This window comes from Shewanella algidipiscicola (assembly GCF_003605125.1).
Classification (GTDB): domain Bacteria; phylum Pseudomonadota; class Gammaproteobacteria; order Enterobacterales; family Shewanellaceae; genus Shewanella; species Shewanella algidipiscicola.
On the sequence record NZ_QPQT01000015.1, the window covers coordinates 57,672 to 115,342 of the forward strand.

The 57,671-nt window shown below is 46.1% G+C and carries 51 protein-coding genes (2 of these 51 cut by a window edge); 24 read left to right on the top strand and 27 right to left on the bottom strand.

All coding sequences use genetic code 11. The features are described 5' to 3' along the window. A protein-coding gene (locus DVO77_RS15550; protein ID WP_119978984.1) for a DUF481 domain-containing protein crosses the window boundary here: on the top strand, positions 1-861 show its 3' portion. The gene continues 42 nt to the left of window position 1, outside the view; only the last 861 of its 903 coding nucleotides appear in the window; its start codon lies beyond the left edge, outside the window; its stop codon occupies positions 859-861. Positions 862-974: 113 nt separating this feature from the next. Here DVO77_RS15550 and DVO77_RS15555 read toward each other — a convergent pair whose 3' ends face one another. Then, entirely contained in the window at positions 975-2,201 is a 1,227-nt protein-coding gene (locus tag DVO77_RS15555) for a nucleoside recognition domain-containing protein (protein ID WP_119978949.1), read from the bottom strand. Positions 2,202-2,288: 87 nt separating this feature from the next. On the opposite strand from DVO77_RS15555, the gene rsmF reads away from it, so the two are divergent. Further along, complete coding sequence (rsmF, locus tag DVO77_RS15560) at positions 2,289-3,737, top strand: 16S rRNA (cytosine(1407)-C(5))-methyltransferase RsmF (protein WP_119978950.1); 1,449 nt, start codon at positions 2,289-2,291, stop codon at positions 3,735-3,737. Positions 3,738-4,207: 470 nt separating this feature from the next. Here rsmF and DVO77_RS15565 read toward each other — a convergent pair whose 3' ends face one another. Genes DVO77_RS15565 through apbC form a run of 9 tightly spaced genes read right to left on the bottom strand, consistent with a single transcriptional unit; the run spans position 4,208 to position 11,132 of the window. After that, positions 4,208-4,999 carry a TatD family hydrolase gene (locus tag DVO77_RS15565; RefSeq protein WP_110456159.1) on the bottom strand — a complete coding sequence of 264 codons (792 nt, stop codon included), beginning with the start codon at positions 4,997-4,999 and terminating at the stop codon, positions 4,208-4,210. 46 nt (positions 5,000-5,045) lie between these two features. Further along, entirely contained in the window at positions 5,046-5,372 is a 327-nt protein-coding gene (locus DVO77_RS15570; protein ID WP_119978951.1) for a PilZ domain-containing protein, read from the bottom strand. 2 nt (positions 5,373-5,374) lie between these two features. Next, positions 5,375-6,295 (bottom strand): DNA polymerase III subunit delta', encoded by a 921-nt coding sequence (gene holB / locus DVO77_RS15575; protein WP_119978952.1) that lies wholly within the window; start codon positions 6,293-6,295, stop codon positions 5,375-5,377. A gap of 2 nt (positions 6,296-6,297) precedes the next feature. Beyond that, positions 6,298-6,927: a dTMP kinase gene (gene tmk, locus DVO77_RS15580; RefSeq protein WP_110456162.1), complete on the bottom strand. Its 630-nt coding sequence runs from the start codon at positions 6,925-6,927 to the stop codon at positions 6,298-6,300. Beyond that, positions 6,924-7,931: an endolytic transglycosylase MltG gene (gene mltG, locus DVO77_RS15585; RefSeq protein WP_110456163.1), complete on the bottom strand. Its 1,008-nt coding sequence runs from the start codon at positions 7,929-7,931 to the stop codon at positions 6,924-6,926. The genes tmk and mltG overlap by 4 nt, the downstream gene beginning before the upstream one ends. Next, the gene (pabC, locus tag DVO77_RS15590) at positions 7,928-8,761 is read right to left on the bottom strand and encodes an aminodeoxychorismate lyase (RefSeq protein WP_119978953.1); all 834 of its coding nucleotides are present in this window, start codon (positions 8,759-8,761) and stop codon (positions 7,928-7,930) included. The genes mltG and pabC overlap by 4 nt, the downstream gene beginning before the upstream one ends. Positions 8,762-8,763: 2 nt before the next feature. Next, positions 8,764-9,345, bottom strand: a complete 582-nt coding sequence (gene dcd, locus DVO77_RS15595) for a dCTP deaminase (protein ID WP_119978954.1) — start codon at positions 9,343-9,345, stop codon at positions 8,764-8,766. A gap of 27 nt (positions 9,346-9,372) precedes the next feature. Beyond that, the gene (gene udk / locus DVO77_RS15600; RefSeq protein WP_110456166.1) at positions 9,373-10,008 is read right to left on the bottom strand and encodes a uridine kinase; all 636 of its coding nucleotides are present in this window, start codon (positions 10,006-10,008) and stop codon (positions 9,373-9,375) included. A gap of 11 nt (positions 10,009-10,019) precedes the next feature. Further along, positions 10,020-11,132, bottom strand: coding sequence for an iron-sulfur cluster carrier protein ApbC (apbC, locus tag DVO77_RS15605; protein ID WP_119978955.1), 1,113 nt, complete (start codon positions 11,130-11,132; stop codon positions 10,020-10,022). Between the two features lie 158 nt (positions 11,133-11,290). Between apbC and metG the strand changes: the two genes are divergently transcribed. Beyond that, positions 11,291-13,312, top strand: a complete 2,022-nt coding sequence (metG, locus tag DVO77_RS15610) for a methionine--tRNA ligase (protein WP_119978956.1) — start codon at positions 11,291-11,293, stop codon at positions 13,310-13,312. 110 nt (positions 13,313-13,422) lie between these two features. Here the strand turns inward: metG and DVO77_RS15615 are convergent, their stop codons facing one another. Next, entirely contained in the window at positions 13,423-14,175 is a 753-nt protein-coding gene (locus DVO77_RS15615; RefSeq protein ID WP_119978957.1) for a Nif3-like dinuclear metal center hexameric protein, read from the bottom strand. 228 nt (positions 14,176-14,403) lie between these two features. Between DVO77_RS15615 and DVO77_RS15620 the strand changes: the two genes are divergently transcribed. Beyond that, complete coding sequence (locus tag DVO77_RS15620; protein ID WP_119978958.1) at positions 14,404-14,745, top strand: hypothetical protein; 342 nt, start codon at positions 14,404-14,406, stop codon at positions 14,743-14,745. Between the two features lie 84 nt (positions 14,746-14,829). Here the strand turns inward: DVO77_RS15620 and DVO77_RS15625 are convergent, their stop codons facing one another. Next, complete coding sequence (locus DVO77_RS15625) at positions 14,830-15,321, bottom strand: outer membrane lipoprotein (RefSeq protein ID WP_110456171.1); 492 nt, start codon at positions 15,319-15,321, stop codon at positions 14,830-14,832. 52 nt (positions 15,322-15,373) lie between these two features. On the opposite strand from DVO77_RS15625, the gene aat reads away from it, so the two are divergent. The 3 genes from aat (at position 15,374) to infA (ending at position 17,129) form a co-directional block, all read left to right on the top strand. Continuing rightward, a complete protein-coding gene (aat, locus tag DVO77_RS15630) occupies positions 15,374-16,084 on the top strand; it encodes a leucyl/phenylalanyl-tRNA--protein transferase (RefSeq protein WP_119978959.1) in 711 nt (236 codons plus the stop codon). Next, positions 16,074-16,796 (top strand): arginyltransferase, encoded by a 723-nt coding sequence (locus DVO77_RS15635; RefSeq protein ID WP_119978960.1) that lies wholly within the window; start codon positions 16,074-16,076, stop codon positions 16,794-16,796. Before aat ends, DVO77_RS15635 begins: the two co-directional genes overlap by 11 nt. Before the next feature lie 114 nt (positions 16,797-16,910). Then, complete coding sequence (infA, locus tag DVO77_RS15640) at positions 16,911-17,129, top strand: translation initiation factor IF-1 (RefSeq protein WP_005500725.1); 219 nt, start codon at positions 16,911-16,913, stop codon at positions 17,127-17,129. Between the two features lie 183 nt (positions 17,130-17,312). Here infA and clpA read toward each other — a convergent pair whose 3' ends face one another. Beyond that, positions 17,313-19,568 carry an ATP-dependent Clp protease ATP-binding subunit ClpA gene (gene clpA / locus DVO77_RS15645; protein WP_110456174.1) on the bottom strand — a complete coding sequence of 752 codons (2,256 nt, stop codon included), beginning with the start codon at positions 19,566-19,568 and terminating at the stop codon, positions 17,313-17,315. A gap of 34 nt (positions 19,569-19,602) precedes the next feature. Continuing rightward, a complete protein-coding gene (gene clpS / locus DVO77_RS15650; protein ID WP_110456175.1) occupies positions 19,603-19,911 on the bottom strand; it encodes an ATP-dependent Clp protease adapter ClpS in 309 nt (102 codons plus the stop codon). A 244-nt stretch (positions 19,912-20,155) separates the two neighbouring features. Here clpS and cspD point away from each other — a divergent pair, with 244 nt between their 5' ends. Further along, the gene (cspD, locus tag DVO77_RS15655; protein ID WP_028764803.1) at positions 20,156-20,362 is read left to right on the top strand and encodes a cold shock domain-containing protein CspD; all 207 of its coding nucleotides are present in this window, start codon (positions 20,156-20,158) and stop codon (positions 20,360-20,362) included. A 110-nt stretch (positions 20,363-20,472) separates the two neighbouring features. Here the strand turns inward: cspD and DVO77_RS15660 are convergent, their stop codons facing one another. After that, positions 20,473-22,692, bottom strand: a complete 2,220-nt coding sequence (locus DVO77_RS15660; protein ID WP_119978961.1) for an NADP-dependent isocitrate dehydrogenase — start codon at positions 22,690-22,692, stop codon at positions 20,473-20,475. A 421-nt stretch (positions 22,693-23,113) separates the two neighbouring features. On the opposite strand from DVO77_RS15660, the gene DVO77_RS15665 reads away from it, so the two are divergent. From DVO77_RS15665 to DVO77_RS15690, 6 genes are all read left to right on the top strand, one after another. Continuing rightward, positions 23,114-23,728 carry a pseudouridine synthase gene (locus tag DVO77_RS15665; RefSeq protein WP_249038191.1) on the top strand — a complete coding sequence of 205 codons (615 nt, stop codon included), beginning with the start codon at positions 23,114-23,116 and terminating at the stop codon, positions 23,726-23,728. 28 nt (positions 23,729-23,756) lie between these two features. Continuing rightward, positions 23,757-24,206: an NUDIX hydrolase gene (locus tag DVO77_RS15670; protein WP_119978963.1), complete on the top strand. Its 450-nt coding sequence runs from the start codon at positions 23,757-23,759 to the stop codon at positions 24,204-24,206. A gap of 180 nt (positions 24,207-24,386) precedes the next feature. Beyond that, on the top strand, positions 24,387-25,502 hold the full coding sequence (gene mnmA / locus DVO77_RS15675) for a tRNA 2-thiouridine(34) synthase MnmA (protein ID WP_119978964.1): 1,116 nt from the start codon (positions 24,387-24,389) through the stop codon (positions 25,500-25,502). Between the two features lie 3 nt (positions 25,503-25,505). Further along, the gene (hflD, locus tag DVO77_RS15680; RefSeq protein WP_119978965.1) at positions 25,506-26,123 is read left to right on the top strand and encodes a high frequency lysogenization protein HflD; all 618 of its coding nucleotides are present in this window, start codon (positions 25,506-25,508) and stop codon (positions 26,121-26,123) included. 32 nt (positions 26,124-26,155) lie between these two features. Continuing rightward, positions 26,156-27,526, top strand: a complete 1,371-nt coding sequence (gene purB, locus DVO77_RS15685) for an adenylosuccinate lyase (RefSeq protein ID WP_110456180.1) — start codon at positions 26,156-26,158, stop codon at positions 27,524-27,526. A 148-nt stretch (positions 27,527-27,674) separates the two neighbouring features. Then, a complete protein-coding gene (locus DVO77_RS15690) occupies positions 27,675-28,802 on the top strand; it encodes a ribosomal protein uL16 3-hydroxylase (protein WP_119978966.1) in 1,128 nt (375 codons plus the stop codon). 90 nt (positions 28,803-28,892) lie between these two features. Here DVO77_RS15690 and DVO77_RS15695 read toward each other — a convergent pair whose 3' ends face one another. Then, positions 28,893-29,342 (bottom strand): DUF4826 family protein, encoded by a 450-nt coding sequence (locus tag DVO77_RS15695; RefSeq protein WP_110456182.1) that lies wholly within the window; start codon positions 29,340-29,342, stop codon positions 28,893-28,895. Between the two features lie 313 nt (positions 29,343-29,655). On the opposite strand from DVO77_RS15695, the gene DVO77_RS15700 reads away from it, so the two are divergent. Next, positions 29,656-30,693 (top strand): Glu/Leu/Phe/Val dehydrogenase dimerization domain-containing protein, encoded by a 1,038-nt coding sequence (locus DVO77_RS15700; protein WP_110456183.1) that lies wholly within the window; start codon positions 29,656-29,658, stop codon positions 30,691-30,693. Between the two features lie 311 nt (positions 30,694-31,004). Then, positions 31,005-31,349: a hypothetical protein gene (locus tag DVO77_RS15705; RefSeq protein WP_110456184.1), complete on the top strand. Its 345-nt coding sequence runs from the start codon at positions 31,005-31,007 to the stop codon at positions 31,347-31,349. 172 nt (positions 31,350-31,521) lie between these two features. On the opposite strand, the gene DVO77_RS15710 is transcribed toward DVO77_RS15705, so the two are convergent. The 5 genes from DVO77_RS15710 to ppsA form a co-directional block, all read right to left on the bottom strand. Continuing rightward, positions 31,522-31,953 (bottom strand): PliI family lysozyme inhibitor of I-type lysozyme, encoded by a 432-nt coding sequence (locus tag DVO77_RS15710; protein ID WP_119978967.1) that lies wholly within the window; start codon positions 31,951-31,953, stop codon positions 31,522-31,524. Positions 31,954-32,022: 69 nt separating this feature from the next. Continuing rightward, positions 32,023-32,439, bottom strand: a complete 417-nt coding sequence (locus DVO77_RS15715; RefSeq protein ID WP_110456186.1) for a MarR family winged helix-turn-helix transcriptional regulator — start codon at positions 32,437-32,439, stop codon at positions 32,023-32,025. Between the two features lie 142 nt (positions 32,440-32,581). Further along, a complete protein-coding gene (locus DVO77_RS15720) occupies positions 32,582-33,031 on the bottom strand; it encodes a DUF1285 domain-containing protein (protein WP_119978968.1) in 450 nt (149 codons plus the stop codon). Beyond that, positions 33,024-36,068 carry a D-2-hydroxyglutarate dehydrogenase YdiJ gene (gene ydiJ / locus DVO77_RS15725; RefSeq protein WP_119978985.1) on the bottom strand — a complete coding sequence of 1,015 codons (3,045 nt, stop codon included), beginning with the start codon at positions 36,066-36,068 and terminating at the stop codon, positions 33,024-33,026. Before ydiJ ends, DVO77_RS15720 begins: the two co-directional genes overlap by 8 nt. A 104-nt stretch (positions 36,069-36,172) precedes the next feature. Continuing rightward, entirely contained in the window at positions 36,173-38,542 is a 2,370-nt protein-coding gene (ppsA, locus tag DVO77_RS15730; protein ID WP_119978969.1) for a phosphoenolpyruvate synthase, read from the bottom strand. Between the two features lie 126 nt (positions 38,543-38,668). Between ppsA and ppsR the strand changes: the two genes are divergently transcribed. The 4 genes from ppsR to DVO77_RS15750 all read left to right on the top strand — a co-directional run bounded on the left by ppsR (position 38,669) and on the right by DVO77_RS15750 (position 42,196). Then, positions 38,669-39,481 (top strand): posphoenolpyruvate synthetase regulatory kinase/phosphorylase PpsR, encoded by an 813-nt coding sequence (gene ppsR / locus DVO77_RS15735; RefSeq protein ID WP_119978970.1) that lies wholly within the window; start codon positions 38,669-38,671, stop codon positions 39,479-39,481. Between the two features lie 177 nt (positions 39,482-39,658). Beyond that, the gene (locus DVO77_RS15740) at positions 39,659-40,726 is read left to right on the top strand and encodes a 3-deoxy-7-phosphoheptulonate synthase (RefSeq protein ID WP_119978971.1); all 1,068 of its coding nucleotides are present in this window, start codon (positions 39,659-39,661) and stop codon (positions 40,724-40,726) included. Positions 40,727-40,890: 164 nt separating this feature from the next. Beyond that, positions 40,891-41,319, top strand: coding sequence for an acyl-CoA thioesterase (locus DVO77_RS15745; protein WP_110456191.1), 429 nt, complete (start codon positions 40,891-40,893; stop codon positions 41,317-41,319). 217 nt (positions 41,320-41,536) lie between these two features. Further along, positions 41,537-42,196, top strand: coding sequence for a response regulator transcription factor (locus tag DVO77_RS15750; protein ID WP_110456192.1), 660 nt, complete (start codon positions 41,537-41,539; stop codon positions 42,194-42,196). Positions 42,197-42,515: 319 nt separating this feature from the next. Here the strand turns inward: DVO77_RS15750 and fghA are convergent, their stop codons facing one another. After that, entirely contained in the window at positions 42,516-43,358 is an 843-nt protein-coding gene (fghA, locus tag DVO77_RS15755; RefSeq protein WP_119978972.1) for an S-formylglutathione hydrolase, read from the bottom strand. A gap of 100 nt (positions 43,359-43,458) precedes the next feature. After that, on the bottom strand, positions 43,459-44,589 hold the full coding sequence (locus tag DVO77_RS15760; protein WP_110456194.1) for an S-(hydroxymethyl)glutathione dehydrogenase/class III alcohol dehydrogenase: 1,131 nt from the start codon (positions 44,587-44,589) through the stop codon (positions 43,459-43,461). Positions 44,590-44,765: 176 nt separating this feature from the next. On the opposite strand from DVO77_RS15760, the gene DVO77_RS15765 reads away from it, so the two are divergent. Continuing rightward, complete coding sequence (locus tag DVO77_RS15765) at positions 44,766-45,635, top strand: LysR family transcriptional regulator (RefSeq protein WP_119978973.1); 870 nt, start codon at positions 44,766-44,768, stop codon at positions 45,633-45,635. 327 nt (positions 45,636-45,962) lie between these two features. Here DVO77_RS15765 and DVO77_RS15770 read toward each other — a convergent pair whose 3' ends face one another. Continuing rightward, positions 45,963-46,496: a protein tyrosine phosphatase family protein gene (locus DVO77_RS15770; RefSeq protein ID WP_119978974.1), complete on the bottom strand. Its 534-nt coding sequence runs from the start codon at positions 46,494-46,496 to the stop codon at positions 45,963-45,965. Positions 46,497-46,986: 490 nt separating this feature from the next. Between DVO77_RS15770 and DVO77_RS15775 the strand changes: the two genes are divergently transcribed. Next, entirely contained in the window at positions 46,987-49,035 is a 2,049-nt protein-coding gene (locus DVO77_RS15775) for an Ig-like domain-containing protein (RefSeq protein ID WP_119978975.1), read from the top strand. 239 nt (positions 49,036-49,274) lie between these two features. After that, positions 49,275-49,823, top strand: coding sequence for an outer membrane beta-barrel protein (locus tag DVO77_RS15780; RefSeq protein WP_119978976.1), 549 nt, complete (start codon positions 49,275-49,277; stop codon positions 49,821-49,823). A 152-nt stretch (positions 49,824-49,975) separates the two neighbouring features. Here the strand turns inward: DVO77_RS15780 and DVO77_RS15785 are convergent, their stop codons facing one another. From DVO77_RS15785 to DVO77_RS15795, 3 genes are all read right to left on the bottom strand, one after another. Continuing rightward, positions 49,976-51,265 carry an NAD(P)/FAD-dependent oxidoreductase gene (locus DVO77_RS15785; RefSeq protein WP_119978977.1) on the bottom strand — a complete coding sequence of 430 codons (1,290 nt, stop codon included), beginning with the start codon at positions 51,263-51,265 and terminating at the stop codon, positions 49,976-49,978. Between the two features lie 189 nt (positions 51,266-51,454). Beyond that, positions 51,455-52,066, bottom strand: coding sequence for a fumarylacetoacetate hydrolase family protein (locus DVO77_RS15790; RefSeq protein WP_119978978.1), 612 nt, complete (start codon positions 52,064-52,066; stop codon positions 51,455-51,457). Positions 52,067-52,121: 55 nt separating this feature from the next. Beyond that, positions 52,122-55,544 (bottom strand): hybrid sensor histidine kinase/response regulator, encoded by a 3,423-nt coding sequence (locus DVO77_RS15795; RefSeq protein WP_119978979.1) that lies wholly within the window; start codon positions 55,542-55,544, stop codon positions 52,122-52,124. 178 nt (positions 55,545-55,722) lie between these two features. On the opposite strand from DVO77_RS15795, the gene acs reads away from it, so the two are divergent. Then, a protein-coding gene (gene acs / locus DVO77_RS15800) for an acetate--CoA ligase (protein WP_119978980.1) crosses the window boundary here: on the top strand, positions 55,723-57,671 show its 5' portion. It continues 1 nt past the right edge of the window; only the first 1,949 of its 1,950 coding nucleotides appear in the window; its start codon is at positions 55,723-55,725; only part of the stop codon is in view: it crosses the right edge, with 2 bases visible at positions 57,670-57,671.

A 57,671-nucleotide genomic window follows, 5' to 3' on the forward strand; every position in this document is an offset into this window, starting at 1 on the left:
AGCACCTCTGCTTTAGCGAGTGAAGGAGACTCCCAGGTCACAGTACCATCAAAAATGGAGCAGGATAAAACCGTGATCCGAATTGGTGGCTTTTATTCTAATTCCAATTCCACTATGGATGTCACTGATCCCCTATTAGGCAATAACTTTAAGCTTGATTTTGAAGAAGATCTTAATTTAGATGAGTCTCAGTTCCTGCCTTTTTTTGAAATACAGTATCATTTTAATGCCAAGCACCGCATTTACGCCGATTGGAAACAGTTACATCGTAATGCCGAAGTCAAAAAGCTGACCGTTCCGTTTCAAGTGACACTGGACGACCAAATTTATAATGTGCAAGCCGGTGCTAACCTAGAAACCACACTCAACATTGATATTGCACGGATCGGTTATGGCTATAACTTTTATCAAGGCAATAACTACAACTTTGGTCTCTCCCTTGGTGTTCATACCATGTTCATCAAAACTGCATTCAATGGTGATATTGGCGTCTGTCTTAAGGGCGATAGCGTACAACAATGCAGTGATGCCAATCCTCGCTACGTGGATGAAGAAGTAACCGCCCCATTGCCCGATATAGGTTTATATGCCGACTATGAGTTTATTCCAGGGTTTAAACTCAATGCTCACGCGCAATATTTTTATATCGAACTCGATGATATCAAAGGTAGCCTTGTGGATATTCGTGCCGGATTAGAAGCGAAGATCAGCGATAATTGGCACATGACAGCGGCATTTAATTACTATAAAGTCGATGTAGATTTCGACAGTAATGTGGCCCAATCAGATATCAAGGTCGCAAATTACAACCTTTATTACAGCTTTATCGGCCCCATGCTTTCAGTTAGCTACCATTTTTAACAACACATCAACTCGTCACTCAAGCACCACTGACTAAGGTCCGCCAATAGTACTAAGTAGCATCTCTAAGCTAGCTCATTGAACATTCGCTTACATCAATACCTAGCGAATGCTCAGCCATAAAAATGATAACAGACCCAAATCGCCGCACAGATCCCAGCAATATCGGCAGTCAAGCCACACACTAATGCATGACGTCCATTGCGAATACCGACAGCACCAAAATATACTGCTAATACATAGAAAGTGGTCTCTGTACTGCCTTGCAGAATCGCAGCAAGCCGCCCTGCAAAAGAGTCTACGCCATGGTGCTGCATGGTTTCTAACATCATAGCGCGTGCGCCCGACCCGCTAAAAGGTTTCATTATCGCCGTAGGTAAGGCATCGATAAATCGAGTATCACCATTAAATAGATTGACGAGGGCAGCAATCAGACTGAGTAAATAATCCAGCGCACCGGATGCTCTTAGTAAGGCAATCGCTAATAGCATGGCCAGAAGATAAGGAATAAGCTTTATCGATTGCTCAAACCCTTCCTTAGCACCGCTGACAAATTCATCATACACCGCGACCTTCCGCAGACCGGCAATGATAATAAAGCTGAAAATCAATAATAATAAGATGCCGTTGCCTAGCCCTGTCGACAGCTCACCAATCGCGGTGACACTTAAGCTACCAAGATAAAATATCAACGCTGAGATCATGGCGAAAAATAATGCACCGTAACCCAAAATCACACTGTTAAGTAACGAAATACGCTGAAAACAAGCCACCACTAATACCCCGACTAAGGTGGAGGCGCAGGTCGCTAATAGTATAGGTAAAAAGATATCGGCAGGAGCCGCCGCCCCTTGCTGCGCCCGATACAGAAAGACCGTTACTGGCACTAAGGTGACCGAGGAGGTATTAAGTACTAAAAACAGGATCTGAGCATTGGTCGCTACCGCTTTATCAGGATTAAGTGTTTGCAGATCTTGCATCGCTTTGAGACCCAATGGGGTCGCAGCGTTATCCAGCCCTAATACATTAGCAGTCAGGTTCATTGTCACGCTGCCGAAAGCCGGATGCCCCTTAGGCACCTCTGGCATTAAGCGGCGTAATAATGGCTCGAATAATGAGGAAAGCGCAGCCACAACCCCCGCTTTTTCTCCCACACGCATCAAACCCATCCAGAGTGATAACACCCCAATTAAACCTAATGCAATTTCCGCGGCCAATTTCGCACTGGCAAACAGCGCATCAACCGCATCTGATAACAGATGCCACTCCCCTTGAAATAACCCGATGATGATCGCCAGTAACGAGATAGCAAAGAAAACAAACCAGATGCGATTAAGCACAAAAACTCCTCTTTGACCTAGGTTTAACTAAGGCCTAACTAGCGATGTGATATACTGCCTGACAACAATATCTGCTTTTTCCTTCTTATGGTTCAACTAAATCAAAATTTTATCAATAGCATAGCTAAAGATATGCCCGAACATCTATCGATGGAAGATTTTATCGCCTACAGCGATAAGCCGTTAAGACCATCGATTCGGGTTAATACCTTAAAAATATCGGCGGGTCACTTTGTCGCCTTAATGCAGCCTAAAGGCTGGCAGTTTGAACCTATCCCTTGGTCTGATGCCGGCTTTTGGATCACCGTGAATGACGATGTGCAATTGGGCAATACCATCGAACATATTCAGGGACTATTTTATATCCAAGAAGCCAGCTCTATGTTGCCTCCCCATGCGTTATTTCCAACGCCCATCGATGCACCGCAAGACTTAACCTTGTTGGATATGGCCTCAGCCCCAGGCTCTAAAACAACCCAGCTTGCCGCCATGATGCATAATCAAGGCCTACTGGTTGCCAATGAATACTCATCGAGCCGAGTAAAAGTACTGCACGCCAACGTATTACGCATGGGCGTAAAAAATACAGCCCTCACCCATTTTGATGCGCGGGTATTTGGCGAATACCTCTATGACACATTCGATGCCATTTTACTCGACGCGCCATGCAGCGGTGAAGGCACGGTCCGAAAAGATCCCGAGGCCTTAAAACATTGGGATTTTGCCGAGATTGAAGCCATCGCTAATACTCAGGTTGATCTAATCGAATCCGCTTTTCTGGCATTAAAAACTGGTGGGTCACTTGTCTATTCGACCTGTACACTCAATCGCACCGAAAATCAGCAGGTGTGTCTACATCTGCAGCAGCGTTACCCCGACGCCGTGCACTTTGAGTCACTCGCCAACCTGTTTCCTGATGCGCATAAGGCGTGTACCGAAGAGGGGTTTTTACATGTTTGGCCACAGATTTATGACAGCGAAGGCTTCTTTATCGCCAAGATCACCAAAATTGCCGATATTGAACGCGCAGTAGAGCAGCCTAAAGCGCAAAAGAATTTTCCGTTTACGCAGGCCACTAATAAATCCCTTAAGGCCCTTGAAGATTACTTTCAATCGACGTTCGACATTAACCTGTCCGAACATGGCGTTGTGATGCAGCGTGACGATGAATATTGGTTATTCCCGCGCAATATCATGCCACTAATTGGCAAGATCCGTTTTCAACGCATCGGTTTAAAGTTGGCTGATACACTCAAAAAAGGCTTTAAGGTTCGTCATGAAGCCATAGTGGCATTAGCTGATGCCAGTAAGAGTATCGCCTTAGATGAAAGCCAAGCCAGCAGTTATCTTATGGGGCGAGACATTATGTTACCCACCAAAACCACACCACAAGGCGAGCAACTCGTCAGCTATCATCAGGCCAATTTAGGTCTCGTTAAACACCTTGGCACTAAATTGAAAAACAGCTTACCTCGGGACTTGGTCAAAGATAAAATTTCCCCATCATTAAGCACTTATCCGGCACCCAAAAGTTAATCATTAGGATGTAGGCTGGTGATGCCGACCACCGTGTAACATTTGCTTACAATTAAGGTAGCGCTCAATGTAGACAAATTCGGCAGCATGCTCAACCTTGACTACACTAAAAGCCTGAGAAGTATTTAGAGACCCTCTCAAACAGTAGCGCACGGCTCTGCAAAGAGCCATTCCCCTAGACCCAGAACAATTGGAATAGTTTTGGGTCTTTTTTTATCTGTTATTTGATATAACCTGTGGTGATTATCATCAGCTCAACACCCATACTCCCAAACCAAAAGTGTTATGACACAATCACTAACACAACCCATCACAGCCATAAGCCATAAGCCATAAGCCATAAGCCATAAGCCATAAGCCATAAGCCATAAGCCATAAGCCAGCACATTAAAACAAGGTAGTGAGAGTTTGTCTTAGGAGTTTGTCTTAGGATTTTGGCTCCCAATTACGATTCAGTGTCGATATCAGTACTACTCGCGCTTAGCTAATTTGGCGGCATCTTTAAATAAATTGAAGAAGTTTGTCGTTGTATAATCGGCTAACGCCTCAAAAGACTCGCCTCGAAGTTCAGCCACAAATTCGGCCACATCACGAACATATGCGGGTTGATTTTCTTGCCCACGATGTGGCACTGGCGCCAAATAAGGGGCATCGGTCTCAACTAATAAACGATCTTTAGGGACTTTACGAATAACCGTCCGTAAATCACCGGCATTTTTAAACGTCACTATGCCGGATACAGAAATATAAAAGCCTAAATCGATGGCCGCCTTGGCCATCTCCCAATTTTCAGTAAAACAATGTAATACCCCACCGACCTTATCGGCATGGCCTGCTTTCAGTAAGGCGATAGTATCTTCTCTGGCATCGCGAGTATGCACAATCAGCGGTTTATCCACTTCAACCGCCAGCGCAATTTGTTGTTCAAAGCATGATAACTGCAGCGCTTTCGTGTCATCGGCGTAAAAATAATCTAGCCCTGTTTCACCAATCGCTACCACCTTAGGATCCTTAATATATTCATAAAGCTGAGCAGTATCCAATCCCTCTTTTACATCTAAGGGGTGCACTCCAGCAGACAAGAATATTTGCTCAAAATCGGCCATTTTGGCTTGCATCTGGGTGAAGCCTTGTTGGCGCACATTGACACACAAAAAGTATTCAACACCACGCGCTTTAGCCTGGGCAATAATATGTTGCAAAGAGGCTTGATCGGGAGCAGCCTTGAGGCGATCGAGATGACAGTGAGAATCGATGAGCACGCTTATAATCCAAGTAAACAACAAAAAGGACGCAAAGGATACCGAGCTACATGGTGCAGGTCAAATCACTCGAGGAGAGTTCTCGGGCAAGTAGGTTCTCAATATGGTGCTTATGGGTCGAGGCATCTGAGATGATTTTAACCCCAATACCTGCAGGCCTTCCGCCAGAGGCTCCTAGAGGGTTAATCCACACCACAAGACCTTGAAACTCCATCTTAGTCGTCAACCCTGGAAGTTGGTAAACAATGGATAACTCTTGGCCTAAATAGTGGCTCTCTGTCGTGGCGACAAACAAGCCAGCAGGCTGAATAAACGGCATGTAAGCTCGGTACAATTGGTGTAAAGTATCAAAATTAACCACGAGGTCGACCATAATTATTGCTCTTGTGTTAGTGATTGATACTCTAAAATAAACGATTGAAAAATTGCCATAACATTCACATTGGGCATCATGTTAAGTTCATGATACCTAGCCATCACCTGAGCCGCTAAACGGGTTATTTTAACGTTTACTAGCGCATCTGCATTTTTCTGTTTAACCAACTTTTGTCTTAAGACTAGATATAAAACCTTAAGCGCATCAGAAACTTGCTTTTGTTCTATATGAGTAAAATTAGCACACAGGTGGCCGGACGACAAACTTTGAATCCAGTCTTTGCGCAGTTGTAGTAATTCGGCATACCGTTGCGATTGTAATGCTGCTAGCAACTCTATCGGTCCGCCCATTACAGGCAAACACCAGCTGACATCACCGCTCAGTTCATAGTGCTCGGATAACCAGGCTTGAACCTCTTGTGCAATCGGCAGCTTAAAATGCAAACGCTGACAACGACTACTAATGGTCGCCATTAAACGGCTCGGCGTATCACTTTGCAATAACAGTAGGGTTTGTTGACCAGGCTCTTCGAGTGTCTTTAATAGTGCATTGGCGGCAGCAACATTAAGGCGCTCGCAATTTTTAATCATGGCAACACGTTTACCGCCCTGCTGCGCGGTTGATGTCAGGCGTTGACATAAGTCCCTTATCTGATCCACCTTAATCTGGTTGCCATCTGCTTCTACTTGGTAAAAATCAGGATGAGTTCCTGCGAGCGTCAATTGGCAAGGCTTACAATGACCGCACGGTCCCTGTGAGCTCGGATGCTGACACAAAGCTGTGTACGCTAACGCTTGGGCTAACTCGACGCCCCCATATCCTTGATGCATCCCCACTAAATAAGCATGACCTTGCAAACCCGTCGTTAATTGCTGACTAAACTGGGCAATCACTGGCGTGAGCCAAGGAATGTTGACCATCATTACCAACCTTGCTGCTGCAGCACAGCCACAATATCGCTATGAACCTTTGCCATGGGTTGACTAGCATCGACAATCACAATGGCATCATCTTGCTCGGCGAGCGATAAATAGGTATTTCTGGCGCGCTCAAAAAAGCTCACTGCTTGCTGCTCTATTCTGTCCAACGCACCACGGTCTGCCGCACGCTGTAATCCCTGCACAGGATCGATATCCAGATAAATGGTCAAGTCAGGTTTAAAGCCCTTTAAGGTGGCTTCACTTACCGATGAGACTAACGGCATTAATCCTCGCCCACCGCCTTGATACGCTAAAGAGGACAGATTATGCCTGTCGCCCAGTACCCACTGGCCATTGGCTAAAGCAGGCTTGATGACATTAGCTACCAGCTGGGCCCTTGCGGCGTAAATCAATAAACACTCGGCCTCATCGCATAAGGGATCGCTGGGATCCGCCACTTTCACTAAATCGCGGATTCGCTCAGCCAGCGGCGTGCCGCCGGGCTCACGAGTACAGACTGGAGTGGCTCCGGTATGCTGGGCAATAAAGTCTCTGACTAAAGCGATAGCACTCGACTTACCGGCTCCCTCTAATCCTTCAATAACAATAAATTTCGCATGGGTATTGTTCATCGATTTCTCTGGTATTTATCTACGGCCCGATTATGTTCGGCTAATGTTTTAGAAAAGATATGGCTGCCATCGTTTTTCGACACAAAGTAGAGGTAATCTACATCAGCTGGATGAGCGGCGGCGTAAAGCGACGCCCCACTTGGCGCCGCGATGGGCGTTGGGGTTAAGCCATTAATTCGGTACGTGTTATACGGCGTTCGTTCACGTAAGTCTTTGCGAGTAATATTGCCATTAAACCTGTCGCCCATGCCGTAAATCACTGTAGGGTCGGTTTGTAATCGCATATTTTTACGCAATCGATTAGTAAAGACGGCCGATATCCAAGTGCGTTCACTGGCTTTGCCGGTCTCTTTTTCAATAATCGACGCTAAGATCAATAACTCATAAGGCGACGTTAACGGGATCCGAGTATCTCTTCCTTGCCATGCCTGTTGTAACTCCTGCTGCATTTTAAGGTAGCTCTGTTCAACAATCACCTGTATGTCATCGCCAGCAACATAGTGGTAGGTATCGGGATAAAATTTCCCCTCGGGTTGACCCGACATATCGCCATGCTCAATCAACACCTGATTAAATACCCCGTCTTGCCACTGTATTTTGGGTAATTGCATCAAAATTGCGCGCCATTCTTTTATGGTGAGCCCCTCGATTAGAGTGACACTAAAGACCTTTTCGCGCCCTTGGGTTAGTTTTTCCAGCAGGCTAATGACATTATCCTGCGGCGTGAGCTCATACAAGCCTGCACGGATCTGAGTTAAATCAGGGCGAACCTTAGCCAATACCCTAAGCTTCCAACTGTCTTGTATGACGCCGCGCTGCTCTAAGACTTGTGCCAATTGGATAAATGACGTGCCTCGCTTTAGATCCAATTCTTGAGCGGATGTCAGCGTTAGCGGCGTTTGACTGTAACTCATCAACGACTGGTAACCCCAATAGAGGCCAACCGATGCTAAGGTAAGTAACGCAAAGAGTGCAATCATCACTCTACTAATGAGTTTTTTCATAATGATAATGTGAGGGCTTGGTTTATTTGAAGGGGCAATGCACTGGGGGCAAAGCGGCACTGTTCGATACGATTGACTCCAACCACACCAAACAGGCTATTAGACAGTAATACATGATCAAACTGACTTAATTCACTCGGGATAACAGGCCTAATCGCAACATTAAACCCCGCCTCAATAAACCAGTAAATGAGCTGTTCTCGCATCACACCAGCAACACCTGCTAGGTGCATGCTTGGCGTCACCACCTGTTTATCTTTAATTAAAAACAGATTCGCCATCGAAGACTCAATCACCCGCTCTTGAGTATCAAGCACCAACCAATCATCAAAGCCCTTGTCTAACACTTGGGCTTTAATCAAGACTTGCTCTAAACGATTAAGGTGCTTCATTCCCGCTAAGCGAGTTTGCCCGCCTAGGCGTATCGGGCTGGTCTGAAGCGCAATGCCGTTCATCTGCCAGTGACGATAGTGACTTGGCATCGGATGCACCGACACCACTTCGGTGACCGACACATGTTCAGGTAACTGATAACCTCGTCCGCCAACGCCGCGGCTGAGTAAAAGTTTAATGCAAAAATCGCTACCTAAATCTTGCTGTTGCTCTATCGCAATTGAATTTAATAAACCAATAAGTTGCGCAGACGCTTGCCAAGGCATGCCAAGGCGTTGACTGGTTTGTACTGCGCGGCCTAGGTGCGCATCTAAAAACAGCACTCGTCCTTTTGAGCAGCGCATCGTAGCAAAAAGGCCATCACCATAGGCGAGGCCTCTATCAACAGCAGATACGGTATCTTGGCGAACGCCATTGACCCATAATAATGCAGACATTATTAATCCTGACTGATCCGGCTAGCGACAGTCTCTTGCTGATCTCGATACTTAGCACTGGCCCGCTTATTATAAGGACGCGCCACAGGTGAGCTAAGCCGCTCAAAGTTCAACGCGCCAATTGTCATCATTGGCCGCAACGCCAAAGGTAATTTTCCACTGTTGTAAAACTCAAGCACTATCTTACCTTGCCAACCAGGATCGATACGATGCGCAGTCACGTGCACCATTAACCCCAATCGCGCTAACGAAGAGCGACCATCCAACCAACCAACAATATCAGACGGCAAGGTGACGGTTTCATGAGTGATAGCTAACGCCAGTTCTCCCGGGTGAAGGAAAAATGCGCCGCCCTCTGGGATCACAATTTTATCGCTCATCACACTATCGAGCGCCGCCTGCATTTCGACACTTGGGCCACTAAGGTCAATAAAAGGAGCGGTATGATCTTGAAATACGCGAAACTGATCACCAAGCTTAACATCAACACTCACACCACTAATGGCATCGGCTGTGGGACGCGGCTCAATCACAATTGATCCATCATCTAAGCAAGCTTCAATCTCTAAATCCGTCAAACGCATTTCAACGTCACTCCTAAATTCATCTTATTATTTTACTAACAGGTGTTGGATTCTGGTTTTCAATATATCGGTGGCGATACGATTTTTACCGCCTCGAGGCACAATAATATCAGCGTATTGCTTCGACGGATCAATAAATTGCAAAAACATCGGCCTAACCGTTTGAGTGTATTGTTGCATCACAGATTCCATCGTGCGCCCCCGCTCTGCAACATCACGGCTTAAACGGCGCATGAAGCAGATATCGAGCGGGGTATCCATAAACACACTGGCATCCATTTTTTCACGCAATGCGGGATCGGTTAACAGCAATATACCTTCAAGAATGATCACCTTTTTAGGCGTCATGGTAGTGGTTTCAGCCATGCGCGTGTGTTCGGTATAACTGTATTTTGGAATATCAACCGCTTGACCATTTTTAAGCGCTTCAAGGTGTTCACACAATAAAGGGTGATCGAGCGCCTTGGGGTGGTCATAATTAGTTAATATTCGCTGATCCATCGACAGGTGACTTTGGTCTTTGTAATAGGCATCTTCAGCTATCACACCTATCTGATCTGTGCCTAAATCACGGCATAGCTCTTCATAAATGGTCTTAGCGATTAGGCTTTTACCCGACGCTGACGCACCAGCGATACCAATAATGACACATTGCGAATTCATGCTTTTAAACCTTACTCATCATCTGAAATTGAAATTGAAACAACATTTTGCGTTTGGGTTAACGCAAGCTGCGCGCCCACTTTACGGGCAATCGCTAGGTACAGCTGCGCCACGGGTCCTTCACTATCGGCCACCACTGTTGGCACACCATTATCAACATCTTCACGAATATTGAGTTTAAGCGGTAACTGGCCCAGCAATGGCACATTGTAACGCTGCGCCATTTTAGCGCCGCCATCTTGTCCAAAAGGATGCTCTTTATGACCACATTCACTGCACAAATGAAAGCTCATGTTCTCCACAATACCCAATACTGGAATATTGACCTTTTGGAACATACTGACGCCTTTTTTCGCATCGGCAAGCGCAATATCTTGTGGCGTTGTCACGATAACCGCGCCGCTTACAGGTACTTTTTGCGACAAGGTCAATTGAATATCACCAGTGCCTGGTGGCATATCAATCACCAGATAATCAAGCTCAGGCCATAAGGTTTCATTGAGCAGCTGGGCTAATGCGCCAGCAGCCATAGGCCCACGCCACACTGCGGCTTCATCGCCGCCTAACATAAACCCTATTGATTGAGCTGCGATGCCATGGGCGCTTGCTGCCGTCATCATCTTGCCATCGGGTGAAACCGGCTTAAAATCGGGCACTCCCAGCATAATGGGGATGGATGGGCCGTAAATATCGGCATCGAGAATACCGACTTTGGCGCCTTCGGCAGCAAGTGCCAATGCGAGGTTAACGGCCGTAGTTGATTTACCCACGCCGCCTTTACCTGAGGCAACGGCAATGACTTGCTTAACGTTTGGCAATGGCGCTACTGCACCAGATGCAATCGTTGCAGGTTGGAAATCGATTTCACATTCTACTTCATCGATGGCATCGAGTACCGCCAGCTTATTGGTAATAGCCATGACAGTATCGCGATACTGACTCTGACACGGATAGGGGTAACATAAGCCCAACAGCAGGCGTTTACCTTCAATATCGAGTTTGGTCACACAACCTGCGGTGACTAAACCTTGCTGTAAATTGGGATCTTGATATGCATCTAAAATGGCCAATACTGGCGCGAGAAGATCATCGCTAAGATGATAATGATGAGAAGCTGAAGACAAAACGACTACCCCCTAAAATTAATTTGGCTAAGTGTACCAGAAAATTTGACAATATTCGGATAGATTTAGCTCAGTTAAAGCAGCTTTTGGTGAAACTTAGGTGATGATCGGTTAGTATCTATGCCATTCTTTTGGGCACTTACTGATTTTGAGACAAGATGGCAACTTCACAACGTAAAATTCTCGTGACCAGCGCACTTCCGTACGCTAACGGACCTATCCATTTAGGCCACATGCTGGAATATATTCAAACCGATATTTGGGCACGCTTCCAAAAGCTGCGTGGTCACGAATGTCACTATATTTGTGCCGATGATGCCCACGGCACTCCGATTATGTTGAAGGCGCAGCAGTTAGGGTTAGCCCCTGAAGAGATGATTGCTCAGGTGCAAAAAGAGCATGAGCAAGATTTTGCCGACTTTAATATCGCATTTGATAATTTTCACAGCACACATAGCGATGAAAACCGCGCATTAGCCAGCGATATTTACCTTAAACTGCGCGATGGGGGTTACATCAAGTCGCGCACTATTTCGCAACTTTTCGATCCTGAAAAATCGATGTTCCTGCCCGACCGTTTTGTAAAAGGCACTTGCCCTAAATGTAAGTCTGTCGATCAATACGGTGATAACTGCGACAACTGTGGTGCCACCTATAGCCCGACCGATTTAATCGACCCTAAATCGGCGGTATCGGGTGCGACCCCAGTAATGAAAGACAGTGAGCACTTCTTTTTTGACCTGCCTACCTTTGAAGAGATGTTAAAAGAGTGGACTCGCTCAGGTTCTCTACAACAAGAGATGGCCAACAAGCTTGGTGAATGGTTCGACCAAGGTCTGCAACAGTGGGATATTAGCCGTGATGCCCCCTACTTTGGTTTCGAGATCCCCGATGCGCCAGGTAAGTTTTTCTACGTGTGGCTAGATGCGCCTATCGGCTATATGGGTTCATTTAAAAACCTGTGTGACAAACGTGACGACCTTAACTTTGATGATTTCTGGGCTAAAGACTCTACCGCTGAGGTGTATCACTTTATCGGTAAAGATATTGTCTACTTCCACAGCCTATTTTGGCCAGCGATGTTAGAAGGTGCTGGTTACCGTAAACCCAACAGCGTCTATGCTCATGGTTATGTCACTGTCAATGGCGCCAAAATGTCTAAATCGAAGGGCACCTTTATTAAGGCACGTACCTATTTAGACAACTTGAACCCTGAATACCTACGTTATTACTATGCCGCTAAGCTCAGCAGCCGGATTGATGATTTAGACCTTAATCTAGAAGATTTCGCCCAGCGGGTGAACTCTGATCTCGTGGGTAAGTTAGTCAACTTGGCATCACGCACCGCAGGCTTCATTAGCAAACGTTTTGACGGCAAATTAGCCCAAGTGGAAGATCAATCACTCACTGAGCTCTTCTTGGCTAAGCAAGAAACCATTGCCCAGTTCTACGAAACCCGTGAATTTGGCAAAGCGATGCGCGAAATCATGGCGCTGGCAGACATCGCCAATGGCTATGTCGCCGATGCCGCCCCTTGGCAACTGATCAAGCAAGACGATAAACAGCAAGAAGCGCATCAGGTTTGTAGCAATGCATTGAACCTGTTCCGCATCCTAGTGACCTATCTAAAACCCGTGTTACCGCAACTGGCAAAAGATGTTGAGGGCTTCTTGCAGCTCACGCTGACATGGAATGACCTAGGTCGTGACCTCTCTGGCCATGAAATTGCTCCGTTTAAGGCGCTAATGCAACGTGTTGAGATGAAAGATATCGAAGCGATTATCGCAGCATCTACCGAAAACTTGCAGGTGACTGAAGCGCCTAAGAGTCAGCTAGAGCTTGACCCGATTAGCGAAGAGATAAGCTTCGATGATTTTGCTAAGCTTGATTTGCGTATCGCCCGTATCGCTAAAGCGGAACATGTTCCCGAAGCCAACAAGTTACTCAAGCTGCAACTTGATTTGGGTGGCGAAACCAAGCAAGTGTTTGCCGGCATTAAATCAGCTTATGCCCCCGAAGATCTTGAAGGTAAATTGACCGTAATGGTGGCTAACCTAGCACCGCGTAAGATGCGCTTTGGGATGTCTGAAGGCATGGTGCTGGCAGCAGGTCCAGGTAAAAAAGATTTATGGATTTTAGAGCCTCACGAAGGCGCACAACCTGGCATGCGAGTGAAGTAAATCCACTGTCTATCCTAACGATACTCAGAACACATGATAAAAAGGCCGCTAAGCGGCCTTTTTTGTGGCAGAAACTCTTACACCAATCATCACTTGCAGCAGCAGTAAAACTACACTGGATTGGCGATATCCACAAAATGGTGGGTAAGCTCAAATTCACTGGCCAAGTGCTCGCCCAAGGCTTTAATACCAAAACGTTCAGTGGCATGATGGCCCGCGGCAAAATAGTGGATCCCGAGTTCTTGCGCGCTATGATACGTACGCTCAGACACTTCGCCGCTAATAAAGGCATCCATTCCCTGCTCTGCGGCAATATCGATATAATCCTGAGCACCACCACTGCACCACGCCACCTGATGAATGGCTTTATCCTTACCCCAAAAATGTAAGGGTTCACGCTGTAATACACCGTCAAGCAAAGCAGAAAAGTCATTAGCCGACATTGGCTTATCCAAACGCCCCTGCCAGACTAAACCTTGGGCAACGCCTTCAATTGGCTCAGCATCGACAATGCCCAGCGCTCTGCCTAATTCGGCGTTATTTCCCAACATGGGATGACCATCAAGCGGTAAGTGATATCCATACAAATTGATATCATTTTTTATCAATGCCTCAATGCGTCGATATTTCATGCCCGTTATCACCTCGCTCTCGCCTTTCCAGAAAAAGCCGTGGTGAACCAATATAGCATCAGCATTAAGTTCAATCGCGCGATCGATCAAGGCTTGGCACGCCGTTACGCCAGTCACTATGATGTTGATCTGCGCCTTACCTTCTACCTGTAAGCCATTTGGCGCATAATCTTTATAATTGGATACCTGCAAAAATTCATTAAGGTATCGCGTCAGTTCTAAGCGCGTCATTCAAACTCCTCATCAATTGAATATATGGATAGTCAAAGTCTGGTGAGCCCACTATTTGGGCATTCGACTTAGCAGATTTCGCCTGCCATTATTGCGCTTAGTTTAGCCATATCTGCGCCGTAGTTCATAGAAATCGGCCGAATCTTGGTGAAAATTGGACTTTTTAACCGTTTAAACGATAAAATTACCGCAAACCTTCAATTACACATTAAAAAATAGGTTAAGACTATGTCAAAGTTGACTAAAGAAGAGGTGATTAGCGCGCTGGAATCTGCGCTAAGCAAAACGCAAGGTCATGCAGTTTCTATTGAGCAAAAAGGAAGCTGGTATAAGATCGATGGCGGAAAATCTCTTCGTTTTAGCGAGCTTGAAGCAATGCTAGCTGAGCAAGGCGACAACGCTCAAGTACAAGCAGCTGTAAAAAAAGAAAACAATAAAACCGTTGCCAAAAAGACAGCGCCAGCTAAAACAGCAAACGCAGCGTCTAACAGCGCAGTCAATGGTATGACGCCGAAAGCACTATGGCGTGCTAAGTTAGCCGGTAAAGGCCAATTGCCACGCGGGTTTTAGTTGTTTATCGCGACCAGCAACTCGCCATCATAAACACAAAAAAGGAGCCTTGAGCTCCTTTTTTGTTATCAAGCTTTAACCAACTTACTGGGCAATATCGACTCTCACGCCGCCCTGTAAATAGACAACGCGCACTTCATCATCGACGTTAAACACCATACCGGGATCAAAATCTTGCAACACCATCACCTGCTCGCCATCTTCAAAGGTGATCATCAACTCAACCAATTTAAATTGCTGGTATTCATCACGCTGATAACGATTACCGACTCCGGCACCAATTAACGCCCCAAGCACAGTGGCAACGTCTTGGCCCGAACCACCACCAAACTGATGTCCAATTACGCCACCCAGCAAGGCCCCACCAAAGGTCTTCCACCCTCGATTGCTGTCACTAATCAACTCGGTTTGCGTGATGTTACGCACCGATGCGACATGGCCATAAACCACTTTCTCTACTGGCACCGCTTGATTGCGTTCGTAGCCGGCATTGGCGCAAGGCGATAGCACAACAGGAGACAAAGTGAACAAGGCTAAACAAACTATACGAAAGAAGCTCAACTGAGGTTTCAACATAACTGTTTTTCCGCTAACTTATAGAGAGACGCTTACTTAATTTTACTCAATTGTGAACTCACTGTCCTATTTAAATCATGAACTCGTCAAGTTCCCCTCGCCAGAGCTCGCATTGACTGACCCTAATGGCCTATTAGCCATAGGTGGCGATCTGCAGCCACAGCGATTACTCAATGCCTATTATGAAGGGATTTTTCCTTGGTTTAACGAAAATGATCCTATTTTATGGTGGTCACCCGATCCTCGCGCAGTCTTTGTCCCCGGCAGCATGAAAGTCAACCGACGCTTAATTCGTGACATCAAAAAGCGTGACTGGCAGTTCAGCGTCAACCTCGCGTTTAAGCAAGTGATCCATTATTGCGCTCAAACCCGAATGGAAAATGAAGGCACCTGGATCACTGCAGACATAGAGCAGGCCTATACTCGCTTACATACTCAAGGTAAAGCTCATTCAATTGAGGTCTGGGATAAAGGTTGCTTGATCGGCGGCTTGTATGGCTTGGCTATCGGCCAAATCTTTTGTGGCGAGTCGATGTTTCATCTGCAGAGCAATGCTTCAAAGGCGGCCATGATGATGCTACATCAACACCTTTTAGCTCACCAATTTAAGCTAATCGACGCCCAAGTAGTCAACCCACACTTGGTGTCACTTGGTGCTAAAGCTCTTAAACGCAGTGATTTTATCAACTTGTTAAAACGCTTTCGGGATACCGAAGTCGACCCACTAACTTGGCAACCGAGACAGGTGCACCTTGACCTCTAAATCCGACACCATTCAAGTGGGCCTGACTAATACGTTTGCCTGCAGTTATTTACCCGAGCGGCAAGAACAATTAATGGTGCTGCAAGAGGATAGCTTTAATATCAACCTATTTGAGCAACTACTTGGACTGGGGTTTCGCCGCAGTGGTGATACTTTGTATAAACCCCATTGCCCACATTGCTCAGCCTGCATGCCAATTCGCATCCCAGTTAAGCAGTTTAGCCTGTCGAGACGGCAAAAACGGACCTTAAAAAATAACCGCGATCTCAGTTGGACAATCGTCACCACTACCACTGACGAACACTACCAGCTATATCACGATTATATAGCGCAGCGGCACAGTGACGGCCCCATGTACCCGCCATCGAGGGAGCAATATGATCATTTTATTCATTGCGCTTGGCATCAACCTCTGTTGATTGAAGTTCATCATAATCACACGCTTATCGGCGTTGCTGTCACAGATATCCTGCCAAACAGCCTGTCGGCAATTTACAGTTTTTTCTCACCCAATGAAGACAAACGTTCCTTGGGTGCCTTAATGATCCTAATCCAATGTCGCTTAGCTAAGTTAATGAACAAAGAGTTTGTCTATTTAGGTTATCAAATAGATGAGTCACGAAAGATGAATTACAAAAAAGCTTACCAACCTTATGAGATATTGACCGCAACGGGTTGGCAGCAAAGTGGATCTTGTCATACAAAACCGTAAAATAACGGTCAATTGTTATTTACTAGGATAACGAAGCACCTCTTTACAGCAGACCGATTTTGCGGCATGATACGCCCGTTTTTAATATTTGAAGGCTAACAGGATAACTGATTAATGGCGAAAGAAGACAACATTGAAATGCAGGGCACTATTCTTGAAACCTTGCCAAATACAATGTTTCGAGTAGAGCTAGAGAATGGTCACGTAGTAACGGCCCATATCTCAGGCAAAATGCGTAAAAACTACATTCGTATTCTTACGGGTGACAAGGTCACAGTTCAGCTGACCCCTTATGATTTGAGCAAAGGGCGCATCGTCTTCCGTTCACGCTAAAGTTAGCTAACGAGTTATTAAAAGCCGGCAAAGCCGGTTTTTTGGTTTACTAGATTTAGTTTCATATTGTAGTTTTACACAACTAAAGTCAGTGGACTCTGCATTATCTATGCATATTTTACCGAACGATAGATAGCAAAAAGGCTGCAATTGCAGCCTTTTTTAATGGATGGTTAATCCACTTTAGTGGGTCACTTTTTCGAGGCGCTCAACCTTGATAGTCAACTTATCACCATCAACATCTACCCGAGCAGTTCCCCCCTTCTCTAGCTGGCCGAATAAGATTTCATCGGCAAGTGGCCGCTTGATAAGTTCTGTGACCACACGCGCCATTGGGCGAGCCCCCATCGATTTATCATAGCCTTTTTCAGCCAGTAAGGTTCTGGCTTCATCGCTCACTTCCAGTGTGACAGCTTTGTCGTCTAGCTGGGCTTGCAGCTCAACTAAGAACTTATCGACCACTTTGGCGATAACCGTCATATCTAAGTGATTAAACCAAATAATCTCATCTAAGCGATTTCTAAACTCAGGTGAGAACACGCGATTGATCTCTGACAGTGCATCTTGACTATGATCTTGTTGCTTAAAGCCAATGGATTTACGCACCGTCTCCTGCACACCGGCGTTAGTGGTCATCACCAAGGTAACATGCCTAAAGTCAGCTTTGCGGCCATTATTATCGGTTAAGGTGCCGTGATCCATCACCTGTAACAGCAAGTTATACACATCGGGATGTGCTTTTTCTATCTCATCAAGCAAGACTACGCAGTGAGGATTTTTGATCACAGCATCGGTTAACAAGCCCCCTTGATCGTAACCCACATACCCTGGAGGCGCACCGATGAGCCGCGACACTGTATGGCTCTCCATATATTCGGACATATCAAAGCGCACTAGGTTAAGCCCTAAACATGCCGCGAGTTGACTGGTCACCTCGGTTTTACCCACCCCGGTCGGACCGGCAAATAGGAAGCTACCAACAGGTTTGCCTTCGCCGCTAAGCCCACTTCGAGACAAGCGGATAGCTGCACTCAGGGCTTCAATAGCCTTGTCTTGGCCAAACACCACCATCTTCAGGTTGCGCTCAAGGTTTTTGAGCATATCCTTGTCAGTGGCCGATACGGACTTCTCAGGGATACGTGCAATTTTAGCGATGATCGCCTCAATCTCACTTTGACCTATGGTTTTTTTACGTTTGCTCGCAGGCAACATCGCCATTCTGGCGCCTGCTTCGTCGATCACATCAATGGCTTTATCGGGTAGGTGCCTGTCGTTAATGTGCTTATCAGACAAGCGCGCCGCCACGCTCAGTGCAGCTAAGGTATAGCGCACCCCATGATGCTCTTCATATTTTGACTTAAGCCCTTGCAAAATCTTAGTGGTTTCAGCCACCGAAGGCTCATTAATGTCCACTTTTTGGAAACGTCTAGCCAGTGCGCGATCTTTCTCAAAAATACTCTGATATTCTTGAAACGTGGTCGAGCCCATACAGCGTAAGTTACCGCTTGAGAGCAGAGGTTTTAGTAAGTTTGAGGCATCCATCACACCACCAGATGCCGCACCAGCTCCTATGATGGTATGAATTTCATCGATAAACAAAATCGCATGTTCATCTTGCGTCAACTCTTTTAATAACCCTTTAAATCGCTTCTCGAAATCGCCTCTATACTTTGTGCCCGCAAGTAAGGCGCCTAGATCGAGCGAGTATACCGTCGCACTCGCCATCACTTCGGGTACCTGCTCATTAACGATACGATAGGCTAACCCTTCGGCGATGGCTGTTTTACCAACGCCCGCCTCGCCGACCAATAACGGATTATTTTTGCGGCGGCGACATAAAATCTGAATCGAGCGTTCGATCTCTTCTGTTCGCCCAATCAGGGGATCGATATTCCCTTTACGCGCTTCTTCGTTAAGATTAGCGGTAAATTGGGTTAACTTGCTGCGCTCTTCAGTTTCTGCATGTTCTTCTGCCTGCTCTGGCTCCTGAGCATTGTCCATATCGTCTCTACCAACCCCATGAGAGATGTAATTGACCACATCTAAACGGGTCACTTCGCTGTTACGCAAGAGATAGACGGCTTGCGACTCTTGCTCACTGAAGATGGCCACCAGCACATTGGCGCCTGTGACTTCGTTTCGACCAGAGGATTGCACATGAAACACAGCACGTTGCAGTACGCGTTGAAAACCGAGTGTCGGTTGAGTTTCTCGCTCGTCTGCAGGATCGGAGATGACCGGCGTGGTTTGTTCGATGAAGCTAGACACCTCTTCTCTGAGTTTATCGAGGTTAGCGCCACAGGCCAATAACGCCTCTTGTGCAGCCGGATTATCGATTAAAGCCAGTAACAGATGCTCTACGGTCATATATTCGTGACGTGCGTCTCTGGCTTGTTGAAACGCCAGATTCAGTGTCACTTCAAGATCTTTATTTAGCATAAGCACCCCCTAAATTAATCACACACTTCGAGATTCAGGCTTTCTCTAATGAACACAGTAACGGATGTTGGTTTTGTCTTGCAAACTGGTTTACTTGAGCAACCTTAGTTTCTGCAATACCAAACGGAAAAATGCCACAGATCCCCTTACCTTGGTGATGTATCGCTAACATAATATCTGTGGCTTCTTGTTCGTTTTTTCTGAAAAAGAGTTGTAAAACCTCAATCACAAAATCCATTGGGGTGTAATCATCATTATTTAAAATGACTTTATACATTGATGGCGGTGAGATCTCAGCTTCAACACGCTCTTCAATGTGTTCGATATTTCCTGCTTTACCCATCTTTAAATATTAGCCTCTAGTTTTGGCTTCTACCAAATGTTGATATTTTACTTTCACTCACCATAACAGTCATCCGACCAATAGCCCAATGATCACTATTTTTTACCTATATGTTGATTTATTGTTAAATTAATCTTGACATCCGCTTTTACTGATTACATTCTGTTCATTGAGCGGTGAATTCTCCCCGCATCATTAGTTTTACTATCTTACTGGTCAGTAAACAACAGAAGGAAGTGGAAGTATGGCAAACGGAACTGTTAAATGGTTCAACAACGCCAAAGGATTCGGGTTTATCTGCCCTGAAGCTGGTGGTGAAGACGTCTTCGCACACTATTCTACCATCGAAATGGAAGGCTATCGAACTCTAAAAGCAGGCCAACCCGTCCAATTCGAGGTCGAACAAGGGCCAAAAGGGATGCACGCATCGGCAATATCACCGACTAAATAAGCGGGTGATACAACAAAAAAAGGCAGGATATTCCTGCCTTTTTTATTGGCTAATTAGGTCGACAAAAAGGGAAGCCTATTGGCTTCCCTTTGCTCACCACAATGACTGTCTTAGCTTAATAAACTATTTAACGTCGCACTAGGGCGCATGGCTGCCTCGGCTTTGGCCGCATCTAAGCGGTAATAGCCGCCTAAATCCACTGGCGCGCCTTGAGCCGCATTTAACTCGGCAACAATTTTAGCTTCATTGTCACTTAATGCTTGAGCCAATGGAGTAAAGTAAGCCTTGATGTCAGCATCGTTATCTTGAGTTGCTAACGCCTTAGCCCAATACAGCGCAAGATAGAAATGGCTGCCACGGTTGTCTAACTCACCCACACGGCGTGAAGGCGAGCGATTTTCATCTAAGAATTGACCGATAGCAATATCGAGTGCATCGGCTAACACTTGCGCCTTAGGGTTATTGTAGTTCTGGCTTAAGTGCTCTAATGATGCCGCTAATGCCAAAAACTCGCCTAATGAATCCCAGCGCAGATGCCCCTCTTTTTCGACCTGTTGCACATGCTTAGGAGCACTACCACCCGCCCCCGTTTCAAACAGTCCACCGCCGCTCATTAACGGTACGATAGACAACATTTTAGCACTGGTGCCAAGTTCTAAAATGGGGAAAAGATCGGTGAGGTAATCACGCAGTACGTTACCAGTGACCGAGATGGTGTCTAGGCCAGCTTTAATACGCTTGAGTGAAAAACGAGTCGCTTCAATCGGCGACATAATGTGGATCTCAAGCCCATCGGTATCATGCTCTGCAAGATATTTGTTCACCTTAGCAATAAGCTGCGCATCATGGGCACGAGCTGCGTCCAACCAAAATACCGCTGGCGTCGCTGATAAACGAGCACGGTTAACAGCCAATTTCACCCAATCGCGAATAGGCGCATCTTTAACCTGACACATTCTCCACACATCACCGGCTTCCACTGTATGCGCCAGTAACACATGACCGTCGGTATCAACTACCTTAACCACACCATCGGCTTGAATTTCGAAAGTTTTATCGTGGCTACCATACTCTTCAGCTTTTTGAGCCATCAAGCCAACGTTGGGGACACTGCCCATAGTAGTTGGATCGAATGCGCCATGTTCTTTACAAAATTGAATGGTCTCTTGATATACACCGGCATAACAGCGATCTGGGATCAGCGCCTTGGTATCTTTAAGCTTACCATCGGGGCCCCACATTTGGCCTGAAGAACGAATAGCAGCTGGCATAGAGGCATCGATAATCACATCACTTGGCACATGTAAGTTAGTGATACCACGGTCAGAATCAACCATAGCCAATGCGGGACGCTGGGCATAAATTGCGGCGATATCTGCCTCTATTTCAGCTTGTTTTTCAGCTGGGAGTGTCGCGATTTTGGCATACACATCACCAAAACCGTTATTCACATCAACCCCAATCTCTTCAAACAACTCACCGTATTTAGCAAACAGCTCTTTGTAGTAAACCTTGACTGCATGACCGAATAAAATCGGATCAGACACTTTCATCATGGTGGCTTTAAGGTGCAACGATAACAGTACGTCCTCTTCTTTTGCCGCCTCAATTTCACGTTCAAGATAAGTGACCAATGCTTTCTTGTTCATGGTTGACGCATCAACCACTTCACCGGCCTGTAACGCTAAACCTGACTTAAGAACCTTGTGCGAGCCATCGGCACCTTCGAACACGATATCCACAGAAGTAGCGGCTTCAAGGGTCACTGATTGTTCTGTACCATAAAAATCGCCCCCCTCCATATGAGCAACGTGTGACTTAGAGTCACGGCTCCATGCACCCATTGAATGAGGATTTTTCTTGGCATAATTTTTAACTGATGTGGGTGCACGGCGATCTGAGTTGCCTTCACGTAGCACAGGGTTTACGGCACTCCCCTTAATCTTGTCGTAACGGGTTTTGATTTCAACTTCGGTGTCATTTTTAGGTTCATCAGGATAATTAGGTAGCGCATACCCTTTATCTTGTAGCTCTTTGATACAGGCTTTTAACTGTGGGATCGAGGCACTGATATTAGGCAATTTGATGATATTGGCTTCAGGCTTAGTGGCTAATTCACCCAACTCTGCTAGTGCATCGGATATCTGTTGCTCAGGTGTCAAATAATCAGGGAAGTTGGCAATGATACGGCCTGATAATGAAATATCACGGGTTTCGACACCGACACCCGCCGCAGCGGTAAAGTTTTTAATAATAGGTAGTAGAGATAAAGTAGCTAATGCGGGGGCTTCATCGGTCTCGGTATAGATAATCGTTGGATTGTCGTTCATGTTATGTCCTACGTTTTAGTAAAATAAAGCGTTAATAAATCAAGTGACTGTTCTATGTTCTATTTTTTCATATGACGAGAGTCAAACTCGTCAGGAGTACGCAGATAACCTAGGTAGAGGAGCCAATCAACTTCACCACATAAACCCGAATGGCGCATGGGCTTTCGCAGCGAGCCGAGTCAATGCAACACCACTCGCACCAACCTCTCAAAAAGCAACTACGTTTTGCTATCGATCACATTTTAATGGCCGACATCATAAATCATTCACCACAATATTCAAATTCCACTAATGGCGAATGCACAGTACAATGTCACGAATCGAATACACTACGCCAGAAGTTTTCCTTGTGAGTTCATCAAAATCAGTAAAAGCCAAACCTTATTCTCGTCGCGGCCAATCCGCACTATCGCCAACCAAGATGGCAATGGGTAAAGCAGCGGCTAGCTCAAAATTTAAAAGAGCCAAAAAAACCAGTAAGCCACGGGCAGAAAAACCAGTTATCGTACTGTTTAATAAGCCATTTGATGTATTGTGCCAGTTTACAGATGAGCAAGGCCGCCAAACCCTTAAGGATTTCATTCCCATAAAAGAGATCTACGCCGCAGGTCGATTAGATAGAGACAGTGAAGGGCTACTGCTACTGACCAATGACGGCCAACTGCAGGCGAGCATCACCGAACCTAAAAAGCAAACTTACAAAACCTATTGGGTGCAAGTAGAAGGCGCCCCTACCGCAGAGGCATTACAAGCACTGCGTCAAGGGGTGCAATTAAAAGATGGCTTAACCCTACCCGCTAAGGTTGAAATCATGACTGCGCCTGATGTCTGGCCTCGGCATCCGCCCATTAGAGAGCGGCAAAACATCCCGACGACTTGGCTCAGCATTGAGATCTGCGAGGGGCGTAATCGGCAAGTCAGGCGCATGACCGCCCATGTAGGTTACCCGACACTCAGATTAATTCGTTATAAAATAGGCCAATGGAACCTAGATGGAATTGCTAACGGTGAATATAAAGTGCTGCCACAAACCTAAGCCTGTTGATAACGACTAAAGGACCGCGATGTATCGTTATAAACCTAATGTCACCGTTGCCTGTATCATAAAGTGCAAGGATAAGTATTTGATGGTCGAAGAGTCTATCGATGGCCAGCTGCGTTATAACCAGCCCGCGGGCCATCTTGAAGCTCATGAAAGCCTACTCGAAGCTTGCCAACGAGAGGTACAAGAGGAAACCGGGCTCAAGGTGACCCCGCAATCTTTAATTGGCGTTTATCAATTTCAGGCAAATTCTGAACTCGCCTTCCTGCGTTTTACCTATTTCTGCCAACTCGATAGCCAACGTACGCCGCATCCCCAAGATAGCGCCATCAATCGCGCATTATGGCTGAGTCTTGCAGAGATCCAAGCACTTAATCACCAGCTGCGTAGCCCATTAGTTCTCCAATGTATTGAAGATCAGCTACAAGGAAAACAATTTTCGACTGACGTGGTTAATTGTCAGTTTCTCTAGTTAGCTACCGCGCATAATGCGTGATAGAATATGCCCCCGCATATACGGCGTTGAGTGTGCATTTGTGGCTCCTGATCTCTTGTTTATCAAGATGCGGTTGAGCGCAACGACACTCGACAGTAAAGCGGCATTAACCGCTGCGCCGTAGCAACACAATTTTTTAAACGGTTTTTAGGATCTATGGCACTAATCGAACCCAATCCAAACGCAAAAAAAGTCATCGTCGGTATGTCTGGTGGTGTTGATTCATCTGTTTCAGCTTATTTGCTGCTTAAACAGGGCTATCAAGTCGAAGGCCTGTTTATGAAAAACTGGGAAGAGGATGATACCGACGAATATTGCGCTGCCGCCGATGACCTAAAAGATGCACAAGCAGTATGCGATAAGCTGGGCATCACCTTGCATACGGTCAACTTTGCCGCAGAATACTGGGATAATGTATTTGAGTACTTTTTAGCCGAATACAAGGCTGGCCGTACCCCAAACCCGGATATCATGTGCAATAAAGAGATTAAATTCAAAGCGTTTTTAGAATTTGCCGATGAAATTTTAGACGCCGACTATATCGCCATGGGCCATTATGTGCGCCGCAGCGATGCCTCAGGCCAAAGCCAAATGCTACGTGGTGTCGACAGCAATAAAGATCAAAGCTACTTCCTCTATACCTTAAGCCATGAGCAAATTGCTCGCTCGCTGTTCCCAGTCGGTGAGTTGCAAAAAAGTGAAGTACGCGACATCGCTAAAGAGATGGGGCTTATCACCCATGACAAAAAAGACAGCACTGGAATCTGCTTTATCGGCGAGCGCAAATTTACCGACTTCTTGCAAACCTTCCTGCCTGCACAGCCCGGTAAAATAGAGACTGCTGAAGGTGAAGTGATTGGCGAACACCAAGGCTTGATGTACCACACCTTAGGCCAGCGTAAGGGCTTGGGCATTGGCGGCATGAAAAACAGTGGCGACGATCCTTGGTATGTCGTTGATAAAGATCTCGAGCGTAATGTGCTCGTCGTAGGTCAAGGCGGTCAACACCCAAGATTAATGTCGGTTGGCTTCTATGCCGATCAGCTGCATTGGGTTGACAGAAAAGGCCCACAAGATGGTGCGCAGATCACCGTCAAAACCCGCTATCGTCAGCGCGATGTAGCTTGTAGCCTCACCTATGAAGGTGAAGATCGCATTAAAGTGATTTTTGATGAACCCGTTGCCGCAGTGACTCCTGGGCAGTCGGCCGTATTTTATGACGGTGAAGTCTGCCTCGGCGGCGGTATCATAGATTCGTTAATAAGAGAGTAAAACGTGAGTGAGCCTATTTTCGACCGGACCATGGCTTTTGCCGGCATTTTGCAAGCCATTTCGCTAGTTCAGCGAGTGGCTCGCCATGGTCAAGCAGACAATGATGCCATCGCGGCCAGCCTTAATAGTATTTTGGTTACCAATCCTGACAGTACTAGCGAGGTCTATGCCGATAAAGTGGCTCTCAACCAAGGCTATCAGTTGATCCTCAATCAACTGGGTGATGACAAGCAAAAAGATGTCGAGATCACCCGTTATTTAATCGGCATTTTGGCCCTTGAGCGCAAACTGGCACGCTCATCGAATGCCATGGGCATGCTGGCTGAGCGCATCAATCAGGTGCACCGCCAGCTGCACCACTTCTCGATAACAGACGATCAAGTGATTGGTAACTTTGCCGGTATTTATAGCGATATTATCAGTGATTTGGGGCCAAAAATTCAGATCTCCGGCAATCCTGAGTTTCTGAAACAGCCACTCGTTCAGCAAAAAATTCGTGCCCTGCTGCTCGCCGCCATTCGCAGCGCAGTATTATGGCGCCAACTGGGAGGCAAGCGCAGACACCTTGTCTTCTCGCGTAAAGCAATAGTTGATACAGCAAAGAAAAGCCTAACCCTATAAATAATAAGCTAAGTTCATTAAAGGAGCTTCTAATGGAACTTTCCGCACTAACTGCTATCTCTCCGGTAGACGGTCGTTATGGTAGTAAAACCGCCTCATTACGAGGGATTTTCAGCGAGTACGGCCTGACCAAATACCGTGTTCAAGTCGAAATAAACTGGCTAAAGCTGCTTTCTAGCTGTCCAGAAATTGAAGAAGTTCCACCATTTAGCGAAGCGGCATTAGCACTGCTCGATCAAATCAAAGATAACTTCAGTGAAGAGGACGCGCTACGGGTCAAGGCCATTGAAGCCACCACCAACCATGACGTCAAAGCGGTTGAGTACTTTATCAAAGAAAAAATCGCCGATAACGCCGAATTAGTCGCTATCGATGAGTTTGTACACTTTGCCTGTACCTCTGAAGATATTAACAATCTGTCGCATGGTTTAATGTTAACCGATGCTCGCGAGCAGGTGCTTGTACCTTACTGTCAGCAAATCGTCGATAGTATCAAAAAGCTAGCAGCTGAATATCGCTCAGTCCCATTGATGTCACGTACCCACGGTCAACCTGCGTCACCTTCGACTCTGGGTAAAGAGATGGCTAACGTTGCCGTACGTCTTGAACGCCAACTTAAACAAATTCAAGCTGTTGAGATCATGGGTAAAATCAATGGTGCAGTGGGTAACTATAACGCCCACCTATCGGCTTACCCCGAAGTGGATTGGCACACGCTGTCACAGCGTTTTGTGACCAGCCTTGGCCTTAACTGGAACCCATACACCACCCAGATTGAGCCACACGATTATATCGCTGAACTGTTCGATGCTGTTGCGCGTTTTAACACGGTCCTGATTGACTTTGACCGCGACATTTGGGGTTACATTGCCTTAGGTCACTTTAAACAAAAAACCATTGCTGGCGAAATTGGTTCATCAACCATGCCGCATAAAGTTAATCCTATCGACTTTGAAAACTCAGAGGGTAACTTAGGTATTGCTAATGCCATCATGGCGCACCTTGCAGCAAAACTACCAGTATCAAGATGGCAACGTGATCTGACTGACTCTACGGTTCTGCGTAACCTAGGTGTCGGCATGGCGCATGCGCTGATAGCTTACCAAGCAACCTTAAAAGGGATCAGCAAGCTTGAAGTTAACGAAACCCACCTGCGTGATGAGCTTAATCAAAACTGGGAAGTACTAGCAGAGCCGGTACAAACAGTGATGCGCCGCTACGGTATTGAAAAGCCATACGAAAAGCTCAAAGAGCTAACCCGTGGTAAACGTATCGATGGTGAGCAGCTCGCACAATTTATCGATAATCTCGAGCTACCTGCAGAAGTTAAAGTTGAGCTGAAAAAAATGACGCCAGCTAACTACATTGGCCGCGCCGAAACTTTTGTCGACGAACTAAAGTAAGCGACTAACATTAGCGTTTATAAAGGCGGTGAGCTAATGCTTACCGCCTTTATTGTTTTAAGCCCTTTCGATACACACTAGTCGCTATACTGAACTGTTATTGAATAGGCTATTTTATTGCCTCTCCTTCAACTAAGGTTATTACGCCATGTATACACTCAATTTCGATCTGCAAGATTTTCTCAACCACTACTGGCAGAAACAACCATTAGTGATTAAAGCCGCCTTTAAGGATTTTAACGATCCTATTTCGGCTGATGAGCTGGCTGGATTGGCCTGTGAGGAGGAGATTGCTTCTCGCATTATTTTAACCAAACCCGATAATTGGGAAATCATTCAAGGCCCTATCGAAGATTACGCCCCCTTTGGCGAAGACAACTGGCAGCTGTTGGTACAAGCAGTTAATCACTGGTATCCAGACGCACAACCGCTAGTCGAGGCATTTAGATTCATTCCTGACTGGCGCTTTGATGACTTAATGGTGTCATTTGCCACTCCAGGGGGGGGCGTTGGCCCACATATTGATAATTATGATGTGTTCTTATTGCAGGGCGAAGGCAAGCGCCGCTGGAAAGTGGGCCCGCAAGGCACTTATTCCCCCAGAGGTGGCGATACTCACACGGCTCTTATCGATGATTTTGAGCCCATGATTGATGTGGTTCTCGAAGCGGGGGATATGCTCTATATTCCACCCGGTTTTCCGCACCGTGGAGAAACGCTTGAAACGGCACTGAGTTACTCTATCGGTTTTCGAGCCCCAAGCCAGCAAGAGTTAATCAGTGGTATTGCCGATCACCTGATCGACACCAATAGTGGTAATAAACGCTTTACCTCTAACCAAGAGCCTAACAGTCCAGGGTTATTGCCCACAGCGCAACAGACCCAAATGCTGGCACTACTAAGCGAACTCTTAACCCAGCCAGAACATTATCAGCAAGTGTTAGGACAACTACTGAGCCAAAATCGCTTTGAGCTGGATATATGCGATCCCGATGGCCAGCATACTAATGATGAGCTGATCGAAGCCTTACAAGATGGTGCAACGATCCAGCGAATTGGCGGGCTAAAAGTGATCCGTTTAGAAGATGACAACCAACTAAGGTTATTCATTAATGGTGAGATCTATCGATTCGATAGCATTGAGCTCAGCATCCTAGATACCCTAGCCAACCAGTTTAGCTTCGATAACGACACCGCATTAGCGCTATGTAAACAAACGACGGTAGCCGATTATTTTATCTGGTTACTGGATCAAGGTTACGCATACCTCGCCTAGTGGACTTAGATCACCGCTATATAGGCACAAAAAAAGCCGTTTGCCCTTGTATTAGGCAAAACGGCTTTTTATCGTTTCGCGTTTAAAACGCTATGCGCTTTGCCATAATTTATCATCGTTATGGATCTGATACAGACTCTCAGCACGGGAGATCAACAACTGAGCAAATTTAGCTTGAGTTGGATCTTTTGTCGCACCAGAATTTTTCAAGTTTTCCGCTTTTAACTGCCATATCATCGAAAAATGACGGATCGCATCACGCGCCGATGTGGCCACCTTTACGTCCACATAATCTGACGGTAAATCGCCCGACATCACCCAAAAAGTTTGTGGCTTAGGTTGCTTAGACTCCATCTTCCACACCGCTAAATAAGGTGCAAGGTAGCGACTCTCGGCAGCGATCACCTTACTGGGGATCACCCCTTTTTCGGCTAAAAAACGATTGGCTTTTTGAAAGTGTTCCCTGATCCACTGCTGGGTAAGTGCTTCTTGCTCTTGTTCACTCAAAGGTTGAGTTTGATCGACTGCTTGTTCCGTCATACTGCTTCCTATTGTTGTTATAATATTGGCGTCATTGTCTGTGCATCGACTATCTACACCGGTAGGCTAAACCTTATAGCCACTGGCGATGAGATCACTACCATTATCTTGATATCAGGTAAAAATAACCGCCAAGCTTACGTTAACGTAAAGTGGAAAGCTAAATTGCCACCTACATCACGATAATAACTCATCTTTAGCTTTGTTGAGAGTATCGCTAAATGTTATCGTTCTGCAATAAATATAACAAGCCGTCGAAGTCGCCTATTTGTTGTACCTCGGCGTTTTAATTCCCAAGTGGAGAACACCTAAAGTGGCAGTATTCAATCATATCTCATTTGACGATCATGAACAGATCGTATTTTGTCATGACAAAGAAAGTGGCTTACGCGCCATTATTGCAATTCATAACACTAACCTTGGCCCTGCAGTCGGTGGCTGTAGAATGTGGAATTATGAGTCAGACGATGAAGCCTTAACTGACGTTTTGCGTCTATCACGCGGTATGACTTATAAAAATGCACTGGCTGGATTAGCCATGGGTGGCGGAAAAGCGGTTATCATCGCCGATCCAAAAATGGAAAACCGTGAAGCCTTGTTCAGAGCCTTTGGTCGTTGTGTTCACAGCTTAGGCGGCAAATACTACTCGGCTGAAGATGTCGGTGTATCGACGGCCGATATTATGATTGCTCACCAAGAAACGCCTTTTGTGGCTGGCCTAGAGGGCCAAAGTGGCGATCCATCACCTCACACGGCGCTAGGCACCTATTTAGGCATTAAAGCTGCAGTTAAGCATCAGCGTGGTATCGACAGTCTTAAAGGGCTTAAAATTGCAGTACAAGGCGTTGGACACGTTGGCTATTACCTGTGTCGTCACCTGCATCAAGAGGGCGCTGAGCTTATCGTAACCGACATTCATCAATCATCATTGGACAAAGTAGCGACTGAATTTGGCGCAACGGTTGTGGCTCCGCAAGATATCTATCACCAAGATGTCGATGTTTATGCCCCATGTGCCCTTGGCGCAACCATTAACGACACCACTATCCCCTTGTTAAAAGCCAGCATCGTAGCCGGTTGCGCCAATAACCAACTTGCTGAAGCGCGCCATGGTGAGAAGTTGAAAGAGTTAGGCATTCTCTATGCACCTGATTATGTCATCAACGCAGGTGGCATCATCAACGTATCGTTTGAGAAAGACTATGATCAGGCACAGTCGACCGCTAAAGTGGAAGAGATTTACAACACGCTACTGAAAGTCTTTGAGTTATCTGATGCGCAAAATCGTACCACCGCAGACGTGGCTGACGAACTAGCACGCGCGATTATCAATGGTAATAACATTAGCTAGCCTTATGCTAACCTCTTATTCATCTGAGTAAGAGCACAATCGTATTGTGATTATGCCACCGCTCATGTCGGTGGCTTTTTTTAGCATTTATGCCATCCCACCTTAATAGCAGCAATTGCGTTTACGTGATTTTTGGAGGTTAAAATTCCCCTCACTCCTGACATTCACTTAGCCCAAATACCATTACACAAAATTTATGTTTGCCAGCAATGAGATAAGTTTTATCCACCGAATATTCATATAAGCGTACTGGAAAATGTCATATACCTCTGCTTGAATTAAAAGCTCATTATGAGTGTCGGGAGACCACTATGATCAGTTTCAAATACGACTTTACTCAAGATGTTGTGGAGTTACAGGCCAGCGATTGGTGTGGCCTTGAGCAGGTATTTGTTAACGGTAAGCGTGTATCTCGCAAGCTTAATTTTGGCCCCAAGAGCGAACACCAAATCAAATTACACGATGGAAAACCCTGTAAGTTTCAACTTTTTATTGACCCAAATAGCGAGCAGATGATTTGCCGCATCTACAAACACAATCGACTCATCACCAGTATCAAGCAAGGAAAACAGAACTTGCTACAAAGTCGGCAGCTGCTGCAAGGTCTGGTTTTTTTTATTGCAGTTTGTAGTCTAGGAATGTTACTGCTGGTATAAGGCCTACACTCTTGATTTGCTCTGAATGGGCAAACGGCATTGCAAAATTAAATTTGCAGGCCAAGTTATTCAATACAATCCACCGCAATTTAACGACAACGCCCTAGTTAATAATTGTTGGCTGTTGGCTGTTGGCTGTTGGCTAATTCACTATAACGAATCAGCCAGCGATTTAACACAATGATAATTGTTCACCATTCACACACACATATTGGCGTGTGTGGTAATCACCACTGCCAGCAGTCACCATGGTCACCGCCAGTTTTTGTTGCTTAGGGCCATTTTCAATCAAGAGTGAATTAAGCACACTGCCACTTCGGGAAAATGAGACTGAGGTAACAAAATCTCCTACCTCAAGGTTGCGGTACAAGGCAACATTAACACTGCCAATAGAGCGAGGCTCTAACGCACCTTCGGCGACGACCAAGCTGTAGCCATTAGCCAGAGAGAATGACTTGGCGTAGGTTGCGGACATAGAGGAATCAGATATCTGCGGTTGTGTATCTTGCATTAGCTGAGGTGCTGGCGTATTGCTATTTGTACTAACCGAGCAGCCTGACATAGCAATAACCGACAAGACAATAAGCGGCAATTTGGTACGCATAACCATTATCCTCGACGAATTAATAGGTAAATCTCATAAACATAGAGTTGTTCGCTTTTAAGTTCGCGCTTACGAAAGACGGTTAATTTTATTCAATAAATGAATAAACTGCTCCGACTCAGCCTCACTTAAATTAGCCAAGAAGCGCTCATTTATCCATTCAGCTTCACGCGTTAAATCTTGTTCTAAAGCTTTAGCACTGTCGGTGAGAAATATTTGAAACGCTCGGCGATTATCGGCTTCTTGATGGCGGGTGATTAACCCTTGTACCTGCAGCTGATCGAGTAGTCGAGTCATGGTGTAATTAGCGACATCACAGCGTTTTGACAGCTCAGTCTGAGTGATACCCTCTTCTTGCCATAAGGCAAACAGCACCGGCCAGAGTTTGATATCTAAATCATAGCGCTTGAGCCGCTCATCGAGCGCCTTTTGTAGACTGATATTTAGGTGAGATACTAAGTATCCCAAACTTTCATAATGTTTCAATCAGCACCTCCCGCATCAAGAGCCTACTATTAATACTACCACTTGGCTTTAAAGAAACTAGCTTTAGGCACAACTAAATAAGTAAGTAAAACCATTCGCGTTATCAAATAATCACTTAGCTAGCTTGCATAGAGTAGGTTCTTTAACCTAACTCAGTATCATCGACTAGAAACTGTTCAATAAAGCGGTAATAACAAGCCCGCCCCAATTTTGCCGATAAGCCTTTGGGGAGTAATACGAAGATATCTTGTGCTTGGATCTCAAAGCAATGGCGACTGTCGAGCATAAACTGGGTATCTAGCGAGGTGGTGACCTGCAACTGACCCGACCCAATCTCTTGAAAATCAACAATCAGTAGTGGATAAGCCTCAACCTCGACACGCACTTTTTCCACCGGCGTTATTAAAAAATAATCGCCCTCAAGCCGCTGTAAGATGCTGCTAAATAAACGACTAAACTTATCTGGTAATAAGCCTTGCTGATAAAACCACTCACCTTGGGCATTGATAAAAAACAGCGGCGTGTCATCGCACACACTCACGCCCTGAGTCAGTTGGTGTAATTGGCTATCCACTGCAGTAATATCACTCATGACTAAGCAAGGTTAATAAGGCCTGCAGCGGATGTTTAGGTTTAAAGCCACCAAATCGCTTCACTTGGCTACGACAGGAATAACCAGATACCAGCACCTGCTCTGGCGGTAACTGTTTAATGGCGCCATCCCAAGACATATCAAATAAGGCTTTAGAGCGGGTGTGGTTTTCACTTTCATGGCCATAAGTCCCTGCCATGCCACAACAGCCTAAATTAACGGTATTGAGTGTGGCACCAAAGCGTTTAAAAATCGCCTGCCATTCATTGCCGGTATTGGGTTTAGCGGTCGATTCGGTGCAGTGACTAAACCAGGTAAACACCTTATCGGCCGGCGCCAACGGAGGGAGCGTCTGGACAATATCCAGTAACCACTCATTGACCAGTTGCACATTGAAATCGCCGCGGTTATCACCGAGCACCTCTTTATATTCATCACGATAACAGAGCACCATAGCCGGATCGACCCCAATCATCGGCATTCCCAGTGCAAAAATGTCATTTAAGAAATCAGCACTCGATTGCGCCGTTTTAGCAAACTTATCCAAAAAGCCCTTTATATGTATTGGCTTACCATTAGGCTTAAAGGGCAATAATATCGGCTTAAATCCGAGTTTTTCGATAAGTTTCACCAAGTGATAAACGGTATCGGCTTCGTAAAAACTGTTAAAAGGATCTTGCACCACCAGCACATAACGGCTGCGCTCATCTTGAGGGATCTGCTGTAGCGCCTCTAGATCATAACCTCGGCAGCTGTGGTTCTCTAATTTTTGCTTCAAAGTGGGAACGGATAATGCTGGCGCATCGACATAGCCAAGGGACTTTTTTATCACCCATTGGCTAACCGGGTTTTGCGATACCGCATTGGTGACTCTTGGCATCATTGCCATTAGCGGCAGCGAGTCTTCTATCCCAGCGACTAAATAATCCTTAGCTGGACGCAGATAACGCTGATAATAGATATTGAAAAATTGCGCTCGAAACTTGGGCACATCGACTTTGACGGGGCACTGAGAGGAGCATGCCTTACAGGCTAAACAGCCTTTTAATGATTCCATCACTTCATGAGAATAATCATATTCTTTATCTATCTTTATGGTATTTTGCACACGTTGTAGCCAGCCTAGCGGCTTGGCTTTAGCTAAGGCCTCGACATCGACGCCCTCAGCTTCTAATAGCCGTAGCCATTCACGCATCAGCCCTGCGCGACCTTTGGGCGATTGCACACGATCGCCCGTGACTTTAAATGAAGGGCACATAGGCGAATAGACACTGTAATTAAAACACAAGCCATTACCGTTACAGTTCATCACATCAGGAAAGGCTTCCCGGGTAGTCACCGGAATTTGCCTGTCGAACGCGCCACGTTTGGCACTGTCGACATTGTATCTCAGCGGTCCACTGTTTTTAGGCGCCACCAGCTTACCGGGATTAAGCTTATTGAGTGGATCGAATAAGCCCTTCACCTCCTCTAGCAGACCAAACAAGGTCTCGCCAAATACCGCAGGACCATATTCACCGCGCACCCCTTTACCATGTTCGCCCCACATCAAGCCGCCATACTTAAGGGTAAGCGCGGCCACTTCATCAGACACGGTTCTCAGTAAGCGCTCGTCATTGGGGTCGCACATATCAAGCGCAGGACGCACATGCAGCACCCCAGCATCCACATGACCGAACATGCCATATTGCAGCTGGTGGCTGTCAAGCAGCGCCCTAAACTCCATAATGTAATCGGCGAGTTTTTCTGGCGGCACCGCGGTATCTTCGGCGAAGGCGATAGGCTTACGACTGCCTTTGGTGGCTCCGAGCAAACCCACCGCTTTCTTGCGCATGGCATAAATGGTGTTGATGGATCCTTTATCCGCCGTCACTTGATAACCTAACAAGCCATCTTTTTGCTGAGCTATCTGAGTATCGAGCATCTCACATAGCAAGTTCACTTTATGCTCGACCTCATCGGTTTCGCCTGCAAACTCCACCATGTTTAGGCCGTCGATAATCTTACCTGGAATATCGTCGATTAATGATGAAACCGAATGCCAGATAATGTCTTGCTTAGCTAAGTTAAGAACTTTTGAGTCGACCGTTTCAACCACTGTGGCATTGGCTTTGACTAGGTCGGGAGCATGACGCAGCGCCGATTGAAATGAGTCATATTTAATATTGACCATCATACGGGTTGTCGGCAATGGCGTGATATCCAATTTAGCTTCGGTTATCACCGCCAGCGTACCTTCTGAGCCGGTCAATATACGCGATAAGTTGAACTGATCTAGAGTGTCATTCCAGACATTTTTTAAATCATAACCGGTTAAGAAACGATTGAGCTTGGGAAAACGCGCCTCCACTTCAGCGCGATGATCTCGGGTCATCTTGGCAATATCACGTTGCAGCACTTGGCCTAAATCAGGGGTTCCCTCTTGCTCAAGTGCCTGCAGTTGAGCGTAAGTCAATGGGCCTGTTTCCAGCACGCTGCCATCATATAGCACGCTTGAAAGCGCCAATACATGATCGGAGGTTTTACCATAAACGAGCGAGCCAGCACCTGATGCATCTGTGTTGATCATGCCGCCCAACGTGGCGCGGTTTGAGGTTGATAAGTCAGGACTAAAAAAATAACCATGAGGCCGCAGCGCATCATTTAGCGCATCTTTTACCACCCCGGCCTCGACCCTCACCCAGCCTTGCTCGGCATTCACCTCGAGCACTCGATTCATATAACGCGACAAGTCCAGAATTAAACCATGGGTTAATGACTGACCATTGGTGCCTGTTCCGCCGCCACGGGCACTGAACACCACCTTGGTAAAGGCAGGCTTAGTGGCCAATTTTAATGCAATACGCACATCGGTTTGATTGCGTGGATAGAGCACAGCTTGGGGCAAGAATTGGTAGACAGAGTTATCTGTAGCCTGAGCGAGTCGCGCGCTATAGCGCTTATCAATATCGCCAGTAAAACCGCTTTCGGCTAACGCATCGAGAAAATCGCAATATACGGGCTCTAGCGTTTGTTGATGAGATAACTTAGGTAGCATGCTGGTTTCTGCTTTGTCGTCTTTAAAGAGTGCTGCCATTATAAACAAAAAAAAGCCGCTAAAAAGCGGCTTTTTTCAATTAGCTTATTCTATTTTAAGAATAATTAACCGTGAGCTTCACCTAGGTATAACCAAGTGTCGATAACGGTATCTGGGTTTAGTGATACAGTATCTATGCCCTGCTCAACTAACCATGCAGCAAAGTCTGCGTGATCTGATGGTCCTTGACCACAAATCCCCACATAAGCGCCTTTGGCTTTAGCCGACTTAATTGCCATAGCCAGTAAGACTTTAACCGCTGGATTACGCTCATCAAACAGATGACTGATGATGCCTGAATCTCGGTCAAGACCTAGGGTTAGCTGAGTTAAATCGTTTGAGCCAATAGAGAAACCATCGAAGTACTCAAGGAACTGATCGGCCAACAAGGCATTAGAAGGTAACTCACACATCATGATGACACGTAGACCATCTTTACCGCGCTCAAGGCCTTGCTCTTTCAGTAGCTCAATCACTTGTGCCGCTTCTTCAAGGGTACGTACGAATGGGATCATGATCTCAACGTTTGTCAGACCCATCTCACCGCGCACACGCTTAATAGCTTCACACTCGAGGGCGAAACAGTCACGGAACGCTTCAGAAATATAACGGCTTGCACCACGGAAGCCCAACATTGGGTTCTCTTCTTCTGGCTCGTAACGGTCACCGCCGACTAAGTTTGCGTACTCGTTAGACTTAAAGTCTGACATACGTACAATCACTTTCTTAGGATGGAAAGCCGATGCAATAGTCGCAATACCTTCAACCAGACGTGCCACATAATATTCAACAGGTGATTCATAACCTGCGATCATCTCGTGGATCTCTTGTTGCAGCTCAGCACTTTGGTCGTTGAACTCAAGCAAGGCTTTCGGGTGAATACCAATCATACGGTTGATGATAAACTCAAGACGCGCAAGACCCACACCTTCATTAGGCAAACGAGCAAAGTCGAATGCTCTATCAGGGTTACCCACGTTCATCATGATCTTCATTGGCAGTTCAGGCATAGAATCGACGCGTGATGACATCACTTCGAAGTCTTGAATACCTTGATAAATAAAGCCGGTATCGCCTTCAGCACAAGAGACTGTAACCTCTTGACCATGCTTAATCTTGTCGGTGATGTCGCCACAACCCACAACCGCAGGAACGCCAAGTTCACGGGCGATAATCGCCGCATGGCAAGTACGGCCACCACGGTTAGTAACGATAGCACTTGCGCGCTTCATGATAGGTTCCCAATCTGGGTCTGTCATGTCGGTAACCAACACGTCGCCTTCTTGGATTTGGTCCATATCTTCAATAGAAGACAGTACCTTAGCAATACCATTACCAATCTTATGGCCAATGGCACGACCTTCACCAATCACATCACCCTGGGTTTTAAGGTGATAGCGCTCGATGAGCTGCACATCTTCGCGTGAACGCACGGTTTCTGGGCGTGCCTGAACGATATAAAGTTTGCCGTCGTTACCATCTTTTGCCCACTCGATATCCATTGGACGACCGTAGTGCTGCTCGATGACCATGGCTTGCTTAGCAAGTTCCATCACTTCTTCGTCATTGATAGAGAATTGACGACGCTTATCAGCAGCCACATCTTCAATCTTAACTTGTTTACCGTGACTTAAGTCATCAGAGTAAACCATCTGAATAAGCTTGCTGCCGATATTACGACGAACAACCGCCTTGTGACCGGCAGTTAAACTTGGCTTGTGTACGTAAAACTCATCTGGGTTCACCGCACCTTGTACGACCATTTCACCTAGGCCAAATGATGATGTAATAAATACCACATCATTGTTACCCGACTCGGTATCCATGGTAAACATCACACCTGATGCAGCAGTATCGGAGCGAACCATACGCTGTACACCGGCTGAAAGTGCTACGCCTTTATGATCGTAACCTTGATGTACACGGTATGAGATAGCTCGGTCGTTAAACAGTGAAGCAAAAACGTGCTTAATCGCTACCAGTACTGATTCATATCCCTTAACATTAAGGAAAGTCTCTTGCTGGCCGGCAAATGAAGCATCTGGCATATCTTCGGCTGTCGCTGAAGAGCGAACGGCGAAAGACGCGTCTTTGGTTTCTGAGGAAAGCTTGTCGTACGATTCACGTACAACCTGCTCAAATTCGCTATGGAATGGGGTGTCGATAACCCACTGTCTGATCTGTGCACCGGCTGTAGCGAGTGCATTCACGTCATCTACATCTAGAGAATCTAGAGTGTCGTATATCTTCTGGTTAAGTCCGCTTTGTTCAAGAAATTCATTGAACGCAAAAGAGGTGGTCGCAAAGCCACCAGGCACTTGAACACCTGCATTTGCTAGATTGCTGATCATCTCTCCAAGTGAGGCGTTTTTACCGCCAACCTTGTTGACATCACCCATGCCTAATTCTTGATACCAGAGTACATATTGCTGCACAGTTCTATCTCCGCAAGTTTATTTCAGTGTGGCCCTTTCACACGAGGGCAGCGGCAGTTTACACTCCACAGCAAGCAGCGTAAATGTATAATTTTATTTGTAATTTAATTACTACAAGAGGTCAAAATGTCACGTAAAGTCTTTTATATATCAGATGGGACGGCGATCACAGCCGAAGTGTTTGGCCATGCGGTTTTGTCGCAATTTCCAGTGGAGTTTGAAGCACTTACAATTCCGTTTGTGGAGACCATTCAAAAAGCACAGGCGGTTAAGAAGCAAATAAATGATTGTTTTATTACAACAGGCGAACGACCACTTGTGTTCCATTCTATCGTCAAAGCTGAAATTCGTGACATCATCTACAGTAGCGAATGTATCGATTATGATTTTTTGAATACCTTCGTCGCCCCACTCGAAGAACAATTGGGCATCAAGGCAAGTCCTGTGCTACATCGTACTCACGGTAAAGCCAACCACAGTTATGAAGCTCGCATCGACGCCATTAATTTCGCCATGGAAAACGATGACGGCCAAACCCTAAAACATATCGACAAAGCCGACATTGTGTTGTTAGGTGTATCGCGCTGCGGCAAAACCCCCAGTAGCCTTTACCTGTCGATGCAGTTTGGTATCAAGGCGGCTAACTACCCGTTTATCGAAGATGATATGGATAACCTAAAGCTGCCAGAGATCCTCAAAAAGAATAAGCACAAACTATTTGGTCTAACCATAGATCCGGTGCGTTTACATGAGATCCGCCAAAGCCGGATGGAAAACAGTCGTTACTCCTCATTAAGGCAATGCCGTATCGAAGTAAAAGAGGTAGAGATGATGTACAAACGTGAGCGCATCCCCTTTGTTAACACCACCAATCATTCGGTTGAAGAGATTGCGACTAAGATCTTAGAGCTCACCGGACTGGAACGACATATGTTTTAAATAAGCACCATCAAGCTGGATTTTATCCAGTAGAAATGGGCGATTTTATCAATTGCACTGCACACTTGCCGACAATTAGCGAATATTTTCATGATTTAGGCACTGTGCAGCCTGCAACTATTAGTTATAATCCGAGACAATAAGGCGAAATGCCAAGACAAACGCTCGGTATATTGAATGACCACTAAAACAGACGAACTACGCACCACATTATTATGTAAAGCCATTTCACCTGCTAAACTCGCATCTGAATATCCGCTGACTCAAGACGCTGCCGACTACCTTGTACAACAACGACGTGAAGTCGAAGCGATTCTCACCGGAGAAGATCAGCGACTGCTAGTGATCATCGGCCCTTGCTCTATTCACGATACTGATGCCGCTATTGACTACGCTAAGCGTCTCGCCGTGATGCATCAAGAATTAAAAGATGATCTCTGCATCCTGATGCGCGTTTATTTTGAAAAGCCGCGCACCACCGTCGGTTGGAAAGGACTGATTTCAGACCCCGATCTCGACGGTAGCTTTAACGCCAATAAAGGCCTACGCCTTGCGCGTCATCTGCTACAACAGATCACCGAACTTAAATTGCCTATCGCCACCGAATTTTTAGACATGGTTAACGGCCAATACATAGCTGACCTTATCACTTGGGGCGCTGTGGGTGCTCGCACCACCGAAAGCCAAATTCACCGTGAGATGGCCTCGGCACTCTCTTGCCCTGTTGGCTTTAAAAACGGTACAGACGGTAACATCAATATCGCGATCGACGCAGTGCGCGCCGCAAAAGAGCCGCATATCTTCTACTCGCCCGATAAAGATGGCGCCATGGCGGTATACCGTACTAGCGGTAATCCATTTGGACACATTATTTTACGCGGTGGTAAGCAACCAAACTACCATGCCGAAGACGTCAATGCCGCAGCCAAACAACTGGCGAGTGTTGGGTTATCACACCGCATGGTGATTGACTTCAGCCACGGCAATAGTCAAAAACAACATTTACAACAATTGGTTGTTGCTAAAGATATTATTTCGCAACTAGAGCAAGGCTCTACCGCCATTGCGGGCATTATGGCTGAAAGCTTTATTGAAGAAGGCAGCCAAAAAGTGATCCCAGATCAACCACTGTGTTATGGCAAAAGCATTACAGATGCCTGCCTTAACTGGCAAGACTCCGAGCAGTTACTACGTGACTTAGCAAAAGCGGCACGTGCACGGATGAACAAGTTGGCAAGTGCCTAACCCCTCCACGTCTTAACAATAATGCCCCAGTTTTACCCCGATAAAGGCTTCAAGCATGAAGCCTTTTTTACCTTCACTGGATGAACTTAAACACCAACAACCACTCGCCGCGTAACTCGATTACGTGACAGTGGATTTTTTCTGCATAACCTCAAGGTTGCCGTATGCCCCTAACTCACACTCAATCGCCTTATTCTGAGGCGATGTTAGCTCGAATTGAACAATCTGAAGCCCGTGTCATCAAAGCGATTTTTCCGTCAATCACCAACCACCACAACACCCTGTTTGGTGGCGAAGCGTTGGCGTGGATGGATGAAACTGCATTTATCGCGGCGACGCGTTTTTGCCGTAAACCTCTGGTCACGGTCAGCTCTGACAGAATCGACTTTAATAAAGCGATCCCCGCTGGTACCTTAGCCGAAATCATTGCCAAGGTGATCCATGTGGGTAACACCTCATTAAAGGTGGAAGTGAATATTTTTGTCGAAGATATGTATCAAGATTTGCGTGAGCACGCGATTCGTGGCGTATTTACGTTCGTTGCGGTCGATGATGATAGAAAACCTACCCAAGTTTGGCCGCCGCACACTTAAACGATAATAGCCTATAGAGGTGTAAATAATTAGCACCTCTATCATATTTTGCCCCTATTTTGGCATTAATACTGCCACATCATACTAGACAAAAGTCTAATAAATAGAATAATTAAACAAAAAACCAACATCTTCAGCATAAAATCCATAGAATAATACGCAGGTTATCTGTTACATTGAATTCACCTTCAAATGCAACAAAGATAATCAAAAAGCAATGAAGCTAGAAAATTTGAACATTATCATCGCCGATGATCACCCTCTATTTCGTAATGCCTTGCGACAAGCATTGAGTGGCGCCTTTACGCAAACCAATTGGTTTGAAGCCGACAGTGCTGACGCCTTACAACAGCTATTAGAAACGAGTACTAGAGCCTACGACATTGTACTGCTGGACTTACAAATGCCTGGCTCCCATGGTTACTCCACCCTGATCCATCTGCGCACTCACTTCCCAGAGCTGCCCGTCGCGGTGATTTCAGCCCATGAAGATGCCATGACGATTAGCCGCGCAGTGCATTACGGAAGTGCGGGCTTTATCCCTAAATCAGCCTCCATGGAAACCCTCGCTGAAGCCCTCACTACAGTGTTGTATGGTGATATCTGGCTGCCAGACAATATTGAGCTACAGCAAATTAATGAAGATGCAACCGATCAAATGGCTGCCAAACTGGCCGACTTAACACCGCAGCAATATAAGGTATTGCAGATGTTTGCCGAAGGGCTGTTAAATAAGCAAATTGCCTATGATTTAGGGGTGTCTGAAGCGACCATTAAAGCGCATGCCACCGCTATTTTCAGAAAACTCGGGGTCAGAAATCGCACCCAAGCGGTGATTTCGTTGCAACAGCTGGAGATGGATCGCGTCGAGATATAGTGTAAGAAAACTGCAGAGAAACGAGCGCTGATGTTGACCCTTGGTTTACCATCAATATCAAGCAGCACTGCCCTAAATCGCTGTTCTCACTCTCAATCTGAGCTTAATAGCCGCCCTGTGAAATAGTGGCGACTCGATTCATGGTTCTTGGCTAGCTAATAGTTCTTGGCTAATGGCACTATGCCAATTCAACAACTAAGCCGAACAGATGTTCGGCTTAGTTGCTTATCGACTCGATAGGCTTGCAAACTGTCGTGTAAAAACCTTAAGCAAATAACTTAGGTTCAAGCGCCATGGTGATAGGCTTAAACCGCACAGATTAGGCCGTCAAATGCTTAAAATGAAACTTCAAGTGCGCCTCAATAAAGCTCGCGATGAAGTAATAGCTATGATCATAACCTGCTTGCATGCGCAAAGTTAACGGATACTGCTGAGCACTGGCCACATCGATTAGCGCCTGCGGTTTTAATTGCTCATCGAGGAAGCTGTCGCTAGTCCCTTGATCAACCAGAATCGGTAACTTTGCCTTGGTATTTTTAAGCAGTTCACACGCATCATACTGCAACCACTCATCGCGATTTTTCCCCAAATAGTGCTCAAAAGCCTTTTGTCCCCATGGACAATTAATGGGATTCACTATCGGACTAAATGCTGAAATTGACTGATAACGCTCAGGGTTACGCAAACCAATCGTTAACGCACCATGCCCGCCCATTGAGTGACCCGCAATCGCGCGTTTGGTATTAACTGGAAAATGCTGCTCGATTAACTCAGGTAATTCATTAACCACATAATCATACATATGATAATGCGACTTCCACGGCGCTTGCGTGGCATTAAGGTAAAACCCTGCCCCTAGGCCTAAGTCATAACTGCCATCGGCAGCATCGGCAACCCCAACGCCCCGAGGGCTGGTATCTGGCGCGACAATCGCCACCCCAAGCTCTGCTGCCATGCGCATTGCGCCTGCCTTTTGCATGAAGTTTTCATCAGTGCAGGTCAAGCCTGATAGCCAATAAAGTACTGGCACTTTTTGTTCGCTGGCCTGAGGCGGCAAGTAAATCGCAAAACGCATCGCACAATTAAGGCTAGAGGATTGATGTTGATACTGTTTATGCCAACCCTCAAAACTCTTATTACTGCTAATATTTTCTATGGTCATCATTTATCCTCACCCTGTGTAGCGCAGGCAAAAGCGCTCACCTGCGCTACACAGTAGATTGATGCTAGTTAGTTTTTGCTAATCCGTTTATGCTTTGCCACTATTTATCGAAATGCACCACAGAGCGGATACTCTTACCTTCATGCATCAAATCAAAGGCATTGTTAATCTCTTCAAGTGGCATGGTGTGAGTAATAAAGTCACTTAACTTGAACTCGCCACGGAGGTATTTTTCAACGATTTCTGGTAGTTCAGAGCGCCCTTTTACACCGCCAAACGCGCTGCCACGCCATACACGGCCGGTCACTAATTGGAACGGGCGAGTCGAAATCTCTTGCCCTGCACCAGCAACGCCAATAATGACAGATTCGCCCCAGCCTTTATGACAACACTCTAACGCTGAGCGCATCACATCGACATTACCGATACACTCAAAGGAGTAATCAACGCCGCCATCGGTTAGCTCAACAATTACCTCTTGGATAGGCTTGTCATATTCTTTAGGATTAATGCAATCTGTCGCGCCCAGTTGACGTGCCAACTCAAACTTACTGTCATTAATATCGATAGCGATAATACGTGAAGCGCCAGCCATGGTTGCGCCGATAATCGCCGACAAACCTATGCCACCAATACCAAAAATCGCCACGCTCGCACCCGGCTCTACTTTGGCAGTGTTAAGCACTGCCCCCATACCGGTTGTCACACCACAGCCGAGTAAACACACCTCTTCGAGCGGCGCTTCAGGGTTCACTTTAGCCAATGAGATCTCTGGTAATACGGTATATTCAGAGAAAGTAGAGCACCCCATATAATGGAAAATAGGCTCGCCATCTTTATAAAAACGCGTGGTGCCATCTGGCATTAAGCCTTTACCTTGAGTTTCTCGGATTTTTTGACACAGGTTGGTTTTGCCCGACTTACAAAACTTACACTCACCACACTCTGGGGTATAAAGCGGAATAACATGGTCGCCCACTTTAACGCTGGTGACACCTTCGCCAACCATCTCAACGATGCCGCCACCTTCATGGCCTAAAATCGCCGGAAATACCCCTTCAGGATCATCCCCCGATAGCGTAAATGCATCGGTATGACACACGCCAGTCGCCACAATCTTAACTAAGACTTCACCCGCCTTAGGTAACATCACATCCACCTCTTCAACTGACAAAGGTTGACCCGGTCCCCAAGCGATGGCCGCTTTCGACTTAATAAACTTATCTGACATAGTAATAACTCCCTTGGATGATGTGGATGCGCCACATACAATTTAGTTGCTTTCTTCGCAACGGGTATGACAATCGAACCAGTTTATGACTGGCCTTACAATGGCAACCATTGTATTTATTTCTTGAGCAATGATAATCTAGCAAATCAACAAATGATTTTTACGAGATAGTAATAATGCAACCTTGGGAAGGGGTCAGCGAATTTGTCGCCGTGGCCGAAACTGAAAGCTTTACCGCCGCAGCTAAGCGCCTAGGGATCTCTACCGCCCAAGTCAGCAGGCAGATCAGCGCCATCGAACACAGACTCGACACCAAATTGCTCTACCGCACCACCCGTAAAGTGTCACTCACCGAAGAAGGGATGCTCTACTATCAACATTGCCGACAGGTACTCGACGCTTTAGATGAAGCCGAACGTGCACTAAGCAGCTTAAAAGGTACGCCTCAAGGTTGCCTTAAACTGACCGCTCCAGTTGCTTACGGTGAAAAATATATTCTGCCTATCGTCAATGACTTTATGCTCAACTACCCCAGTGTCGAGATGGATGTCGAACTGACCAATCGCCAGGTTAACTTAATCGATGCGGGGATAGATTTAGCCATTCGTATCGGCAAGCTAGCCGACTCAAGCTTAATGGCCAAACGTATCAGTCAGCGAAAAAACTTTGTTTGCGCCTCCCCCGCTTACCTAAAACGCTATGGCGAACCCCATAGCCTGTCGGAGTTGAGTCAGCACAACTGTTTAATCGGCAACTATGATTACTGGCGCTTTATCGACCAAGGCCGAGAGAGACAGGTAAAGATTAATGGCCGGTTGCGATGCAACACAGGTCACGGCCTGCGTGATGCTGCGCTTAAGGGAATAGGCATAGCACAACTGCCCAACTATTACATTAGCCAAGATCTCGAGGCTGGCACCTTAATACCACTGTTAACCGCCTACCAAGAACCCAACGAAGGTGTGTGGGCGCTCTACCCGCAAAACCGTCATCTTTCGCCTAAGGTGCGGTTAATGGTAGATTTTTTGGCAGAACAACTCCCCTGACAGAGCGCCTTGTTAGAATTTTGGGGGGTGGGTGTTTGTTTTATTTTATTTTGTTTTTCACTGTTCTATGAATAGCTCATGCGCTCAAAGCGAAGCAGATGATGTGCTATATCTTGGTTTATGCGTTGTCTACATTAACCCATAAATCGCATGTTTGAGCTTAGTATGAGTGTCTTAATTGTCACACGGATTAAAGATACACATCACTGAACTAGTATGCCCAATAACCTGAGTGATTGGGCATAGATATTTCTAGTTAAACTGAGAACAGACAATTGGTCCTTAGTCACTGCACTTAAGATAAGTACATAGAAGAAGCAGTAAGAGTTAGAGACTGTACTTAGCTTTCACCTGTTCGATTAGTTCTGCCCATTGAGTATGCTTTTGCAAACTTTGCTGCAGATCGCCCCATTCCACCATAGTGTCCTCCATAGAGACCTTATTACCAATACGTAACTGATCCAGATAGGCAAAAGCAGATGCTCGATAATTAGCCATACAGTGGATAATGATCTCTTTATCACGGTGCTTATCCATCACCTCGAAGAAAGCCTCTACCGTCTCAACCTTGGGGTTCATCCAATCGACAGGAATGTAGACATATTCCATACCCGCATCGGTAACCAATTTGGCTTCATTCGCGTGAGCATCCTTTTGTTCATTAGGCATCAAATTAATCACCAACTGTACACCAGCTTTACTCAAAGTATTAAATTGTGTTTCTGTCGGTAAACCAGCGGTTAAGATCTTAGGGTTGAGCTGCTGATAATCTTTGATCTCATTTAACTCTGGTAGCGGGGTAATGTCAGCATGGGTAAATCCCGTAAACATTAATAGAGAGAGTAACGCTGATTTTTTCATTTTTTTAATTCTGGATTTCATTTGCTAAATAAGGCATTCAATTAAGGGTATTAGTTCACTAAGATTTTGAAATAGTTGAGCTAACACACAATAAAAGGATATTTGCATTCAAGATCACCATTAAATCCTTACCGTTAAACTTGTACTACCACTCGCTCGCTAAAAAATATTCCACCAGCAAGTTCATGTGTCCATTGGCGAAAACTCCATCATGCGCTAATAAATCACACCTCTCACCATTAAGGAGACTCTTCATCTCCAAGCCAGAAACTGAAAGCGGCAGGGTTATTCACCTTTTATCAAATTGGTATGTCTTATTATTGCCTAAATGACCTATCGTCACCTATCAAGTAAAAAAACCAGCCATGAAGTGCGTTAGCAATTCCTGAAATAAAAGATATATTTTTCACTCTTCATGAAAAATTGCTGAGTATCACCTATACATAATAGTGGCTCACTTGGATGTACTTACCTTGATATGGAGATTAATATGCCCACACTACACAAAATACTTATTGCACTGGTATGTACCATGCTGCTCATAGCTTGTGGTGGCGGTGATGATAATGCAACCCCAGTTTGCCCTAACAATGTACCGTGTGATTTACTCGCAGGTAACAATGACACAGTAACGGATCCTCAGTCGGAATATGAAGTAACCCTAACTATCGTTGATGCCACCGGTAAGCCACTATCGTCAATAACCTCTGTTTCTTCAGCAAGATTAATCGCGACAATAAATGGCATTAACGAGCCCGTTATTGTGACATTTAATAGTACCATCGGCGAAATTCCTATTAAAACGGCAGTCACCAATGATATGTATCAAGCCAGCGTTGATATATTTTCAGGGACTGAGCTTGGCGCAGGTACAGTAACGGCATCGCTTGTTAGTGGCGAAGAAGACACGGCGATTATCGTTATCGGCGCCACCAACCTCACCATGGGCAGCGGCGATCCACTACAAGCTGGAATTGCAGCATTAGGCACTAATACCCTTTCAGCAGGAGGGACTACCAATGTATCAGTCATGGTGCTAAATGAAGATGGACAACCTTTTAACGAACCCGCTGAAGTATTATTCACATCAAATTGTAGCAACGCATCGACACCATTAGCACAGTTAGACTCCCCAGTGACACTGGTTAATGGACAGGCTAGCAGTACCTATACCGCAAATGGCTGCTCAGGCCAAGATAAGATCAATGTGGTAGTTAATACAGGCAGTCAAGTTCTGACGGCCTCGGCAACGGTCATGATTCAACCCGCAGCAGCAGGAAGTATCCGCTTTATTGATGCACAACCCGAATTAATCGCCATTAAAACCACTGGTGGGCAAGAAACATCAACTGTGACTTTTCAGGTATTCGATATAACAGGTAAACCTGTCGCTAACAAGTCGGTGCGTTTCAGGTTAAATACCGAAATGGGTAATCTTTTTTTAAGTAATGACGAAGCCGTTAGTGATGCAAAGGGATTCGTCAAAACTGTCGTTAACTCAGGCTCAGTCGCCACATCGGTAAGGGTGCTTGCACAGGCGGATAGCGAAATAGATAATAGTGAACTTATCACACAATCTAGCAAACTTGTGATTTCTACAGGGATACCGGATCAAAATAGTTTTACCCTACGGCCTAATACCTTTAACCCAGGCACCTGTGAAAGTGTCGAAATCACAGCAGCATTGGCCGATGCTTTCAATAATTTTCCCGCCGATGGTACGGCAGTGATATTCACCACGGAAGGAGGGGCTATCGACGGTACTTGCTTTACGGTTGATGGACAATGCAGCGTCGAGTGGAGGCACTTAAATCCTATCCCCAGTGACGGCCGCTCAACCATTACCGCTACAGCCATAGGTGAAGAGTCTTTCGCCGATACCAATGGTAATGGCCGCTTTGATCTTGCTGAATTTAATGCCTATTGGACAACTGGGATTGATAATCGCATCTTCGACATGGATGAGGCTTTCACCGACTATAACGAAAATGGTAAATATGATCCCGATGCGTTAGAGGAGTTATTTGACTTAAACAATGATGGCGAACATACCAAACGCGATGGCGTTTATAACGGTGTATTATGCGCGCTTCCACCCCATATAGGCTGCGCAGATGGCGTAAACACATCAAAATCTATCAACATCAGAGATGAAGTCGTCATCATTATGTCTACAGATGTAGCTCAATATAATAACCTTACCATTACCGACAGCGATGGCAACGATGATGGCAATCAAACACTGGATATAGTCGATGATAAGTCTGGGCAGATCACACTAAATATTACGAACAGTTTAGGTAATCAAATGCCTGCTGGCACCATAGTCAAGTTCACTAGCACCATTGGTGAATTCGTTAGCCAAAATAGCTTTATTTGGCCTAATACATCGGCTTTAGGTGGCCAAACATACGGCGTAATCATCCAGGGGGAAAAAATGGATGCCACAGGATACCTCACAGTGACATTATCCAACGCTTGTGGTTTCGATGCTACATTACTCAATATCCCTATCATCACAACCACCAGCAGCAATTGATGATATAAGCGAATCAAGCCATCACGATTGAGATGGCTTGATGTAATGGCTACAAGTTGATTGGTATTTAATGATTTATGACAGATCAACACAATGAACTCATACAAGTCGAATCTATAGGAGCCGAATTTCCCACGCCAACCATGTGACATATTTCACATTAAACGAATATCAATTGGAGCTTCATCATAATTGAACAAAGCTAGTATTTGAGTTTAAACATTTTCTAGGATGGAAAAATGAATATACATAATGGATATAAAACACTACTGCTTTCTCTCATCTGCTTAACAGCTCACGCTAACGACGATTACATTCAACGTGGTTATATTGGTTTAGGGTATGCCTATATCGATACCAATGTTGATGTAGTCGGTGTCGGTTCAGACTCGTTCGACAATGGATTACTAGGCGGGATCGTGGGCTATCAATTTCATCGTAATTTTGGCGTTGAATTTAGAGGCTACGCCAATATTGATGACTATGAATTTATGGGCGTTAGCGTTGAAGTCGAAAACAGTTTAAGCCTATTAGCAAAAGGAATGTTACCGGTACATGAGCACTTTAATATATATGGACTCGTGGGCTATGGCAGTGTCAAAGGCGCCATTGCTGATGCCTCACAAACAGAAAGTGTCTTACAGTTTGGTGTAGGTATGGGCATTAATAATGGCTCACCATTAGAACTGCAAATTGAGTGGTTAAGATTATTCGATGACAGTTTTACTTTTGACGGTGTTAATTTTGAAGGTGATAGTATTAATATTAATCTTATTTATCACATGTAATCGTTTTTAACACGACACCTTATGCAAGAAGCTTTACAAGCGTCATGGGGTAAGCATGTTATGACCTATTAGGTTAATGTACACCTAAACCATAATATGCTTTACCCACAGAGCGATGAAGCAACATTCTAAAGAGTGAAATTCGCACTGAGTTAGCGGAAATTCTCCATCATGCGATAGTACAGCATGCCGATTGCCATACCTTGATTACCCAACCACTCGCCGACGGGTAAACGGATCTGTTTCATATTGGCAAATAGATCAAACTCTTTGTGTTGACCAATCACAGCAGCAGCCATGATCTCGCCCATGATGTGCGAGGTCGCCACGCCATGACCAGAATAACCTTGGCAGTAAAATACATTGTTAGACACTTTACCTAGCTGGGGAATGCGGTTGACCACAATACCCGCCATACCGGTCCAATCAAACTCAATTTCAACCCCCTTAAGCTGCGGGAAGGTGCGCTCAAGCGCCGGGCGAAGCTCTGCCGCCACATCTTTTGAATCGCGACCAGAATAATTGGTACCACCACCAAACATTAAGCGGTTATCGGCGGTCATGCGGTAGTAATCGAGTACAAAACGGCTGTCATACACGGCTAAGTCGTGAGGGTTGAGTTGCTTAGCAAGTGCGGGATCAAGCTTAATCGTGGCGCAGTTACCTAGGGAGGCAGGAAACAACAAGCCACTTAATTTTTTACGCGCCAATTTATGATAAGCATTACCCGCCAAGACCACGCTATTGGCTGTAATTTGCCCCTGTGCCGTTTTCACCACGGGCCGATCGCCGTCAATAATATCCAACACAGCTGAGTGCTCAAAGATCAGTGCACCATTAGCCTCGGCCGCTCTCGCCTCACCAATACACAGATTGACCGAATGCAGATGCATATTGCGCTTATTAAGTACCCCCCCATGATACAGCGGCGTGTCGAGGTACTCGGGAATATCGGCTTTTGATAACAGTTTAAGCTCATCGCCCATGCCGCGGCACACACCTTCATCAAAGGTCGCCTGCATCTCGCTCATGTGGGCGGGCTTATAGGCGGTATGCAGATGACCAAACTTCAAATCACAATCGATACCATATTTAGCTACCCGGTTTTTAATGATCTCGTGACCACGCCAGCGCAGGTTCCACACAAAATCCTCCGCTTCACTGCCAATTTGATTGCGCAGCTGCTTCGTCATCGCCGCGTCGCCAGATAAGCTGCCAGTGACCTGGCCACCATTACGCCCGGTTGCGCCCCAACCGATTTTATTTGCCTCAACAATGGCGACTTTGTAGCCTTGCTCCGACAACTCAACTGCGGTGGCAACGCCAGTAAAACCGCCACCAATAATGACGACATCAACATCGAGTTCGCCTTGTAATGATTGATAATCGGTTTCTTGGTTTATGGTGGCGTTATAGTAGGAATTACAGCGCGCTAATGACATGAAGGCTCCCTAAGTTGCTCGGTTAAAGCTTTGTTTTATATTTTTTACAAAGGTGTGTGTTATTTGAGTATATAGAAGTTCAAACACGGGTCAACAACAAAGAAATGAATCAAACGCATCGTTAAAATGAGATGCGTTATTTAAGATAAGAGTTATAAAATCATCAAGCTAAGACAGAATCAAAAAAGGTTATTGAGCCTGCCAACGACACTCAATACGGGTACAGCCTTCAGATTGCAGTTGTAGCGTGAACACCTCTTCAGCGTTAATCACCCCAACACCTTTGGGCGTACCTGTCATCACAATATCGCCATCATTAAGCGTCATAAACTCGCTTATTTCTCGATAGATGATATCGGGTTTATGCAGCATCAAACCAATATCACCTTGTTGACGCAGTGTCCCATCCACATGCAGGCTAAAGGTAAGTTGTTGGCTATTTGGGGCAATACTCACGAACTCACTAAATAGCGCCGAGCCATCGAATCCCTTGGCACGCTCCCAAGGTAAGCCTTTTGCTTTTAACTCACTTTGCAATTGCCTTTTAGTGAGATCAAGCCCCAGCCCCACGGCGGAAAAACCGCCACCTGCCACCATAAAGCAGAGTTCAGCTTCATAGTGCAGCGGTTCTTGATGATAACTTCTCAGCACCGAGGATATCGCCGAATTAGGTTTAACAAATAACACCATCTGCTCGGGAACCTCATTATTAAGTTCGGCAATATGCTCGGCATAATTACGACCCACACAAACAATCTTACTAGGGATGATGGACTTGCCATCACATATTACGTGATTCAAACGAGGCTCCTATTTTTCATAACGAACTTGGTACCAAACAAATAATACCAGTCAGCTATTTGACTAAACTCGAGATCAGCGCTCGCAGCGCTGCGGGTTTTATCATCTTTGCCATGTAGTGATAGCCACGCAGCTGCACGTCGTCGACTATCTCTTTGCGAGTATTGGCGGTGATCAAAATCCCCGGCAAGTGCTCACCATATAAAGCACGGATCCCATCCATGGCATCGACCCCATTTTGGTCGTTATCTAAGTGATAATCCGCTAAGACGATATCCGGAGCCACCCCCTTAAGGCCTAGCTTAATACGGGCATCGGCCAGATCGCTGGCGCAAATGACTTCACATTGCCAACGACTCAGTAAACTTTCCAGCCCAGCTAAAATCGCCTCTTCGTTGTCGATACACAGTACTTTTACTCCTGCCAATGGCTGCATGATCAAATTAGAACGTTTAGGGGCAGCCACATGGGTGGCATCACCTAACGGCACGGTTATCGAAAACATCGAGCCTTGGCCCAATGTAGATACCACCTTGATATCATGTTCGAGCACTCGCGCAATTCTATCGGCAATCGCGAGACCCAAACCTAAGCCACTGACGCTGTTGCTCTGAGGATTATCGAGTCGTTTAAATTCTTTAAAAATTTCACTCAGCTCATTGTCATCAATACCACAACCGGTATCGATCACTTGTATCTCGAGTCCGCCGGGCCGGTGACGACAACCAAACAACACGCGATTCCCCTTAGCATAACGGTAAGCATTGGTTAAAAAGTTTTGTAATACACGGCGTAACAGGCTCAAATCAGAATGAATGATGGCACTACTGGGGACCATGGCAAACTGTATCGAATAATCTTTGGCCATGGCGTCAAACTCCACCGCCAATCCTTCGAGTAATTCAGACACAGAAAAATCGCGTAACTTGACATCCACCATGCCCGAATCCAACTTGGAAATATCCAGTAGATCGGTAAGCAACTCACCCGCTATTTTAAGCGAGCTATTAACATGGGACAGTGTGGTGCGCCCCTCATGATCCAAATTAGGATACTGAGCCAGCGAAGCGGTAAACAGGCGCGCCGCGTTTAATGGCTGCATGAGATCATGACCCACCGCCGCCAAAAAGCGGCTTTTCGATGCATTGGCGTTTTCCTCTTGCGCCTTAGCCTCGAGCAACTGGCTATTAAGCATTGCCAACTCGTAGGTTCGCTCGTTGACCCGTGCTTCGAGCGTTTCGTTTACCTCTTGCAGCGCCTTGGCCTGCGCTCGATATTGGGTAATATCGGTAAAAGTCATCACAAAGCCGCCGCTGGGCATTGGGTTGCCCTGAATTTTAATGACTTTACCGTCTTTACGCTCACGCTCAGACACATGCGCTGTCCCATTGCGCATATGTTGTACCCGTTTGGCCACTTGCGACTCAATATCGCCCTCGCCGCAAAAACCTCGCTCGGCATTAAAGCGCACCACATCGGCGATTGGCATGCCCTGCTGTAAAAAGTCTGCAGGGTAATCATACAACTCGGCATATTTGTAGTTCCATGCCACCAAATTAAGCTCTTTATCAACCACGCTCATCCCTTCATAGGCATGTTCGATGGCCCCGCGTAACATATCTTGGCTTAAAATGATTTTTGACGAGGCATCATCGACGAGACTAAACACCTCATCGAGGGCCAAGTCGCGCCCTTGCAGTACCGAATCCATCACCAACGATGCACTCGAGCCACCCAAGACGCCCGCCAACATATGTTCGGTGTGGGCAATCAACTCGGGAGAGGCAACCTTATGCCAACTGTCACTGCGCACCGCCGTTTCAGAAAAACGCGAAAAACTCTCATACGCGCGAGTGGGACTGACAAAGCGACTAGCCAAAATCAACAAATCTTGCTGTGAGATAGGAGAAGCTTTGCGCCCCGTACTATTTTTAAGTTGACCGGGAGTCACAAATGCACTGGCTTGAATACGCTCCGCGACGCCAGCTCTAAACCAGATAGATCCAAGCACATAACACGCTAAGTTTGCCAGCAAGGCGGTCAGCACATCGCGGTCATTAGGATTGATCGATTCGAGCAGGGCAAAGTCACCACTAAAGACCCCATCAACCCCACCCATACCTTGCAACAAAATATAGCACCACAAGCCAAAGCCGACGATTAAGCCCAAGTAAACCCCACTGCGATTACCGTGCTTCCAATACATCCCCCCAATAAGCGCAGGGCCGAGCTGAGCAAAGGCGCCAAAGGACAACATCCCAAGTGCCGATAATGAGTCACTGTCCATCAAGGCTAAGTAACTACAATAACCGAGCAATAAAATAAAGATAATGGCGATACGCCGTGCATTGAGTAAAAACTGAGAAAATTGACTGAAGTTTTTTTGTCGAATTTTACCCGAACGTAATAATAGCGGCACGAGCCATTCGTTACTCACCATCACGCTGATGGTCACCACAGCGACAATCAACATACCAGTAGCCGCCGATAAGGTGCCTAATAGAGCAATGACTGCGACAATCGGTTGCTCGAGCACCAGTGGTAAATTAATCACATAAGTATCGGCAGAGACACTGTCGCCCAACACTAACTTGCCAGCCAACGCCAACGGCCCGACAAACAGGCCAAATAACACTAAATATAATGGAAACAACCACCGCGCTTTGAGCAAGGTTTTTTCATCGGCACATTCGACCATCATCACGTGAAATTGGCGCGGCATACATAAAAAAGCCGCCATGCCAACCACGAGTTGCGGCATCATCTGCTCGATACGCAGGTTAGGATGATAGATCAAATCGGCGGTCTTAGCTTGTTGCCAAATATCGGTAAAACCATCAAAAAAACCGAAGCTAATCACCACCCCCACTAATAAGAAGGCGCCAAGTTTAACCAGCGACTCAAAGGCAATTGCCACCATGAGCCCTGGGTTATGTTCGGTAGCGTCCAGCTTACGGGTGCCAAATAAAATGGCAAAAATGGCCAACAGCACGGTGACAATTAACGACACCCCGGCGCCATCATAAAGTGCATCTTCAGGTTGGAACAGGTTTAAGCTAAACACCATCGCTTTTAACTGCAGCGCGATATAGGGCATGATGCCGAACAAGGCAATCAGGGTGACGATAGCGGCAATGGTTTGCGACTTGCCATAACGGGCGGCAATAAAATCGGCCACTGAGGTAATATTTTGCGCCTTGGAGACAATCACCATCTTACGCAATAGGCCAAAGCCTAAGGTAAACACCAAAATTGGCCCTAAAAAAATAGGCAGGAAAGACCACATATCTTGCGCGGCCTGGCCCACAGTGCCCAAAAAACTCCATGACGAGCAATAGACCCCTAGGCTGAGGCCGTAAATCCAGTTCTGCATTTTTTTGGTGATACGACCAAACCAACGCTCTGCCGCCCAAGCCAATAAAAACAGCAATGACACGTATAAAATGGCGATAACACCGACAATTAGGGTCAGATTCATCGATTTTCCAGTTCTTTTAATTATTCTGCAGCAAATACTAGCGTAATTATGGCGAGAATATAATCACAACAGATTAAAATTAAAGGATATTTTTTTACTAGACCAAGGTCTAATGGAGTGAAAGTGCCGAAGCAATCCATACTTTGCCCACGCACAATAAGATACTAAAGGAAGTCAGATGAGCAACCAGTCTCTCTATAAAGTTCCAAGCGAAATCGCTAACCACGCCAACATTAACGAAGAACAATATAAAAAAATGTATCAGGAATCAGTAGTTAATCCTGAAGGTTTTTGGAGAGAGCATGGTCAGCGTATCGATTGGATAAAGCCATACACTAAAATTAAGAAAACCTCTTTTGACGATCATAACCTGTCAATTAACTGGTTTTATGACGGCACACTTAACGCATCAGCCAACTGCCTTGACCGTCATCTAGCGCAAAATGCCGATAAAGTGGCCATCATCTGGGAAGGCGATGACGCCGCCGAGCAACGCCAACTAACCTATGGCGAACTTCATAAAGAAGTGTGTAAATTTGCTAACGCACTACGCGGCCAAGGCGTGCGTCGTGGCGATGTGGTCACTGTTTATATGCCTATGGTGCCCGAAGCGGCTGTGGTCATGCTAGCCTGTGCGCGCATCGGAGCGGTGCACTCTGTGGTATTTGGCGGTTTCTCGCCCGACTCAATCGCGTCACGTGTCATTGACGGTAAATCCAAAGTGATTGTCACCGCCGATGAAGGACTTCGCGGCGGACGAGCCATTCCACTTAAAGCCAACATAGATGAAGCCCTGTCTCATCCTGATGTGACCTGCGTCGAAAAAGTGATTGTCTATGAGCGCACTGGCAGTGATATTAATTGGGTGGAAGGCCGAGATATAAAGTGGCAATCGGTAATGGAAACGGCGTCTGAGCATTGCCTTCCTGAAGAGATGGGCGCTGAAGATCCCCTGTTTTTACTCTATACCTCTGGCTCTACTGGTAACCCAAAAGGTGTGTTACATACCACTGGTGGTTACATGGTATATGCTTCAATGACACACGAGTATGTATTTGACTATAAAGACGGTGAAGTCTATTGGTGTACCGCAGATGTGGGCTGGATCACCGGTCACTCCTATATGGTCTACGGCCCGTTAGCTAACGGCGCTACTGTGCTTATTCATGAGGGGATACCAAACTACCCAAGCCCAGCTCGACTCGGTGAGATGATTGACCGCCATAAGGTCAATATTCTTTACACTGCGCCGACGCTCATTCGTGCCTTGATGGCCGAAGGTAAAGAGCAGTTTGCCGCATTTGATGGCAGCTCATTGCGCATTATGGGATCTGTGGGTGAACCGATTAACCCAGAGGCATGGCGCTGGTACCATGAAGTCATTGGTCATGAACGCTGCCCTATTGTCGACACTTGGTGGCAAACCGAAACCGGCGGCATCTTGATCAGCCCGCTGCCGGGCGCGACCGACACTAAACCAGGTTCAGCAACCCGACCATTTTTCGGCGTACAGCCTGCGCTAGTGGATAACATGGGAAATATTATCGACGGCGCTGTCGAAGGTAACTTAGTGATACTAGACTCATGGCCAGGACAGATGCGCACTGTCTATGGTGACCACGATCGCTTTGCCTTGACCTATTTTAAAACGTTCCGCGGCATGTATTTTACCGGTGACGGTGCCCGTCGTGACGAAGATGGCTACTACTGGATAACGGGGCGTGTCGATGATGTGATCAACGTATCGGGTCATCGTTTGGGCACTGCAGAAGTGGAGAGCGCGCTCGTGGCACATGAGTTAGTCGCTGAGGCCGCAGTTGTGGGTTACCCACACGACATTAAAGGCCAAGGGATTTATGCCTATGTGACACTCACTAAAGGCTCAGCGCCCAGTGAAGAGTTACGCCAAGCCTTACGTCAGTGGGTTCGTAAAGAGATTGGCGCCTTAGCCACTCCAGACTTAATTCAATGGGCTGACGGCTTACCTAAGACACGTTCGGGTAAGATCATGCGCCGCTTCTTACGTAAAATTGCGGCTAACGAAGTGACTAATTTAGGTGATTCATCCACCTTGGCCGATCCTGCGGTTATCGATACCTTAATTGAAAGCCGCTTAAATCGCAGTTA

Coding starts and splice junctions, on each gene's coding strand:
- DVO77_RS15660 (WP_119978961.1), bottom strand. CDS start 22,692: ATGAACGACAATCCAACGATTATCTATACCGAGACCGATGAAGCCCCC.
- DVO77_RS15760 (WP_110456194.1), bottom strand. CDS start 44,589: ATGTCAGATAAGTTTATTAAGTCGAAAGCGGCCATCGCTTGGGGACCG.
- cspD (WP_028764803.1), top strand. CDS start 20,156: ATGGCAAACGGAACTGTTAAATGGTTCAACAACGCCAAAGGATTCGGG.
- DVO77_RS15795 (WP_119978979.1), bottom strand. CDS start 55,544: ATGAATCTGACCCTAATTGTCGGTGTTATCGCCATTTTATACGTGTCA.
- mnmA (WP_119978964.1), top strand. CDS start 24,387: ATGGCACTAATCGAACCCAATCCAAACGCAAAAAAAGTCATCGTCGGT.
- DVO77_RS15620 (WP_119978958.1), top strand. CDS start 14,404: ATGTCAAAGTTGACTAAAGAAGAGGTGATTAGCGCGCTGGAATCTGCG.
- metG (WP_119978956.1), top strand. CDS start 11,291: ATGGCAACTTCACAACGTAAAATTCTCGTGACCAGCGCACTTCCGTAC.
- DVO77_RS15710 (WP_119978967.1), bottom strand. CDS start 31,953: ATGCGTACCAAATTGCCGCTTATTGTCTTGTCGGTTATTGCTATGTCA.
- DVO77_RS15665 (WP_249038191.1), top strand. CDS start 23,114: ATGGCAATGGGTAAAGCAGCGGCTAGCTCAAAATTTAAAAGAGCCAAA.
- mltG (WP_110456163.1), bottom strand. CDS start 7,931: ATGAAAAAACTCATTAGTAGAGTGATGATTGCACTCTTTGCGTTACTT.
- DVO77_RS15570 (WP_119978951.1), bottom strand. CDS start 5,372: ATGGTCGACCTCGTGGTTAATTTTGATACTTTACACCAATTGTACCGA.
- DVO77_RS15625 (WP_110456171.1), bottom strand. CDS start 15,321: ATGTTGAAACCTCAGTTGAGCTTCTTTCGTATAGTTTGTTTAGCCTTG.
- pabC (WP_119978953.1), bottom strand. CDS start 8,761: ATGTCTGCATTATTATGGGTCAATGGCGTTCGCCAAGATACCGTATCT.
- ydiJ (WP_119978985.1), bottom strand. CDS start 36,068: ATGCTACCTAAGTTATCTCATCAACAAACGCTAGAGCCCGTATATTGC.
- infA (WP_005500725.1), top strand. CDS start 16,911: ATGGCGAAAGAAGACAACATTGAAATGCAGGGCACTATTCTTGAAACC.
- DVO77_RS15690 (WP_119978966.1), top strand. CDS start 27,675: ATGTATACACTCAATTTCGATCTGCAAGATTTTCTCAACCACTACTGG.
- holB (WP_119978952.1), bottom strand. CDS start 6,295: ATGGTCAACATTCCTTGGCTCACGCCAGTGATTGCCCAGTTTAGTCAG.
- clpS (WP_110456175.1), bottom strand. CDS start 19,911: ATGGGTAAAGCAGGAAATATCGAACACATTGAAGAGCGTGTTGAAGCT.
- DVO77_RS15670 (WP_119978963.1), top strand. CDS start 23,757: ATGTATCGTTATAAACCTAATGTCACCGTTGCCTGTATCATAAAGTGC.
- DVO77_RS15750 (WP_110456192.1), top strand. CDS start 41,537: ATGAAGCTAGAAAATTTGAACATTATCATCGCCGATGATCACCCTCTA.
- DVO77_RS15705 (WP_110456184.1), top strand. CDS start 31,005: ATGATCAGTTTCAAATACGACTTTACTCAAGATGTTGTGGAGTTACAG.
- DVO77_RS15765 (WP_119978973.1), top strand. CDS start 44,766: ATGCAACCTTGGGAAGGGGTCAGCGAATTTGTCGCCGTGGCCGAAACT.
- DVO77_RS15780 (WP_119978976.1), top strand. CDS start 49,275: ATGAATATACATAATGGATATAAAACACTACTGCTTTCTCTCATCTGC.
- rsmF (WP_119978950.1), top strand. CDS start 2,289: ATGGTTCAACTAAATCAAAATTTTATCAATAGCATAGCTAAAGATATG.
- fghA (WP_119978972.1), bottom strand. CDS start 43,358: ATGACCATAGAAAATATTAGCAGTAATAAGAGTTTTGAGGGTTGGCAT.
- clpA (WP_110456174.1), bottom strand. CDS start 19,568: ATGCTAAATAAAGATCTTGAAGTGACACTGAATCTGGCGTTTCAACAA.
- DVO77_RS15695 (WP_110456182.1), bottom strand. CDS start 29,342: ATGACGGAACAAGCAGTCGATCAAACTCAACCTTTGAGTGAACAAGAG.
- dcd (WP_119978954.1), bottom strand. CDS start 9,345: ATGCGTTTGACGGATTTAGAGATTGAAGCTTGCTTAGATGATGGATCA.
- purB (WP_110456180.1), top strand. CDS start 26,156: ATGGAACTTTCCGCACTAACTGCTATCTCTCCGGTAGACGGTCGTTAT.
- DVO77_RS15775 (WP_119978975.1), top strand. CDS start 46,987: ATGCCCACACTACACAAAATACTTATTGCACTGGTATGTACCATGCTG.
- DVO77_RS15720 (WP_119978968.1), bottom strand. CDS start 33,031: ATGAGTGATATTACTGCAGTGGATAGCCAATTACACCAACTGACTCAG.
- DVO77_RS15785 (WP_119978977.1), bottom strand. CDS start 51,265: ATGTCATTAGCGCGCTGTAATTCCTACTATAACGCCACCATAAACCAA.
- DVO77_RS15745 (WP_110456191.1), top strand. CDS start 40,891: ATGCCCCTAACTCACACTCAATCGCCTTATTCTGAGGCGATGTTAGCT.
- DVO77_RS15770 (WP_119978974.1), bottom strand. CDS start 46,496: ATGAAAAAATCAGCGTTACTCTCTCTATTAATGTTTACGGGATTTACC.
- tmk (WP_110456162.1), bottom strand. CDS start 6,927: ATGAACAATACCCATGCGAAATTTATTGTTATTGAAGGATTAGAGGGA.
- ppsR (WP_119978970.1), top strand. CDS start 38,669: ATGTCACGTAAAGTCTTTTATATATCAGATGGGACGGCGATCACAGCC.
- DVO77_RS15740 (WP_119978971.1), top strand. CDS start 39,659: ATGACCACTAAAACAGACGAACTACGCACCACATTATTATGTAAAGCC.
- udk (WP_110456166.1), bottom strand. CDS start 10,008: ATGAATTCGCAATGTGTCATTATTGGTATCGCTGGTGCGTCAGCGTCG.
- DVO77_RS15615 (WP_119978957.1), bottom strand. CDS start 14,175: ATGACGCGCTTAGAACTGACGCGATACCTTAATGAATTTTTGCAGGTA.